The 57,671-nt window shown below is 54.5% G+C and carries 52 protein-coding genes, 11 tRNA genes and 1 other annotated feature (1 of these 64 running past the window's edge); of the genes, 56 read left to right on the forward strand and 7 right to left on the reverse strand.

The genetic code is table 11. The annotated features are described in order from the left end of the window. Positions 1-2 precede the first annotated feature (2 nt). Positions 3-2,926 (forward strand) — a sequence feature (most likely nonfunctional fraction of RNA operon). From BN3795_RS25510 to BN3795_RS09525, 41 genes are all read left to right on the forward strand, one after another. After that, positions 891-966: transfer RNA gene (locus BN3795_RS25510), tRNA-Ala, on the forward strand. It overlaps the preceding feature by 76 nt. Then, positions 1,225-1,301 (forward strand) — tRNA-Ile (locus BN3795_RS25515). Further along, a tRNA-Ala gene (locus tag BN3795_RS25520) sits at positions 1,348-1,423 on the forward strand. A gap of 115 nt (positions 2,927-3,041) precedes the next feature. After that, positions 3,042-3,133, forward strand: a tRNA-Ser gene (locus tag BN3795_RS09340). 21 nt (positions 3,134-3,154) lie between these two features. Further along, positions 3,155-3,231, forward strand: a tRNA-Met gene (locus BN3795_RS09345). A gap of 9 nt (positions 3,232-3,240) precedes the next feature. After that, positions 3,241-3,316, forward strand: a tRNA-Val gene (locus BN3795_RS09350). A gap of 34 nt (positions 3,317-3,350) precedes the next feature. After that, positions 3,351-3,426: transfer RNA gene (locus tag BN3795_RS09355), tRNA-Thr, on the forward strand. Between the two features lie 13 nt (positions 3,427-3,439). Continuing rightward, positions 3,440-3,516, forward strand: a tRNA-Asp gene (locus tag BN3795_RS09360). An 83-nt stretch (positions 3,517-3,599) separates the two neighbouring features. Next, positions 3,600-3,672: transfer RNA gene (locus tag BN3795_RS09365), tRNA-Phe, on the forward strand. 50 nt (positions 3,673-3,722) lie between these two features. After that, a tRNA-Tyr gene (locus tag BN3795_RS09370) sits at positions 3,723-3,808 on the forward strand. A gap of 8 nt (positions 3,809-3,816) precedes the next feature. Next, a tRNA-Lys gene (locus tag BN3795_RS09375) sits at positions 3,817-3,889 on the forward strand. A 127-nt stretch (positions 3,890-4,016) separates the two neighbouring features. Beyond that, positions 4,017-5,117 carry a PucR family transcriptional regulator gene (locus BN3795_RS09380; RefSeq protein WP_068784481.1) on the forward strand — a complete coding sequence of 367 codons (1,101 nt, stop codon included), beginning with the start codon at positions 4,017-4,019 and terminating at the stop codon, positions 5,115-5,117. A 129-nt stretch (positions 5,118-5,246) separates the two neighbouring features. Then, positions 5,247-6,368: an ABC transporter ATP-binding protein gene (locus tag BN3795_RS09385; protein ID WP_068784439.1), complete on the forward strand. Its 1,122-nt coding sequence runs from the start codon at positions 5,247-5,249 to the stop codon at positions 6,366-6,368. 258 nt (positions 6,369-6,626) lie between these two features. After that, positions 6,627-7,568, forward strand: coding sequence for an HPr(Ser) kinase/phosphatase (gene hprK, locus BN3795_RS09390; RefSeq protein WP_068784440.1), 942 nt, complete (start codon positions 6,627-6,629; stop codon positions 7,566-7,568). Between the two features lie 11 nt (positions 7,569-7,579). Continuing rightward, on the forward strand, positions 7,580-8,638 hold the full coding sequence (lgt, locus tag BN3795_RS09395; RefSeq protein WP_068784441.1) for a prolipoprotein diacylglyceryl transferase: 1,059 nt from the start codon (positions 7,580-7,582) through the stop codon (positions 8,636-8,638). 6 nt (positions 8,639-8,644) lie between these two features. Beyond that, complete coding sequence (ppaX, locus tag BN3795_RS09400; RefSeq protein ID WP_068784442.1) at positions 8,645-9,298, forward strand: pyrophosphatase PpaX; 654 nt, start codon at positions 8,645-8,647, stop codon at positions 9,296-9,298. Next, complete coding sequence (locus tag BN3795_RS09405) at positions 9,295-9,840, forward strand: acyltransferase (RefSeq protein WP_068784443.1); 546 nt, start codon at positions 9,295-9,297, stop codon at positions 9,838-9,840. The genes ppaX and BN3795_RS09405 overlap by 4 nt, the downstream gene beginning before the upstream one ends. Positions 9,841-10,444: 604 nt before the next feature. Beyond that, a complete protein-coding gene (locus BN3795_RS09410) occupies positions 10,445-11,662 on the forward strand; it encodes an acyltransferase (protein WP_068784444.1) in 1,218 nt (405 codons plus the stop codon). Positions 11,663-11,908: 246 nt separating this feature from the next. Continuing rightward, positions 11,909-13,108 carry an ATP phosphoribosyltransferase regulatory subunit gene (locus BN3795_RS09415; protein WP_068784482.1) on the forward strand — a complete coding sequence of 400 codons (1,200 nt, stop codon included), beginning with the start codon at positions 11,909-11,911 and terminating at the stop codon, positions 13,106-13,108. A gap of 36 nt (positions 13,109-13,144) precedes the next feature. Continuing rightward, positions 13,145-13,789, forward strand: coding sequence for an ATP phosphoribosyltransferase (gene hisG, locus BN3795_RS09420; RefSeq protein WP_068784445.1), 645 nt, complete (start codon positions 13,145-13,147; stop codon positions 13,787-13,789). 50 nt (positions 13,790-13,839) lie between these two features. Next, a complete protein-coding gene (gene hisD, locus BN3795_RS09425; protein WP_068784484.1) occupies positions 13,840-15,135 on the forward strand; it encodes a histidinol dehydrogenase in 1,296 nt (431 codons plus the stop codon). A 2-nt stretch (positions 15,136-15,137) separates the two neighbouring features. Next, a complete protein-coding gene (hisB, locus tag BN3795_RS09430) occupies positions 15,138-15,752 on the forward strand; it encodes an imidazoleglycerol-phosphate dehydratase HisB (protein WP_068784483.1) in 615 nt (204 codons plus the stop codon). A gap of 4 nt (positions 15,753-15,756) precedes the next feature. After that, positions 15,757-16,392 (forward strand): imidazole glycerol phosphate synthase subunit HisH, encoded by a 636-nt coding sequence (gene hisH, locus BN3795_RS09435; protein ID WP_068784446.1) that lies wholly within the window; start codon positions 15,757-15,759, stop codon positions 16,390-16,392. A gap of 393 nt (positions 16,393-16,785) precedes the next feature. Beyond that, positions 16,786-17,529, forward strand: a complete 744-nt coding sequence (hisA, locus tag BN3795_RS09440; protein WP_068784447.1) for a 1-(5-phosphoribosyl)-5-[(5-phosphoribosylamino)methylideneamino]imidazole-4-carboxamide isomerase — start codon at positions 16,786-16,788, stop codon at positions 17,527-17,529. 32 nt (positions 17,530-17,561) lie between these two features. Then, on the forward strand, positions 17,562-18,320 hold the full coding sequence (hisF, locus tag BN3795_RS09445; RefSeq protein WP_068784448.1) for an imidazole glycerol phosphate synthase subunit HisF: 759 nt from the start codon (positions 17,562-17,564) through the stop codon (positions 18,318-18,320). Beyond that, entirely contained in the window at positions 18,317-19,030 is a 714-nt protein-coding gene (gene hisIE, locus BN3795_RS09450) for a bifunctional phosphoribosyl-AMP cyclohydrolase/phosphoribosyl-ATP diphosphatase HisIE (RefSeq protein WP_068784449.1), read from the forward strand. The genes hisF and hisIE overlap by 4 nt, the downstream gene beginning before the upstream one ends. Before the next feature lie 17 nt (positions 19,031-19,047). Then, positions 19,048-19,878 (forward strand): histidinol-phosphatase HisJ, encoded by an 831-nt coding sequence (gene hisJ / locus BN3795_RS09455; RefSeq protein WP_068784450.1) that lies wholly within the window; start codon positions 19,048-19,050, stop codon positions 19,876-19,878. A gap of 100 nt (positions 19,879-19,978) precedes the next feature. Continuing rightward, positions 19,979-20,926, forward strand: coding sequence for a ribose-phosphate diphosphokinase (locus BN3795_RS09460; protein WP_068784451.1), 948 nt, complete (start codon positions 19,979-19,981; stop codon positions 20,924-20,926). 264 nt (positions 20,927-21,190) lie between these two features. After that, positions 21,191-22,927 (forward strand): tetratricopeptide repeat protein, encoded by a 1,737-nt coding sequence (locus BN3795_RS09465; RefSeq protein WP_110945102.1) that lies wholly within the window; start codon positions 21,191-21,193, stop codon positions 22,925-22,927. Positions 22,928-23,036: 109 nt separating this feature from the next. Continuing rightward, positions 23,037-23,993: a thioredoxin-disulfide reductase gene (gene trxB, locus BN3795_RS09470; RefSeq protein WP_068784452.1), complete on the forward strand. Its 957-nt coding sequence runs from the start codon at positions 23,037-23,039 to the stop codon at positions 23,991-23,993. A 393-nt stretch (positions 23,994-24,386) separates the two neighbouring features. Next, on the forward strand, positions 24,387-25,247 hold the full coding sequence (locus BN3795_RS09475) for a MurR/RpiR family transcriptional regulator (RefSeq protein ID WP_068784453.1): 861 nt from the start codon (positions 24,387-24,389) through the stop codon (positions 25,245-25,247). A gap of 297 nt (positions 25,248-25,544) precedes the next feature. Then, on the forward strand, positions 25,545-26,846 hold the full coding sequence (locus BN3795_RS09480; protein ID WP_068784454.1) for an ABC transporter substrate-binding protein: 1,302 nt from the start codon (positions 25,545-25,547) through the stop codon (positions 26,844-26,846). A gap of 60 nt (positions 26,847-26,906) precedes the next feature. Further along, entirely contained in the window at positions 26,907-27,800 is an 894-nt protein-coding gene (locus BN3795_RS09485) for a carbohydrate ABC transporter permease (protein WP_232729890.1), read from the forward strand. 12 nt (positions 27,801-27,812) lie between these two features. Next, positions 27,813-28,643 (forward strand): carbohydrate ABC transporter permease, encoded by an 831-nt coding sequence (locus BN3795_RS09490; RefSeq protein ID WP_068784455.1) that lies wholly within the window; start codon positions 27,813-27,815, stop codon positions 28,641-28,643. A 48-nt stretch (positions 28,644-28,691) separates the two neighbouring features. Continuing rightward, positions 28,692-30,233, forward strand: coding sequence for a DUF4127 family protein (locus BN3795_RS09495; protein WP_068784456.1), 1,542 nt, complete (start codon positions 28,692-28,694; stop codon positions 30,231-30,233). Between the two features lie 75 nt (positions 30,234-30,308). Continuing rightward, the gene (locus tag BN3795_RS09500) at positions 30,309-31,010 is read left to right on the forward strand and encodes an N-acetylmannosamine-6-phosphate 2-epimerase (RefSeq protein WP_068784457.1); all 702 of its coding nucleotides are present in this window, start codon (positions 30,309-30,311) and stop codon (positions 31,008-31,010) included. A 31-nt stretch (positions 31,011-31,041) separates the two neighbouring features. Continuing rightward, positions 31,042-31,947, forward strand: coding sequence for an ROK family protein (locus tag BN3795_RS09505; protein WP_068784458.1), 906 nt, complete (start codon positions 31,042-31,044; stop codon positions 31,945-31,947). Between the two features lie 25 nt (positions 31,948-31,972). Beyond that, complete coding sequence (locus tag BN3795_RS09510) at positions 31,973-33,568, forward strand: FAD-dependent oxidoreductase (protein ID WP_068784459.1); 1,596 nt, start codon at positions 31,973-31,975, stop codon at positions 33,566-33,568. 200 nt (positions 33,569-33,768) lie between these two features. Next, positions 33,769-35,178 carry an ABC transporter substrate-binding protein gene (locus BN3795_RS09515; protein WP_232729891.1) on the forward strand — a complete coding sequence of 470 codons (1,410 nt, stop codon included), beginning with the start codon at positions 33,769-33,771 and terminating at the stop codon, positions 35,176-35,178. Between the two features lie 72 nt (positions 35,179-35,250). Further along, positions 35,251-36,219, forward strand: coding sequence for a carbohydrate ABC transporter permease (locus tag BN3795_RS09520; RefSeq protein WP_068784460.1), 969 nt, complete (start codon positions 35,251-35,253; stop codon positions 36,217-36,219). Positions 36,220-36,222: 3 nt separating this feature from the next. After that, the gene (locus BN3795_RS09525) at positions 36,223-37,077 is read left to right on the forward strand and encodes a carbohydrate ABC transporter permease (RefSeq protein WP_068784461.1); all 855 of its coding nucleotides are present in this window, start codon (positions 36,223-36,225) and stop codon (positions 37,075-37,077) included. 114 nt (positions 37,078-37,191) lie between these two features. On the opposite strand, the gene BN3795_RS09530 is transcribed toward BN3795_RS09525, so the two are convergent. The 5 genes from BN3795_RS09530 to BN3795_RS09550 form a co-directional block, all read right to left on the reverse strand. Continuing rightward, positions 37,192-37,932, reverse strand: coding sequence for an ABC transporter permease (locus BN3795_RS09530; RefSeq protein ID WP_068784462.1), 741 nt, complete (start codon positions 37,930-37,932; stop codon positions 37,192-37,194). Position 37,933: 1 nt separating this feature from the next. Further along, positions 37,934-38,650 carry an ABC transporter permease gene (locus BN3795_RS09535; protein WP_068784463.1) on the reverse strand — a complete coding sequence of 239 codons (717 nt, stop codon included), beginning with the start codon at positions 38,648-38,650 and terminating at the stop codon, positions 37,934-37,936. Then, the gene (locus BN3795_RS09540) at positions 38,647-39,552 is read right to left on the reverse strand and encodes an ABC transporter ATP-binding protein (RefSeq protein ID WP_408635021.1); all 906 of its coding nucleotides are present in this window, start codon (positions 39,550-39,552) and stop codon (positions 38,647-38,649) included. The genes BN3795_RS09535 and BN3795_RS09540 overlap by 4 nt, the downstream gene beginning before the upstream one ends. A 179-nt stretch (positions 39,553-39,731) precedes the next feature. Next, positions 39,732-41,132, reverse strand: coding sequence for a sensor histidine kinase (locus BN3795_RS09545; protein ID WP_068784465.1), 1,401 nt, complete (start codon positions 41,130-41,132; stop codon positions 39,732-39,734). After that, a complete protein-coding gene (locus BN3795_RS09550; protein ID WP_068784466.1) occupies positions 41,129-41,809 on the reverse strand; it encodes a response regulator transcription factor in 681 nt (226 codons plus the stop codon). The genes BN3795_RS09545 and BN3795_RS09550 overlap by 4 nt, the downstream gene beginning before the upstream one ends. 210 nt (positions 41,810-42,019) lie before the next feature. On the opposite strand from BN3795_RS09550, the gene BN3795_RS09555 reads away from it, so the two are divergent. From BN3795_RS09555 to BN3795_RS09590, 8 genes are all read left to right on the forward strand, one after another. Then, positions 42,020-43,309 (forward strand): DUF438 domain-containing protein, encoded by a 1,290-nt coding sequence (locus BN3795_RS09555; protein ID WP_068784467.1) that lies wholly within the window; start codon positions 42,020-42,022, stop codon positions 43,307-43,309. 328 nt (positions 43,310-43,637) lie between these two features. After that, positions 43,638-44,588, forward strand: coding sequence for an ROK family glucokinase (locus BN3795_RS09560; protein ID WP_068784468.1), 951 nt, complete (start codon positions 43,638-43,640; stop codon positions 44,586-44,588). A 374-nt stretch (positions 44,589-44,962) separates the two neighbouring features. Further along, positions 44,963-45,853, forward strand: coding sequence for an RNase adapter RapZ (gene rapZ / locus BN3795_RS09565; protein WP_068784469.1), 891 nt, complete (start codon positions 44,963-44,965; stop codon positions 45,851-45,853). Positions 45,854-45,981: 128 nt separating this feature from the next. Continuing rightward, entirely contained in the window at positions 45,982-46,926 is a 945-nt protein-coding gene (locus BN3795_RS09570; protein WP_059041879.1) for a gluconeogenesis factor YvcK family protein, read from the forward strand. A 5-nt stretch (positions 46,927-46,931) separates the two neighbouring features. Beyond that, complete coding sequence (gene whiA, locus BN3795_RS09575; RefSeq protein WP_068784470.1) at positions 46,932-47,861, forward strand: DNA-binding protein WhiA; 930 nt, start codon at positions 46,932-46,934, stop codon at positions 47,859-47,861. 109 nt (positions 47,862-47,970) lie between these two features. Beyond that, the gene (locus BN3795_RS09580) at positions 47,971-48,240 is read left to right on the forward strand and encodes an HPr family phosphocarrier protein (RefSeq protein WP_009224994.1); all 270 of its coding nucleotides are present in this window, start codon (positions 47,971-47,973) and stop codon (positions 48,238-48,240) included. Positions 48,241-48,392: 152 nt separating this feature from the next. Next, the gene (locus tag BN3795_RS09585) at positions 48,393-49,148 is read left to right on the forward strand and encodes an SIMPL domain-containing protein (RefSeq protein WP_068784471.1); all 756 of its coding nucleotides are present in this window, start codon (positions 48,393-48,395) and stop codon (positions 49,146-49,148) included. Between the two features lie 67 nt (positions 49,149-49,215). Next, complete coding sequence (locus tag BN3795_RS09590; RefSeq protein WP_068784472.1) at positions 49,216-49,722, forward strand: hypothetical protein; 507 nt, start codon at positions 49,216-49,218, stop codon at positions 49,720-49,722. A gap of 133 nt (positions 49,723-49,855) precedes the next feature. Here the strand turns inward: BN3795_RS09590 and BN3795_RS09595 are convergent, their stop codons facing one another. Together BN3795_RS09595 and BN3795_RS09600 are read right to left on the reverse strand one after the other, a co-directional pair. Next, positions 49,856-50,149 (reverse strand): DUF6809 family protein, encoded by a 294-nt coding sequence (locus BN3795_RS09595; RefSeq protein ID WP_332835596.1) that lies wholly within the window; start codon positions 50,147-50,149, stop codon positions 49,856-49,858. Between the two features lie 131 nt (positions 50,150-50,280). Then, positions 50,281-50,460 carry a ribbon-helix-helix protein, CopG family gene (locus BN3795_RS09600; protein ID WP_068784473.1) on the reverse strand — a complete coding sequence of 60 codons (180 nt, stop codon included), beginning with the start codon at positions 50,458-50,460 and terminating at the stop codon, positions 50,281-50,283. A 457-nt stretch (positions 50,461-50,917) separates the two neighbouring features. Between BN3795_RS09600 and BN3795_RS09605 the strand changes: the two genes are divergently transcribed. The 7 genes from BN3795_RS09605 to BN3795_RS09635 all read left to right on the forward strand — a co-directional run. Beyond that, a complete protein-coding gene (locus BN3795_RS09605; RefSeq protein WP_068784474.1) occupies positions 50,918-51,892 on the forward strand; it encodes an ABC transporter ATP-binding protein in 975 nt (324 codons plus the stop codon). Then, a complete protein-coding gene (locus BN3795_RS09610) occupies positions 51,889-52,740 on the forward strand; it encodes an ABC transporter permease (protein WP_068784475.1) in 852 nt (283 codons plus the stop codon). Before BN3795_RS09605 ends, BN3795_RS09610 begins: the two co-directional genes overlap by 4 nt. Beyond that, positions 52,737-53,543: an ABC transporter permease gene (locus tag BN3795_RS09615; protein ID WP_068784476.1), complete on the forward strand. Its 807-nt coding sequence runs from the start codon at positions 52,737-52,739 to the stop codon at positions 53,541-53,543. Before BN3795_RS09610 ends, BN3795_RS09615 begins: the two co-directional genes overlap by 4 nt. Positions 53,544-53,620: 77 nt before the next feature. Further along, entirely contained in the window at positions 53,621-54,658 is a 1,038-nt protein-coding gene (locus BN3795_RS09620; RefSeq protein ID WP_068784489.1) for an ABC transporter substrate-binding protein, read from the forward strand. A gap of 130 nt (positions 54,659-54,788) precedes the next feature. Beyond that, complete coding sequence (locus BN3795_RS09625; RefSeq protein WP_068784477.1) at positions 54,789-55,568, forward strand: DUF3298 and DUF4163 domain-containing protein; 780 nt, start codon at positions 54,789-54,791, stop codon at positions 55,566-55,568. Positions 55,569-56,023: 455 nt separating this feature from the next. Beyond that, positions 56,024-57,436 (forward strand): glucuronate isomerase, encoded by a 1,413-nt coding sequence (gene uxaC / locus BN3795_RS09630; protein WP_068784478.1) that lies wholly within the window; start codon positions 56,024-56,026, stop codon positions 57,434-57,436. Between the two features lie 19 nt (positions 57,437-57,455). Further along, on the forward strand, positions 57,456-57,671 hold the 5' portion of the coding sequence (locus tag BN3795_RS09635) for a LacI family DNA-binding transcriptional regulator (RefSeq protein WP_068784479.1). It continues 795 nt past the right edge of the window; 216 of the gene's 1,011 nt are visible here — the first part of the coding sequence; the start codon lies at positions 57,456-57,458; its stop codon lies beyond the right edge, outside the window.

Raw genomic sequence — 57,671 nt, forward strand, 5'->3', positions numbered from 1 at the left:
TTGGTTAAGCTACTAAGAGCACACGGAGGATGCCTAGGCGCTAGGAGCCGAAGAAGGACGTGGCGAACAACGAAACTGCCTCGGGGAGCTGTAAGCAAGCATCGATCCGGGGGTGTCCGAATGGGGAAACCCGGCTAGGGTAATACCTAGTCACTCGTATCTGAATTCATAGGATGCGAAGAGGCAGACCAGGGGAACTGAAACATCTAAGTACCCTGAGGAAGAGAAAACAAAAGTGATTCCGTCAGTAGCGGCGAGCGAACGCGGATTAGCCTAAACCGAAGAGCTTGCTCTTCGGGGTTGTGGGACGTCTCACACGGAGTTACAAAGGTTCAGATTAGACGAAGAGGTCTGGAAAGGCCCGCCAGAGAAGGTAAAAGCCCTGTAATCGAAAGTGTGAACCCTCCGAGACGGATCCCGAGTAGTGCGGGGCACGTGAAACCCCGTATGAATCTGCCAGGACCATCTGGTAAGGCTAAATACTCCCTAGTGACCGATAGTGAAGCAGTACCGTGAGGGAAAGGTGAAAAGCACCCCGGAAGGGGAGTGAAAAAGAACCTGAAACCGTGTGCTTACAAGAAGTCAGAGCCCTCTATATGGGTGATGGCGTGCCTTTTGTAGAATGAACCGGCGAGTTACGTTTGCAAGCAAGGTTAAGCCGAGAAGGTGGAGCCGCAGCGAAAGCGAGTCTGAATAGGGCGACTAAGTTTGTAGGCGTAGACCCGAAACCGGGTGATCTACCCCTGTCCAGGGTGAAGGTGCGGTAACACGCACTGGAGGCCCGAACCCACGTACGTTGAAAAGTGCGGGGATGAGGTGGGGGTAGCGGAGAAATTCCAATCGAACTCGGAGATAGCTGGTTCTCCNGCGCCTTGTGTTAGGGTGAATTTGGGGCCATAGCTCAGCTGGGAGAGCGCCTGCCTTGCAAGCAGGAGGTCAGGAGTTCGATCCTCCTTGGCTCCACCATAAGATTTATCAATTGATCCTTGAAAACTGGATAAANTAGCTAACTCAGGTTAGCGAAGTTACTCACTCGTTGGTCAGTTTTGAGAGTTCAAACTCTCATGCGTTTGGTGATGATGGCGGAGGGGTTCCACTCGTTCCCATCCCGAACACGACCGTTAAGCCCTCCAGCGCCGATGGTACTTGGACCGAAGGGTCCTGGGAGAGTAGGACGTCGCCAAGCGCAGCCCATTTTTGGGTTCACAAAATCATATCTGTTATGGGCCCTTAGCTCAGCTGGTTAGAGCGCACCCCTGATAAGGGTGAGGTCGGTGGTTCGAGTCCACTAGGGCCCACCATATTTCCCATAACGTTTGGCATCACGCCTTGTGTTAGGGTGAATTTGGGGCCATAGCTCAGCTGGGAGAGCGCCTGCCTTGCAAGCAGGAGGTCAGGAGTTCGATCCTCCTTGGCTCCACCATAAGATTTATCAATTGATCCTTGAAAACTGGNCTATGAGCGATGGGGTGACGCAGCAGGGTAGTGACGCGGGGCGATGGAATGCCCCGTCCAAGCAGTGAGGCTGGTGTGTAGGCAAATCCGCACATCGTAAGGCTGGGCTGTGATGGGGAGGGAAAATTTACAGTACCGAAGGTCATGATCTCACACTGCCAAGAAAAGCCTCTAGCCAGGAGAAGGTGCCCGTACCGCAAACCGACACAGGTAGGCGAGAAGAGAATTCTAAGGCGCGCGGAAGAACTCTCGTTAAGGAACTCGGCAAAATGACCCCGTAACTTCGGGAGAAGGGGTGCCCCGGTAGAGTGAATAGCTCGAGGGGGCCGCAGTGAAAAGGCCCAAGCGACTGTTTAGCAAAAACACAGGTCTGTGCGAAGCCGCAAGGCGAAGTATACGGGCTGACGCCTGCCCGGTGCTGGAAGGTTAAGGGGAGTGGTTAGGGGTTTACCCCGAAGCTATGAACCGAAGCCCCAGTAAACGGCGGCCGTAACTATAACGGTCCTAAGGTAGCGAAATTCCTTGTCAGGTAAATTCTGACCCGCACGAATGGCGTAACGACTTGGGCGCTGTCTCAACGAGAGATCCGGTGAAATTTTAATACCTGTGAAGATGCAGGTTACCCGCGACAAGACGGAAAGACCCCATGGAGCTTTACTGCAGCTTGATATTGGACTTTGATACGATTTGTACAGGATAGGTGGGAGCCTAGGAAGCCGGAGCGCCAGCTTCGGTGGAGGCGCCGTTGGGATACCACCCTGATCGTATCGGAGTTCTAACCTGGTACCGTGATCCGGTATGGGGACAGTGTCAGGTGGGCAGTTTGACTGGGGCGGTCGCCTCCTAAAGAGTAACGGAGGCGCCCCAAGGTTCCCTCAGAATGGTTGGAAATCATTCGAAGAGTGCAAAGGCAAAAGGGAGCTTGACTGCGAGACTGACAAGTCGAGCAGGGACGAAAGTCGGGCTTAGTGATCCGGTGGTACCGCATGGAAGGGCCATCGCTCAACGGATAAAAGCTACCCTGGGGATAACAGGCTTATCTCCCCCAAGAGTCCACATCGACGGGGAGGTTTGGCACCTCGATGTCGGCTCATCGCATCCTGGGGCTGAAGTAGGTCCCAAGGGTTGGGCTGTTCGCCCATTAAAGCGGTACGCGAGCTGGGTTCAGAACGTCGTGAGACAGTTCGGTCCCTATCTGTCGTGGGCGTAGGAAATTTGAGAGGAGCTGTCCTTAGTACGAGAGGACCGGGATGGACGCACCGCTGGTGCACCAGTTGTTCCGCCAGGAGCACAGCTGGGTAGCTAAGTGCGGACGGGATAAGCGCTGAAAGCATCTAAGCGTGAAGCCCCCCTCAAGATGAGATTTCCCAGTATGTAAGACCCCTTGAAGACGACGAGGTTGATAGGCCTGAGGTGGAAGTGCAGCAATGTATGGAGCTGACAGGTACTAATCGGTCGAGGGCTTATCCAAAAAACTCCAAAAAGTGGCGTCAGGCTGAACAAGCCGATCCGAGCACTTGCGGAGACTAACACGCAAATTCGTTTCGTATCCAGTTTTCAAGGATTAAACCTTGAATTTATGGCTTGGAGAGATACCCAAGTGGCTATAAGGGGACCCTCTGCTAAGGGGTTAGACTGCGTAAGCGGTGCGAGGGTTCGAATCCCTCTCTCTCCGCCATTTGTACAAGCTTAATATTGTGGCGGCGTAGCTCAGCTGGCTAGAGCGTACGGTTCATACCCGTGAGGTCGGGGGTTCGATCCCCTCCGCCGCTACCATAACATCTCGGAGGCTTAGCTCAGCTGGGAGAGCATCTGCCTTACAAGCAGAGGGTCGGGGGTTCGATCCCCTCAGCCTCCACCATCATCGACACCTTGCAAATAAATATTTACACCGTGCCGGTGTAGCTCAACTGGTAGAGCAACTGACTTGTAATCAGTAGGTTGGGGGTTCAAGTCCTCTCGCCGGCACCATTTATACCAATGCGGAGCCGTGGTGTAGAGGCCTAACATGCCTGCCTGTCACGCAGGAGACCGCGGGTTCGAATCCCGTCGGCTCCGCCATTTATTTAAATATTTCCACCGTAAAGTGGGAAAGTGACTAACTTCACCGCTTTATTTTTTTGGAAATTTACCGAAAACCCTGCGGCTCGGTAGCTCAGTCGGTAGAGCAGAGGACTGAAAATCCTCGTGTCGGCGGTTCGATTCCGTCCCGAGCCACTTTTATGCTCCTACATTATTTTCGAAGAATGCGGGAAGCATAATCATATGGAGGCTTAGCGAAGTGGCCAAACGCAGCAGACTGTAAATCTGTTCTCTGACGAGTTCGGTGGTTCGAATCCATCAGCCTCCACCAGTTTTTACGAGCCATTAGCTCAGTTGGTAGAGCACCTGACTTTTAATCAGGGTGTCGAAGGTTCGAGTCCTTCATGGCTCATGTCAAAAGCCGTTGACCTTAGGGTTAACGGTTTTTTTGCATTTGGAGCGGGATTTACGTTTGCTCTGGCGGGTATGATAAAATGATTTTAATCAACACTAAAATGCATGGAGAGAAAGGCAACGTTATGGAGATCAAATGGCTGAAACAACAAGTGGAGAGCGTCATCGGCGCGCCACTCTCGGAGAGCGTCTGGGAAGAACAGGCCTGGAACAAAGCCATACCGGAATCGGATGACCGGGAAGCCGGTCCTTACCGCATCGACCAGCGGTGGGTGTGGCTCGTGGAGCGTGTGCCGGGAAGCGTACGCGTCCTGGAGACGGAGAACCCCGAAGTGACGAAGGCGGAGGCACAGTTGATTCAATTGCTCCTCTCCGCAGCTCGCGTGCCCTCGCAACCTCTCCCCAGTTTGAAACGGGAGGATGAGATGCGCAGCATCCAGCTTGGGGAATGGCTGCAGGAGCGCCTGGAGCTGGGGGAACTGAACCAGCCGTTGCCTGAGCATTTTTCCATGAAGTCGAAGCTGAAGGGACAAATGCTGCCGTTCTTGCTGACCTGGGATAGTTCGGGACAGGGTCAGGTCATTTCCTTTTCCAAGCTGAACAAGCTCCTAAAGAGTTATTTCGGCGGCGAAGTGAGTTTGATTCCGCTCAAAGACGATTGGCTGATTCTGCTGGGTGAAGAGCTGTTTATGAACTTGCGCGAAGAGAGCGAGGAGGAGGCGGAAACCGAACGTGACCTGCTGGGCGCACTTTGCCAAGGGCTATACGAGCTCGTAACCAATGAATGGGTGGGGAGCTTTCATCTGACGGTAGGGGGCGCGCTAATCGGGGAAGCGGAATTGGCATCCGCAACGTTGTTCTTGCGTCAGACGCTGATCCTTGGCCGTAAATTTAATGTGACCGATCCGATCCACCTGCCTTGGGAACTGAAGCTGGAGCGGCTGGTGTACAGCATACCGGAGGAGCAGCGCCGCCAATTTGCCCTGGAGCTGGGAGATCGCGCAGGTTTGCTGCAGGATGAGGAGACGCGGTCGACGTTGGAGACGTTTTTTGCGTTGGACTGTAATGTTAGCGAAACGGCAAAACGGCTCTATATTCACCGAAATACGTTATTATACCGGATCGATAAGTTCAAACAGGAGACCGGACTGGATGTCAGAACGTTTAATGACGCCGTTTTGGTCAAGCTGGAGCTGTTATTGTATAAAGTGACGAAAAGCCCTTAAGTTTTTTGTGCAGTTTGTGGATGGATGGTTGGACTCCTATCGACTAATATATAAATATAAAATGTATCCGATTTCATAAAGTGTCATAGAACCCTTAACACTAAATTTATTTAATGGGAGGCCAAACACATGGCAGGCGTACGTTTAGAACACATTTTCAAAAAATACCCAGGTGCTGCTAAAGCAACCGTAGAAGACATCAACCTTGATATTGCGGACAAAGAATTCCTCGTGCTGGTAGGTCCATCCGGTTGCGGTAAATCCACGACTCTTCGGATGATCGCCGGTTTGGAGGAAATTACAGAAGGTAAATTGTACATCGGCGATCGCGTCGTGAACGACGTTGCTCCGAAAGACCGCGACATCGCGATGGTGTTCCAATCCTACGCGTTGTATCCGCATATGAACGTATATCAAAACATGGCATTTGGTCTGAAACTGCGCAAAGTGAAGAAAGACGAAATCGACCAACGCGTACGCGAAGCTGCTAAGATCCTCGACATCGAGCATTTGCTGGATCGTAAACCGAAAGCTCTCTCCGGTGGTCAACGTCAACGGGTTGCCTTGGGCCGCGCAATCGTCCGCGATCCTCAAGTGTTCCTGATGGACGAACCGCTTTCCAACTTGGATGCTAAACTGCGCGGTCAAATGCGCGCGGAAATCACGAAGCTGGTGAAACGTCTGGAAACGACTTGCATCTACGTAACCCATGACCAGATCGAGGCAATGACGATGGGTGACCGGATCGTAGTTATGCATGACGGCATCATTCAACAAGCGGCTTCGCCAGAAGAGCTGTACAACCAACCAGGCAACATCTTCGTAGCTGGCTTTATCGGTTCTCCTACGATGAACTTCGTCAACGGTACTTTGGCTGAAGAAGCCGGTACGGTTCGTTTCAAAGCAACGAACATGGACGTTGTTGTGCCTCAAGGCAAAGCAACGGTTCTGAAAGAAAAAGGTTACATCGGCAAAGAAGTGATCATGGGTATTCGTCCTGAGGACATTCATGAAGAGCCTGTCTTCCTGGAAGCTTCGCCGCAAACGGCTTTCACCGCGAACGTGTACCTGACGGAAAACCTGGGTCACGAAATGCAATTGTACCTGAACGGTGCAGGCGGCGACGGCTTGATCGCTCGTGTAGACGGCCGTTCCAACACACGTGAAGGCGACAATGTGAAACTGGCGATCGATATGAACAAAATTCATATCTTCGACAAAGAAACAGAACGCAACGTGTTCTTTAGCTAATCCGTTAGCGATAAATGAAGAGACCGCCCTTCGGGGCGGTTTTTTTGCTGAATGGGGGAAAGCTCGGTTCCGAGGAAGGGCCACGGGGTTGCTCTAGGGACGATGATTGATTTACGTGACAATTTCCTTTACGATGAATACATTGAGTGATCCAGTAACAAGAGGAATGAATGCCGTCTAGGCAGCTTATATTGGAGCCGGAGCTCATGGAGGACGGGCTGTTCCGTCTAAGATGCCGGCAGGGAAAGGAAGAGCACCATGGTGAAAAAAGTGAAAGTATCCGAGTTGGTCAACCAGTTCGGACTCGAGGTGGTTTCCGGAGAGCAGGGGTTGAAACGTGCGATCACGGTGGATGATCTGTATCGTCCGGGCCTCGAGATGGCTGGTTATTTTGAATACCACCCACCGGAGCGCGTTCAGATTCTGGGGAAAACAGAGCTGGCCTTCTTCGAGATGCTACCCGAGAAAGAGCGCAGGGATCGGATGGAACGGCTCTGCAGCAGCGAGGAGACGCCCTGCATTATCGTCACCCGGTCTTGGAAGGTTCCGGAGGAATTGATTGAGATCAGCTCAGAGAAGCAGATCCCGGTGCTTCGCAGCAGCATGGCGACAACGATTCTATCGAGCCGGATCACCAGTTTCCTGGAGCGGAAGCTGGCGCCAACGGCAACCATTCACGGGGTTCTCGTCGATGTATACGGGGTAGGGATGCTGATTACCGGCAGCAGCGGCATCGGGAAGAGCGAGACCGCACTGGAGCTGGTCAAGCGCGGACACCGTCTGATTGCGGATGATGCCGTGGAGATCCGGCAAACGTCGGACAATCAATTACACGGTTCGGCCCCTGAACTGATCCGGCACCTGCTGGAGATTCGCGGCGTCGGGATCATCAACGTGATGACGTTGTTTGGCGCCGGGGCGATTCGGAATAACAAGCGCATTACGCTGGTCGTGAGACTGGAAGCCTGGCAGCAGGAGAAGCAGTACGACCGGTTGGGACTGGATGAAGAAACGACGCGAATCATCGATACCGATGTGCCGCTGGCAACGATCCCGGTACGCCCGGGACGGAACTTGGCCGTTATTATCGAAGTGGCTGCAATGAACTTCCGTTTGAAGCGCATGGGATACAACGCTGCTCTGCAGTTTACGACAAAACTGACCGAAACCATTGCGGAAGATATCGACGATTTGGATTAGGAGCGTGAACGATGGGCACTTTGTTATTGGACCCGATTGCATTTTCTATCGGGAGCTTGAAGGTACACTGGTACGGGCTGATTCTGGGAAGCGGTGCATTGGTTGGCCTTCTGTTGGCTGTTTGGGAAGGGAAGCGGTTCCGCATTCCCCAGGAATTTTTTATGGACTTGCTGCTGCTCGGGGTACCGTCGGCGATTATCGCTGCGCGGATTTACTACGTCGCCTTTATGTGGGACGATTACAAGAACAACTTCTGGGACGTCTTCAAAATCTGGAATGGCGGGATCGCTATCTATGGGGCGCTGATCGGCGCGATCATTTGCGCGGTCATCTTTGTGCGGCGTCGGGGCTATAACTTCTGGCGGATTGCTGATATCTGCGCCCCTTCCCTCATTATCGGGCAAATGATCGGACGTTGGGGGAACTTCGTGAATCAGGAAGCTTATGGAGGTCCAACGACGGAGAGTTTCCTTCGCGAGAACCTGCACCTGCCATCGTTTATTGTAAATCAAATGAATATACAAGGGACATTCCATCATCCGACGTTTCTGTATGAATCGTTATGGAACCTGCTGGGCTTGATTCTGCTTCTCGTCTTGCGCAGACAGAAATTTTTGCGCTCCGGTGAATTGTTTGCCTCGTATTTCATTTGGTATTCGATCGGACGGTTCTTCATCGAAGCGCTGCGGACGGACAGCTTGGCATTCCAAGGAGCTTCCTGGCTTGCGTCGTTTGTGAATGGGCTGTGGGCTCCAATGACCTGGTTTGGCTTCGAACAGGGATATTTGGCACCGTCTTACGGCAACATCCGTATTTCTCAGTTGCTTGCAATCGGGCTGGTCATCGCCTCTATTGTTTTCATCATTGTACGCCGCCGGACCGTGCGTGATTTGCCCTACTATAGGGACCCTATTACGTCTACGAAGGTCGCCGCTGTAGAAGGATTGCCTGGAGCGGCTGGGACTGCTGAACCGGTGAAGGCGGAGCCGGACAAGGCAGCAGAACTGCCCGTGGAGGAGAGAGCGGAAGCAACGGAAGCACCCGAGGTACCGGAAGAGAAGAAGGAGTAGCGACACATGATAGACACCGTGTTATTTGATCTGGATGGAACGATCATTAATACCAATGAATTGATCATTACAACCTTTCTGCATGTCATCGAGAAAAATGGCCTCAAACCGCACACTCGGGAAGAGATCATCCCGCACATGGGGATGACGCTGGAGCATCAGTTGCAGATCTTCTCGGGAAGGCAGGAGGTTGCGGATTTAGTGGCGGATTACCGGAGATATAACCGGGAGCGCCATGATGAGCTGATCCGTGAGTTCCCGCACGTGAAGGAAGTCATTTCGAAGCTGCATGAGCAGGGGATCACGATGGGCATCGTGACGACGAAGATTAAGGAAACGACCTTGCTTGCCTTGAACCACTTCGGGTTGAATCCGTATATGAAAGCCATCGTAACGGTAGAGGACGTAAAGCATCCGAAGCCGCATCCCGAGCCGATTCTGACGGCGCTGCGCGAGCTGAACGCCGATCCGGCGCGAACGCTGATGGTGGGCGACAGTGCTGCCGATCTGCAATGTGCCAAAGCTGCGGGCGTACAGGCTGCGGGAGTGGCGTGGTCGCTGAAAGGCGAAGCGATGCTGCGCAAGTATAATCCGGATTACATCCTTCAGGATATGACCGATCTCTATGGGATCCTGGACATGGAGCCGGTGAGACCGTGAGACAGGTCAAGCGGTATCCGGTTGAAGGGCCGAACGCGCTCTGGCAGCTGTACCGGACGGTTAGTCCGTGGAAGGGCGTCCGCAATTTTATCTTCATCCAGATCGCCCGATACTGCCCCATTTTATCTGTGAAGAATGCGATCTATCGCCGAGTTCTTGGGATGAAGGTGGGGAAGCATACCGCGTTTGGGCTGATGGTGATGGTGGATGTGTTTTTTCCGGAGCTCATTACGGTCGGCCGAAATTCGGTCATCGGATACAACACGACGATCCTCGCCCATGAATATTTGATCAAGGAATACCGATTGGGCGAGGTGCGGATCGGCGACGAGGTGATGATCGGGGCGAACAGCACGATTCTCCCGGGGGTGACCATCGGGGACGGTGCGGTTGTCGCCGCTGGATCCGTGGTACATAAGGATGTCGCACCCGGCGCATTTGTCGGCGGCAACCCGCTGCGGGAGCTGGAGCGGAAGAGTTCCGAGAATGCGAATGCGGGGATGTCGTCGCAAGGAGTTCCAAACGACAGTGGTACGAAGTAAGGTGCCCCTCCCCTAGGTTAGCAATCAGGTTAGGGGTACCCGAACACACTTCCGAATGCGCTAACGCTGATCAGGAACGCTATTGCAGCAAATTGGACGCTGTAGAAATTTTAACGACGATGAGCAACGCTATTTCGTGGAAAATGCCTGATTTCGGCAGCAACAAGGAACAATAAGCATTGTAGTAAGCGTTAGAATTGCCGAACCGGGATTTTGGCGGGTATAAGCTCTGTGGCAAGCGTTAGCGGGGGAGCTGTGGTTGCCTGGGGCGAGGAACGGCGAGGACATCATGGTCTGGAAACCAGTTGGAAGCCACGAACCACAGCATAATGAAAAAGCGGTCTCGAACCCGGCATCTCGCCGATCGGGACCGCTTTTTCCGCGTTACTGGAGCGGGATCTTGATTTCTTGGGGTTTGAGTCCGAGGATCCTTCCCAATGTGTAATGCAGCGAACAGGGATTACCGGCGAAGCAGGCCAAACGGTTTTACGATGGACCAACTTCTGGTATAGTGAAAAGAGCACTCGGGAGAAACTTTTGCCATAAACAGGCGTCTAGTCCATAAATAAGGCTATCTTCTTAATTATGAATAGGGGTTGGTTGAGTGAGCAAGGTGGTCAAGGAACGTCTGCCGCAGCTGGACATTTTTCGGGCGCTAGCGATCTTCAGCGTGATCCAGGTGCATGCCTCATCGTTCGCAGCGGCGGAACAAGCGCTGAATTCACCGGTCTACTACTTTTATAATTGGCTGAATATTTTTTTCAAAATCGGAACCCCGTCGTTCATCTTTCTAAGCAGCTTCGTGCTCTTCTACAATTATTACGATCAGCCGATCAGCCGCAAGCTGGTCCGCAAGTTCTATAAGAAACGCCTGACCTATATCATTTTGCCATACCTGCTGGTCTCCTGCTGCTATTTCATGCTGCTGGCGATTTATCGCCACGATTTCATCAACAATTCCAAGATGTATGAGTTGAAGTCGTTGGGACTAGCGCTCCTGAACGGTACGGCGTACACCCACCTCTATTTCGTATTCATCAGCATTCAATTCTACCTGTTATTCCCGCTGTTTTTGTGGTTGTTTCAGTCCTTTCGGAATCACCGCGCGCTGCTTGCTTTAATCCTGCCCTGTGGTCTTGCCCTGCAGTGGGGCTTCGTGTTCTGGAATAAATACGAGCTGCAGCTGACGAATAAAGCCAGCTATGCGATTACCTATATGGGGTACTACATGCTGGGGGCGGTACTGGCGATCGGGTTTGGCAAAATCAAGGTCTGGCTCAACACGGAATGGAAAGCGCTGTCTAAGGATCAGAAGGGATGGACAGCCGCTCTCTGGGGCGGGTGGCTGCTGGTGGCTTTCCTTCATGTTCAGTTGTGGTACGCCTATCGTCAGGGGCTCGCGTCGCCCAACTCCCTGTGGTTTGAACTGCTGTGGAACGTCCACTCCTTGTTCTCCGCGTTGGTGCTGCTGAAGGCCGCGTTTTATATTCAGAGAAAAGGCTCGGCCTTTTGGATTCGGACGCTGACCCGGGTCGGCGAGCTCTCCTTCGGGATTTATTTGTTTCATCCTTTCGTGCTGTTCATGTACCGGCTGCTCTGGAGCGAGGACCGGTTGCCCGGCGCTTCGATCGGCTATCTGATCTATATCGGGATTGGCTCTCTGGGGGCCTTGTTTCTCTCGTGGGGATTCGTGCAGTTCTCCTTCCGGCGGCTGCCGTTTGCTGCGTGGTTCCTCGGGAACGTCCCGGCTTCTTTACGCAAAAATAAACCGACCCGACCGCGGGAGAGCGGACAAAGCCCATCGGTTGGCGCGAATCTGTAACTCTGCATTCCAAGCCGGTCTGGCGTAATAGGCCGGCTTTGCTGCGTTTGGGGGGCCGCAAGGGTTTTAGCCCTCTCTTGGGGAATAATAAGAGGATGGATTTAGAGCCGGTCAACGGGGAAGAAGCGATTGACGGTCCAAAAGTAAATATGATAAAATTGGGCTACTCTTTAATTTGGTAGCATATTAGCACTTTAATATAGTAAAGAAATTGTGGCAAGCAAGAAGAACGGTGAGGTGAAACACTTGTCGAAACCAAAAGGCTTTGAAAAACCGGCGGGAGTCCGCGATTATCTGCCTTTTGCCGTGGATAAGCTGCGGGCGATCGAACGGCGCGTGCTGGACTGCATGGCTGGCTGGGGCTACCGGCAGATCATGACGCCCACGATGGAATACTACGACACGGTTGGCGTAGCCAGCTCGACGTCGGATCAGAAGCTGTTTAAATTGCTGAATAACCGGGGCACCACCATGGTGCTTCGTTCCGATATGACGGCACCGATCGCCCGGGTCGTCGCTTCTCTGCTGAAGGAGGAGCCGCTGCCGCTTCGTTTATCCTATCACGCCAACGTATTTCGGGCGATTGAGGAAGAGGCGGGACGGGAGGCGGAATTCTTCCAAACCGGGGTTGAACTGGTGGGGGATGATTCCCCGGATGCCGATGCTGAAGTGATCGCTTTGGCTGTCGCCTCGCTGCAAGCGGCGGGAGTAAAATCGTTCAAGATCGCCGTCGGACATGTCGGCTTCCTGAATGGGTTGTTGGAAGAGGCCGTTCCGGGCGGCGAAGATATTCAGGAGGCGCTCAAGGACGGGCTGCTGCATCGTGATTATGTCGGTTACCGCGAGACGTTGGCCGGATTGTCCCTGTCGCCGCAGCAGCGCGACGAGCTGGAAGGGATCCTGCGATTGCGCGGCGGGAGAGAAGTCTGCGGCCAAGCGCTGGAGCTGAGCGGGAATCCGCTCGCCCAAGCGTCCATTCACCATCTCTGCCAGGTGTGGGATGCGCTGGAGGACTTCGGCGTTGCCGAGCACGTGATGATCGACCTGACGATGATCGGGGATTTCTCCTACTATACGGGCATGACGTTTGAAGGGTATGCGGCCGAGTTGGGCTTCCCGGTGTGCAGCGGCGGGCGGTACGACAACCTGCTCCAGCAGTTCGGACGCCCTGCGCCGGCCACAGGGTTCTCGCTGAAGACGAACCGGATTCTGGACGGAGTCGGCGGACTTGCAGCCGAGCCGGAGCTTCCGGTTATGCTGCAGTACGATGCTCCCAACCGGAAGCGGGCTTTTGCCGAAGCGGAGCGGCTGCGCGGAGAAGGCTGCAGCGTGCTGATGCGCCGGGCGGAAGGGCCGGAGGCTCTGCTTAGTGCGCCGGAGGCAGGGCGCAAAGCGGGACCGCTGGGGCCGTCATACGGAGACATCCTGACGTTCGTCAGCTTTTGAATCAAGGCATGCTGCTTGGAAGGAGGGCACGATCCATTGAACCAAATCATTAAAGTCGCCATGCCCAAGGGGCGTATTTATAAGAAAGCCTCCGCCTTGTTCCGCGAGGCGGGCATCGAGATTCCGGACGATGTGGACGAATCGCGCAAGCTGGTCATTCCGCTTCCGGACATCGGCATGGAGTTCATTCTGGCAAAGCCGGTGGATGTGCCGACTTACGTGGAATACGGGGTGGCCGATATCGGCATCGTTGGCAAGGATGTGCTGATGGAGGAGAACCGGGACGTCTATGAGCTGCTTGATCTCGGCATCGCCCGCTGCCGCATGTCGGTCATTGCGCTGCCGGATTGGAAGCCGGGCATCCAACAGCGAGTGGCGACGAAATATCCGAATGTGGCATCGCAGTTCTTCCGTGAGCACGGACAGCAGGTCGAAGTGATCAAGCTGAACGGCTCGATTGAGTTGGCGCCGCTTATCGGCTTGGCCGACCGAATCGTCGACATGGTTGAGACCGGACAGACGCTGAAGGAGAACGGATTGGTCGAGATGGAGAAGATCTTTGATATCACCAGCCGCTTGGTAGCCAACCGCGTCAGCTATCGGATGAAGAACGCCGAGATCCAGGCCGTCTGCGATGCGCTGAGCAAGGTGATTCGGCGGGATGAGGTCAAACAGGCTTAAGAAGCGGAGCAGTAACGAGATAAGCGAGGAAAGCAGGGGGATGCCGGATGATGAAACTGGTATCGGCACAGGATTTTGATTTGCGGCGGGAAGTGGAATACGGCTCGCCGGAACAAAATGAAGCGGTCAAAGCGATTGTACAGGCGATCAAGACGGAAGGCGATGCGGCCTTGCTCCGATACACGGAGCAGTTTGACGGCATGACGTTGGACGCGGCAGGGCTGCGCGTGACGCAGGAGGAGTTGAAAGCGGCCTATGACGCCGTGGAGCCGTCGTTTGTTACGGCGATCCAGGGAGCGGCCGCGAATATCCGGGCGTTCCACGCCCGGCAGAAGCGCAACTCCTGGATGGAGCTGCAGCCGGACGGGAGCTTGCTCGGACAGATTCTCCGGCCGCTGAAGCGCGTCGGGGTATACGTTCCCGGAGGGAAGGCGGCTTACCCTTCCTCCGTGCTCATGAACGTGATCCCCGCGCAGGTGGCGGGCGTGCCGGAGATCGTGATGGTGACGCCGCCGGCCACGGGCGGCAAAGCGGGGATCGACCCGTATATTCTCGTGGCCGCGGCGGAAGCCGGCGTACACGAGATCTACCGGGTCGGCGGGGCCCAAGCGATTGCCGCGCTCGCGTACGGCACGGACACGATCCGGCCCGTCGATAAGATCTGCGGGCCGGGCAACATCTACGTCGCGCTCGCCAAACGCGAAGTGTACGGCGTCGTCGATATCGACAGTATCGCCGGTCCCAGTGAAATCGCCGTGCTGGCCGATGACAGCGCCGATCCCGCCTATGTGGCGGCGGATCTGCTGTCCCAGGCCGAACACGACGAGATGGCGTCGGCGATCCTCGTGACGCCGTCGGAGACGTTCGCGAAGGCGTGCCAGGCCGAGGTGGAGCGGCAGCTGGCCGCGCTGCCGCGCAAGGCGATCGCCGGAGCTTCGATCGAGCGCTACGGCGCGATCCTCCTCGTCGATTCGGTGGAAGCCGGAATCGATGTGATCAACCAGCTGGCGCCGGAGCATTTTGAGCTGATCGTGGACAATCCGATGGGCTATCTGGGGCGGGTGGAAAATGCCGGGGCGATTTTCCTCGGGCCGTACAGCTCGGAGCCGGTTGGCGATTATTTCGCCGGGCCGAATCACATCATCCCGACGAACGGCACGGCACGATTCTCGTCGCCGGTGGACGTGGACGATTTTATTAAGAAATCCAGTCTGATTTACTATAGCAAGGAAGCGCTGCTGGAGAACGGGGCGACCATTATGGAGCTGGCGCGGCGGGAAGGCCTGGAAGGCCATGCCCGGGCGATTGAGATCCGGTTGCAGCAAGAAGGAAAGGGCGGGAAATGAACATGACGAATCGACCAGACGGAGAAATGGCGGTACGCCAATCCAGTGTCAGCCGCAAGACGAATGAGACCGATATCCAATTGACTTTTGCCGTAGATGGGAGCGGGAAGGCTGAACTGGAGACGGATGTGCCTTTTTTGAATCATATGCTCGATCTGTTCACCAAGCACGGACATTTCGATCTAGCAGTCCAGGCCCGCGGCGATATTGAGATCGACGACCATCATACGGTGGAGGATATCGGGATCTGCTTGGGTCAGGTCATCCGGGAGGCGCTGGGCGACAAAAAAGGGATTAAACGCTATTCGAACGTGTTTATTCCGATGGACGAAGCGTTGGCCCAAGTGGTGATTGACGTCAGCAACCGGCCGCATTTTGAATACCGTGCGGAGTATCCTTCCGATCGGGTCGGCAGCTTCGATGTGCAGCTTGTCCACGAATTTCTGTGGAAGCTGGCGCTGGAAGCGCGGATTACGCTGCACGTCATTGTGCACTACGGCCAGAACACGCACCACATGATCGAGGCGGTGTTCAAAGCGCTCGGGCGCGCGCTGGATGAGGCGACGAGCATCGATCCGCGCGTCAGCGGGGTGCCGTCGACGAAGGGAGTGCTATAACGCGATGAACATCGCCATCGTCGATTACGGGATGGGCAATCTGCACAGCGTGAGCAAAGCGGTGGCGCGCCTCGGGTACGAAGGGCTCGTCACGGCGGACGAGGCCCAGATTCTGGCCGCGGACGGCGTGCTACTGCCGGGCGTCGGGGCTTTCGGCGACGCGATGGAGCATCTGCGCGCGTCGGGTCTGGACGCCGTGGTGCGGCAGGCGGCCGCTCAAGGTGTGCCGCTGCTCGGCATCTGCCTCGGGATGCAGCTGCTCTTCGGCGAAAGCGAAGAGCATGGGCGGAACGAGGGGCTGGGCTTGCTGCCGGGCCGGGCGGTGCGGTTTGCGGGCACCGAAGGGTACAAGGTGCCGCATATGGGCTGGAACCGGCTGGCGTTCCTGCAGCCGGAGAACCCGCTGCTCGCGGGGCTGGAAGAGGGACATGTCTACTTCGTCCACTCTTACCACGTATTAGCCGAGCAGCCGGAGGATGTGCTGGCCGTGACCGACTACGGGCATCCGGTGACCGCCATCGTCGGCCGCGGCAACGTCTTCGGGATGCAGTTCCATCCCGAGAAGAGCGGGGAGCTCGGCATGGCGCTGCTGCGCAATTTCCTCCAGCTGGTGGAGCAGCAGCAGGCGCAAGTAGGTTGAGCTGAGGCGCTGAGAGCCTAATTGCTGCGGTACGGAGTTACTGGGGGATTGAGTATGGACAGAGGTGCGCGGAGGTACTAAGTAGGTGCTGAGCAGGTACCGACACTCCCTCCCCCACCCCCGCACTGAATTTAGCGGTAATTTATGGCCTTATTTTGCGGATAGGCGGGTTTAGCGGATGATTAGCGGTAAAATGTGGCGCTATTATCGGGCAAGTTGCTCCAAAACAGGTGATTTGGCGTGATTTGGCTCAAATAGCGCCATGAAATACCGTTATTTTGTTTAAAACACATGATTGTGCCGAAATAACGCCATAAATTACCGCTATTTTAGCAAACGGAGTCTGACGGAGTATTCATTTTATCGACCATGAACGGCGGGAGGTACGAACCTATGTCATCTTTTATTATCTATCCGGCCATCGACATTCGCGGCGGGAAGTGTGTACGTCTGGTCCAAGGCGATTACGACCGGGAGACGGTGTATAACGCCAATCCGGTGGAGGTAGCCCGTTCCTGGGAGGCGCAAGGCGGGACGTTCATCCATTTGGTCGATCTCGACGGCGCCAAGGCCGGGCATCCGGTCAACGATGAGCTGATCGGCGAAATCGTCCGCAGCGTCCAGGTGCCGGTGCAGGTCGGCGGCGGGCTGCGCACGCTGGACGATGTCCAGCGGCTGCTGTCGCTGGGCGTCAGCCGGGTCATTCTCGGCACGGCGGCGATCGAGGACCGCGCGTTTACTGAAGCGGTGCTGGGCACCTACGGCGACCAAGTTGCGATCGGGATCGATGCCCGCAACGGCTATGTCGCTACGCGCGGTTGGCTGGAAACGTCCGAGGTTCAAGCCGAAGTGCTGGCGAAGGAGCTGGCGGCCAAAGGGGCGGAGACGTTCATCTTCACCGACATTTCCCGCGACGGGATGATGCAAGGTCCTAACGTGGAAGCGATTCTGTCGCTGGCTCGGGCGTCCGGCAAGACCGTGATTGCGTCTGGCGGGGTGACGGTGCAGGACGATTTGCTGCGGCTGGCCGCACAGGCCGATCAGGGGATCGGCGGGGCGATCGTCGGCAAAGCGCTCTACACCGGGAACATCGATTTGGCCCAGGCTATTACGGCGATCAGAGCTCTGGAATCTTAGCGTAAAATAGACAGAAAGGAAGTCGAACCAGCATGCTCGCAAAGCGAATTATTCCTTGCCTCGACGTGAAGGAGGGGCGGGTCGTCAAAGGCGTGAATTTTGTAAACCTGCGCGATGCCGGCGATCCCGTAGAGCTGGCGGCGTTGTATGACCGGGAAGGGGCGGATGAGCTCGTGTTCCTGGACATTTCCGCTTCGCACGAAGGACGGGCGACCATGGTCGAGGTTGTGAAGCAGACGGCCGGCGAAATCGCCATTCCGTTTACGGTCGGCGGAGGGATCTCCCAGGTGGACGATATGAAGCGCCTGCTGCGGGCCGGAGCGGATAAGATCGGCATTAACACAGCGGCGGTGGTGAACCCCGAGTTGATCTCGGACGGGGCGCGCCGTTTCGGGTCCCAGTGCATCGTGGTGGCTGTAGATGCCAAATATAACGCAGAGTGGGGCGAGTGGGAAGTGTACACCCACGGCGGACGGAAACCGACGGGCATCCGGGCGCTGGCTTGGGTGCAGGAGGTCGAGAAGCGTGGCGCCGGGGAAATTTTGCTCACGAGCATGGACGCCGACGGCACCAAGGACGGATTCGATTTGCCGCTGACGAGCGCGGTCAGCCGCGCGGTGGGCATTCCGGTCATCGCTTCCGGCGGGGCAGGGAAGGTGAACGATTTTTACGAGGTATTTACCGAAGGACAGGCGGATGCGGCGCTGGCGGCGACGATTTTTCACTATAAAGAAATGGCAATCCCGGATTTGAAACAAGAGCTGAGAACCAAAGGGGTGGAAATACGATGACCGTGGGGAAGGAACAACCGCTGCAATTATCGCGATCTCTTGAAGAGCTGGAGCAGGCGGTGAAGTGGGATGCGGCCGGACTGGTTCCGGCGATCGTGCAGGACGCAGGCAGCAAGGATGTGCTGATGTTGGCTTATATGAACCGCGAGTCGCTGCGCAAATCGGTGGAAACCGGGCTGACCTGGTTCTGGAGCCGATCGCGTGCCGAGCTGTGGAACAAAGGGGCGACCTCCGGCAACACCCAGCGGATCACGGCCTTGAAATATGACTGTGACGGGGACACGCTGCTGGTCGAGGTGATTGCGAACGGGCCGGCTTGCCATACCGGGGAGCCAACGTGCTTCTATCGGACGGCGGCGGCTGCAGATGAGGGAGCTTCAACGGGGACAAACGGCGGGGGTGCTGGCGGTGCGCGCTTTCAGGTGCTGGCCGAGCTGGAACAGTTGATTGCCGAGCGTTACGCGGAGCGTCCGGAAGGGGCGTATACGACCTATCTGTTCGAGAAGGGGCTCGATAAAATTCTGAAAAAGGTCGGCGAAGAAACCGCCGAGTCGATCATTGCGGCCAAAAATGGCGACAACGACGAGCTGCGTTACGAGGTGAGCGATCTGATCTATCACCTGCTGGTGCTGCTGCGCGAACGCCATCTGCCGCTGGACGACATCATGCGGGAGCTGGAGCGGCGGCATGAGCGGCCGCGGCGCGACTAGAACGGAGGCGTAAACGGATGCTGATCGATTACCATACGCATCATGAACGCTGCGGGCATGCCGTCGGCACGTTGGAGGAGTACGTTCGCCGGGGGATCGAGATCGGCTTGTCCCAGTTGGGCGTCTCCGACCATATGCCGCTGCTGCATGTCGATCCGGCGAAGTATTATCCGGAAATGGCCATGCCGATGGACGAGCTGCCGCGTTACGTTGAAGAAGCTTTTCGGTTGAAAGAGAAGTATCGCGGGCAGATCGACGTCCGGGTTGGTCTGGAAGGCGACTACATCGAAGGCTGGGAGGAACGCATTGAACAAATCGTCAAGGCGTACCCTTGGGATTATGTGATCGGTTCGGTGCATTTTCTCGGGGAATGGGATGTGTCGGATTTCCGCCAGGTTCACCACTGGGAGGGTCAGGATGAGCTTGCGGTGTATGAGCGGTATTATGAGGCCGTGACGAAAGCCGCGCAAACGGGCTTCTATGATTTCCTTGGCCACCTCGACGTGATCAAGCGGTTCGGACATCAACCGGGGGCTGAGCAGGTGGAAGAAACGATCCGTCTGGAGCAGCGGGCCTTGTCCGCCGTGAAGGAAGCCGGGATTGCGATGGAGCTGAACGCCTCCGGCTTGTCCAAGCCGTGCGCGGAGATGTTTCCGAGCGAGCGGATTTTACGGGCCGCGATCGAAATGGGGATTCCGCTCACCGTAGGGTCGGACGCCCATGATCCGCTGAAACTGAGCGAACACCTGGATCAGGCGCGTACCTTGCTGTATAACCTGGGCGTGCGGGAGCTGGCGACCTTCGAGGGGCGTCGTCGGACAATGATCCCGTTGGATTTGGGAAGGTAAACGACGAACCGAAGGCCGGGCGCTGGACGCCAAACTCGAATCCATGTACGATAAAAGAGAACGCATGTCCAAGTCTTAAATAAGGATTCGGGAGGATGTTATGGAAGCCAAAATGCGCGTGTTCTCCGGTTCGTCCAATCCGAAGCTCGTGTCGGATATCTGCGGCCGGTTAGGGATTGAACCCGGGAAGGTGAAGTTGTCGCGCTTTAAAAGCGGAGAAATTTATGTGCATTATGAGGAAAGTATCCGCAATTTCGATGTGTTTCTCGTCCAGTCGCTCGCCCATCCGATCAATGAGCTGTTCGTTGAGCTCCTGGTGATGATCGATGCGGCGAAACGGGCTTCCGCCCGTACGATCAACATTATCATGCCCTATTACGGTTACGCTCGGCAGGAGCGTAAATCCGCGCCGCGAGAGCCGATTTCGGCGAAGCTGCTCGCCGATGTGCTGACGACGGCGGGGGCCAATCGGGTGGTGACGATCGATCTGCACGCGCCGGCGATCCAGGGCTTCTTCAACATCCCAGTCGATCATTTGACCGCGTTAGACTTGATGACCGATTATTTGAAGGCGCAGCAGATCCCGAATCCCGTGATCGTCTCGCCGGATGCGGGACGCGCCTCGATGGCGGAGAAGCTGGCCAACGGACTGGACTCGCCGTTCGCGATCATGATCAAGAAGCGCCCTACGCACAACGAATCGGTGATTACGCATGTGATCGGCGACGTTGCCGGGCATACGCCGATCATCATCGAAGACTTGATCGATACCGGCACCACGATCGTTAACGTTGTGGAAAGCCTGAAGGAACGGGGGGCGGCGGACGCTTACGTGTGCGCGACGCATGGGCTCTTTTCCGAAAATGCGCTGGAGAAGCTTCAGCACCCGAACATCCGGCAGGTCGTGGTCACCGATTCGATCGCACAGCCGGAGCTGCATTCGTCCCATGTGCAGGTGCTCTCGGTCGCGCCGATGCTGGCCCGGGCCACGCAGTTTATCCTGGAGGGCGGGTCGATCGCCGCTTTGTTCAAGGACCGGGGAATTTAGTCTATAAATGATTCAAGTATATAGCCGCAGCCGCCTATAGGGCGGCTTTTTTGTATTCGATTGAGGCAGCGCGGTTCTATCGTTTCTTCGCGGCTTTTGCTTCGGCGTTCCGGCGGTTTTCTTCCGGCTTCGGCTTATCCGTTATTTTCCGCCAGGATTCCCCGTGGGAGGACAGCTCCTCCTATGTTATACTGGGGGATGGAGAGTTTAACTGAAGGTACGGGAAGTCGACTTCAAAGCTTGAAATCAAAGGAGGTGCCTTGCTTGAACGAAAAATTGCGACCGGGTAAAGCCAAACGGGGGAAAGTGCTGCCCATCTCGATGGATGCGGGTTTTTTCTTCGAGAGAGCCGTCTCTTCGTTGGACCGTTATCGCTATGACAAGGCATTAAAATATTTTCGCAAAGCCGTAGAATACGAGCCGAGCAACCCGGTGAATCACTGCAATATGGCCGGCATTTTATCGGAAATGGGAGATTACGAAGCTTCCAATGAGGTGCTGCAGACCGTATTGGAAGAGATCGACCCGGCTATGACGGAATGTTATTTCTACATGGCGAACAACTACGCCAATATGGATATGTTCGAAGCGGCCGAGGAAGCGCTCGTTAATTATTTGGAGCAGGATGAGCACGGCCAGTTTCTGAGCGAAGCCGAAGAGATGATCGACTTGCTGCAATACGAGCTCGATCGTCCGACCAAGCTGAAGAGCATTAAGTCGCGGCACGGGGTTTATGAGCATGATCAGGCGCGCGCGCTGCTGGAGGAAGGCAAATTCGCCCAAGCGGTCAAAATGCTGGAGGAGCTGGTGCGGAACCGTCCGGATTTCCTTGCGGCCCGCAACAACCTGGCCTTGGGATATTACTACCTGGGGTTGTTTCGCAAAGCGATGGATACCGTGGGAGAGGTGCTTGCGCAGGATCCCGGGAATTTGCACGGCTTGTGCAACTTGGCGATTTTTTATCAGCATGAGGGGAACCGTGAGGCGCTGGAGGAATTGGCCAGGCGATTGGAGAATATCATTCCCTTCCATCAGGAACATGTGTTCAAGCTGGCGACCACGATGGGGATTTTGGGCCGTCACGATGCGGCCTTCGGCCACTTCAAACGGTTGCTGCGGGGCGATGAGACGAACTTTGATGCCAGTCTTTATCACTATGCGGCAGTAGCGGCATACCATACCGGGCGGCAATCTGAAGCGGAGCAGCTATGGAATACGGCGAAAAGGCTGGACCCCGGTTCAAGCGTGCCGGACTATTATTTGAATTATCTGGCCCGAGAGCGGGAGCATCCGGAAGCCGGGCCGTTTACGGTAAATTATCAATACCTGCTGCCGTTCGAAGAGCAAATGAAGCACTGGGAGCTTTCGGATGAGGGCATCCCGACCGAATTGAAGGAGAATCCGCTGGTTCGCTCCTCGTTCTTCTGGGCCCTGCGCCACGGGGATACGAAGACGAAGCTTCAGGTGATTCAGGCGCTGGGCCTGATTGCTGACCGGGAGGTCGAGGAGGCGCTGCAAGCCTTCTTGCTGGAGCCGGATGAAGATGCTTACCTGAAGGAAATGGCGCTGTTCGTGCTCCGGAATCTCGGCGTGAATGAGCCGCTGCCCGTACGCTCCGGCGGGACGACAACCCTGGTTGATCCCAGCCGCGTGACGACGGAGTTGCCGGTATGGCGCAGCGAATGGCAGGCGGTGGTAGATCTGGCTCTGGAGCGAATGAAGCGGAGCTTCGATCTGCAGCAGCAGCATGATATGGAGACGTTGTGGGCGGAATTTCTCACCCGCTTGTATCCGGATACGCCGGCGGTCTCCCATTTGGAGGGTTGGGCTGCGGCGCTCGAGTATTTGACGGGCAAAATGCACGGCCAATCCGTCACCTACGAACAGGTGGCGCAGAAATACAATATTTCGGCTTCAACGGCGCGCCGTTATGTTCAACGCGTGGATGAAGTGTGCGGGGTGAAGGAGAAGATCGCAGCGATTTTTCCTTCGGTTCAATAGTTTGCGGGTAAAGCAGGCCCAACTTGGGGAAAATTTGATGGAGCATCTATTCCTTACATAGGAATCGGCGGGTCGATCTATTTCCTAGCAACCAAGGAGGTACGAACGTATGCACAAAGTATTGGTGATCGGAACTGGGCCGGCTGGACTGACGGCGGCGATCTATTTGGCGCGGGCTAATCTCAGCCCGGTTGTCATCGAGGGTCTGGAGCCCGGCGGACAATTGACGACGACAACGGAAGTGGAGAACTTCCCGGGTTTTCCGGAGGGAATTATGGGGCCCGAGTTGATGGACAATATGCGCAAGCAGGCGGAACGTTTTGGCGCTGAATTTCGGAACGGCTGGGTTGAGCGGGTCGATTTCACGCAGCGGCCGTTCCAGGTGACGCTGGAAGGCGGTCAGGTGCTGGAGTCCGAAACGGTGATCTTGTCGACGGGGGCTTCGGCCAAGTATCTGGGCATTCCGGGTGAGCAGGAGAATGTGGGCCGGGGGGTTAGCACTTGTGCAACCTGCGACGGCTTCTTCTTCCGCGGCAAAAAACTCCTCGTCGTTGGAGGCGGCGACTCCGCGATGGAGGAAGCCAACTTCCTGACGCGATTCGCGACCGAGGTGACGATCGTGCATCGCCGGGAGGAACTGCGCGCCTCGAAAATCATGCAGGACCGCGCCAAGTCCAACGAGAAAATCCGCTGGGCGCTGAACCGCACGCCGCTGGAAGTGGTGACGGAGTACGGCGGCAAAGTGAAGGGCCTGAAGGTGCGGAACAATGCCGGGGACCAAGAGGAGCTGCTGGAAGCCGACGGGGTGTTCGTGGCGATTGGCCATACGCCGAACACGAAGTTCCTGGGCGGCGCGGTTGCCACCGATGAACACGGCTACATCGTCGTGAAGCCAGGGACAACGGAGACGAACGTGCCCGGCGTATTCGCCTGCGGGGACGTGCAGGATACGCGTTATCGCCAGGCGATCACTGCGGCCGGGTCCGGGTGTATGGCGGCGATGGACTGCGAGAAGTTCCTGGAAGGCAGCATGGTGCATGATTGGAGCGGCCCGACGGGGAGTTGAGCATGGGGGCATGCCGGCCGGCGGTTGGAGACGGACTTCACTCGGACCCTGGCTTGCCTCGAAATAGCGGTAAAAAATCGTCGTATTTGGACGATAAGGCAGGTTTCGGCGGAAATAAGGTGATTTTATAACGCTATTGTTCGGTGTTTGCAGGATCCCCCCCAAACACCGAGCAATAGCGTTACTTTTTGCCCGAATTAGGCGAAATAGAGTGAATCTATCACCAATATCATTCGAAGGAACGGCCGAATCTTGCGATGGGGTCCTAGGTGATGTCTACTTGTATATTCCATGCGTTCTCGCTAAAATAAACAGCAGAAGGAAACAATCTTCCAAACCATGTAAAGATGAAGATTATATTCTATCGATTGCCGACGGAAAGGAGATCTGCGCTTGCTGACCGTACAAGGAATGGGCAAAACTTTGCTGAATATACAGAGCCATCTGAACGGACTTACCAAAGCGGAGCAGAAAGTGGCGCAATATATTTTGGATAACGCTTCGGATATTATGTACCACTCGGTAACCGAACTGGCGGAAAAGGCCGAAGTCGGAGAAACGACGGTGCTGCGCTTATGCCGGAAACTGAAATATCAGGGGTTTCAAGATTTTAAATTATCACTGGCGCAAGATATGGTGAAACCGATCGATCATTTGCATCAAGAAGTTACCGAGGAGGACGATTCCGCCGCATTAAACGAGAAAATTATCGCGAACCATATCCGCACCTTGGAGCAGACGAGAGAACTGGCCGTGTCGGAGCAGCTAAGCCTGGCCATTGAGGCGCTGTACCGGGCCCGGTGCATCTGCTTTTTCGGCGTAGGTTCATCCGGGTTGACGGCCATGCAGGCAGCACACAGTTTCTCCAGAATCGGCAAACAAAGCAGCGCCAAGACGGACACGCACTTTCAGGCTATGGAAGCGGCTCTGATGACTCCGGACGATGTGGCAGTCGGCATCTCGATTTCCGGCAGTACGAAGGATACGATCGAAAACCTGACGTTGGCCAAAAAGGCGGGCGCCACCATCGTCGCCATCACAAGCAACGCCCGCTCGCCGATCACCAAAGTGGCGGATATCGTGTTATTGATGATCGCCCGCGAGAATCCGCTGCAGGGCAGCTCGCTTTCCGCCAAAATATCGCAACTGGCCGTCATCGATATTCTGAATGTCGCCGTCTCGTTGAAAATGAAAGAAACCGCGCTGAGATATAGAGAGATCATGGCTAAGGCCATATCCGAGAAATTGTTTTAAATTGGACAACACTAGCGAAAAGAAGTTGGAAGAGCCCGTTTTCGGGTTCTTTTTTGTGTGCACAGAATTTAATCTAGGAAAAATCTTTTATTTTATAATAAAATAGTGGATATATTCTCCACTCGATGCTACAATGGACGTGCAACGAGAGGAAAATGCATGCAGGAATCATTCATTCTTGGTAAGGCATTGCGGCCATTTTGCAAGCGTTTTCTTTGCGCGAATGGCCGGGTGAGATCCATGGCATTTCTTCTCTCGGTTACAACCAACACATTGCGTACAGAAAGGATGAGGGGCATGAGCTTTAGAGGAAAAAGATGGATTTCACTACTCCTGGCGTCAATCCTGATCGCAGGTCTATTGGCGGCATGCGGATCGAAATCTTCGGATGGAGAGGCTGCCAAGAACGGGGACGGCGGGGAAAAGAAAGCGGAGGAACAAGTCACGGTAGAGTTCTGGACCATTTCTTTGCAGCCTACCTTTAACGATTATTTCGACAAGCTGATTGCAGATTACGAAACGCAGCATCCGAACGTCAAAATCGACTGGAAGGACTTCCCTTACGATGCCGTGCTCAATAAATTAATGACCAGCATCGCAGGCGGGGAAGCGCCGGATGTGGTAAACCTCAACACGGAATTTGCCAATCAAATGGGAAGCAAGGACGCGTTGGTCGATTTTAACCAAGAGCTGACGGCGGAGCAAAAAGCGGCCTATTTCCCGGGCATCTATTCTTCGACGGAGATGAACGACAAAGCGTTTGCCCTTCCTTGGTACACCGCTTTGCCGGTTCTGTTCCTCAATAAGGATTTGGTGGAGAAAGCGGGGCTCGATCCAAGCACCCCTCCGGCGACGAAAGAGGAGCTCAACGCATGGGGCCGTCAAATCAGAGAAAAAACCGGCGCCTACGGCTACATCTTCACGATGGAAGCGCGTACCCTCTTGGAAGAAAATTTGCCTTTCCTGACCGACGACTATAAGAAAGCCGCTTTCAATACGCCGGACGTCGAGGAATACATTAACGAAAATGTAGAACTGTTAAAAGAAGGCGTCATTCCAAAGGACATCATCAACTACGACAAGCAAGTCCAATACTTTGCCAGTGAACAAGTGGCCATGTCCTTGTCCAGTTCCCCGTTTATCAACAAAATCAAAACGGCGGCGCCGGACGTTTACAACAAAATGGTCGCCGTACCGAGCCCGGTTGGCAAAGCGGGCATCCGCTACTCCAACACGATGAACCTCGTCGTGCCCGCAGCGACGTCGCATAAGAAAGAAGCGGTCGACTTCGCCGTATTCGTCACCAATGCAGCCAATCAACTGGAGTTCTCCAAGGTCGCCAACACCTTGCCTTCGACGGTGGAAAGCGCCAAAGACCCGTTTTTCGCGGAAAACGACGGTACCGTGGAAGGCGTAGCCAAGACCGTATCTGCGGTCAGCTTGGACAAAGCCGAAGATTTCTACCTTGGGATTGAGAACGCAAACGATGTGAATCAGGCCGTCACAAAGGCTTTACAGATCATCTACTTGAACGATGGCGACGTGAAAAAAGAATTGGCGGAAGCGGAGAAAGAAGTCAATCGGATTTTGGGTAATTAATAGGTTGGCTTGGGCAGGCTTGTCCTGCTCAAGCTATTTATAAAGGCAGGTGAAACAGGCATGAAACCCCTTTTGTCCAGGCTCGGCAAATCCGAAGCATCCGCCGCTTGGCTTTTTATGGCGCCCGGTTTGATTTTGCTGGCCCTGTTCGTTTTTTGGCCGATTGTTTACAGCATCCCGCTGGCCCTGACGAATTATTCCGTCATCGGCAAAACGGAGTTTGTCGGATTTGAGAATTTCATAGCAGCCTTTCAAGACCGGAACTTTATTGCATCGCTGATCAACTCGTTGCTTTATGTAATCGTCGTGCCGTTTATCCAACTGTTCTCCATTCTTATGGCGATTTTAGTCAATAGCAACGTGAAAGGAATCAAGTTGTTTCGTACTGCCTATTACATCCCCGTTGTGACCTCTATGGTCGCGGTTGCACTCATTTGGGGATGGCTGCTGAACCAGAACGGCGTCGTGAACTACGTGCTGTCGAGCGTAGGGTTGATGCAGGAGCGGATTACCTGGTTGTCCAACCAGCATACGGCGCTGTGGACGCTGATGTTCATTACGATGTGGAAGGGCCTTGGATACTATATGATGATTTATTTGGCCGGACTGCAGTCCATTCCGAAAGATATGGTGGAGGCGGCGATGATCGACGGGGCGAACCGGTGGCAGTCGATTCGTAAAGTGACGATTCCGCTGTTGAAGCCGTATGTGTTTTTCTGCTCGCTCATTTCGTTAATGGCTGCGATCCGCGTCTTCGATGAAGTATTCGTCCTGACGCAAGGCGGACCGGGAAACGTTACCTTAACGTCCAGTTTATATATCTATCAGCAAGGCTTCCAAAAGTTCAATTTTGGCTACTCTTCGGCACTTGGCCTCGTTGTCAGCGTGATGATTGCTGCGCTCAGCGTGATCGTCTTCAGATTCAACCGGAAAGGCGGTGTCAATCCATATTAGTGGATGGGTGATATGAGAAGAAAAGCGTACCGTTTCGCGAAGTTAACGCTGTTGTACCTCGGTTTGATTCTGTTCGCCATTTTTATGATGGGGCCGTTTTTGTGGCTGCTTAGCGTATCGCTGATGCCCGGCAAGAATGTATTCAGCTTTCCGCCGGCGATTTTTCCCACCTATGTCGATTTTGACAATTACGTTCAAGTGTGGAATTACATGAACTTCCCGCAATATTTATGGAATACGCTCGTGATGGCCTTAATGGGCGTCGTCATGAATATCTTCTTCTCCTGCTTGACGGCCTATCCGCTTGCCGTGTTCCGCTTTAAAGGCCGGGATCTCGTGTTTACGCTATTGGTGGCGACGATGATCATCCCTGCCGCAGCCGGTATGGTCGTTAACTATTTAACGGTGAAGGGGCTTGGCTTGATGGGCGGGTTTCTCGCGGTCGTGCTTCCATCGGGGATTACGGTATTCAATGTGTTCTTAATGAGACAGGCGTTTATGGGCATGCCGCACGAATTGCGCGATTCCGGCAAAGTGGACGGCGCCGGCGAGTTTCGCATTTGGTTGCAATTGGCGCTGCCGATCGTCAAACCGGCGATTGCCGTCATCGGCTTGTTGGAGTTTATGGCGATGTGGAACAACTTCCTCTGGCCGATGATCGTGCTGAACGATACGAGTCAATATCCGATTGCCTCCGCGCTCAGTTTTCTAAACGGACAGTTCGCCTACAATTTCGGTTGGATCGCCGCAGGAACCGTGATCTCGGTTATACCGATCATTGTGGTGTTCTTATTTACGCAGCGTTATTACATGGAAGGCATTTCCGGAGCGGTCAAGGGTTAACCGCGATCCCAGGATCATAAGTCGAGGAGGTCAGGAGGCTGAGGTTGCGTGAAGAAAATCATTTACGTTCCATTGGACGAACGTCCTTGCAACTACGAATTTCCGGCGCTGCTTGCCGAGGGCACCGATTATGCCGTCGTGCGTCCGGATTTGAGCAGGATGGGGCTCAAGAAGCGTCCCGGAGATATCGAGAAATTGTGGGCGTGGTTATTTGAGCAGGCGCGCGATGCGGACGGGGCGATTATTGCCTTGGACACTTTGTTGTACGGCGGAATTATCCCCTCGCGGCTGCACCGGCTAACGGCGAAGCAATGTGAAGAGCGATTGGAGCAGGTTCGCAGGTTGAAGCAAATCAATCCTTCCTTGCAGCTCTTCGCGTTTCAACTCATCATGCGTTGCCCGCGGTACTCCAGCAGCGACGAAGAACCGGATTATTACGAAGATTGGGGCGAGGAGATATTTAGGCGCGGCTATATCCGTCATCGCCTGGCGCTTGGCGTCGCGACGGAGGATGAACAAAGCGAATTGCGGCGGATCGAGGCGGTTTTGCCCGAGGAGGTATGGCGGGAATATACGGAGCGCCGCGCCGTCAATTTGGCGGCGAACAAACGGGCGATTGAATTGGTGAAAGACCGGGCCATTGATTTCATGGTCATTCCGCAGGATGATTCGGCCCCTTATGGCCTGACCGCGATCGATCAGCAGGAGGTCCGGGAACGAGTCAAGGCATGCCATCAGCAATTATCCGTATATATGTATCCGGGAGCCGACGAAGCGGGCTGCACATTGCTTGCGCGCATGATCAACCGTTTTGAGGGGCGAAAGCCGCGGGTGCATGTCCATTTTTCCAGCGTGCAAGGCCCGTTTGTTACGCCTTTATATGAAGACCGTGTATTATACGAATCCGTCAAATATCAAATCATGGCGGCCGGAGGGCTGATGACGTCTTCCCTCGCCGAAGCGGATATGGCGCTTTGCCTCAACACGCCCGGCGAAAGCATGATGGAAGCGGGCAACCAAAGCCAACCTCATCCGGGGTATCAAGTCTACCGGAACATTGTCGAACTGGTCGAGATGGCCGACGATATCGTTCGCCGGCTCGGCAAGCCCTGCGTCATCGCGGATATCGCCTATGCCAACGGAGCCGATCTGGAACTGCTGCAGTTGCTTCGCGACAAGAAGCTGCTGTTCGGATTGGCCGGGTATGCAGGCTGGAATACAAGCTCCAACACGCTTGGAACCTGCATTGCGCAGGGAATGATTTATGCCGTTTACGGCGATACGCCGCAGCATCGCGATTTCCTGTCGCTGCGGTATGTTGAAGACGGCGGCTATTGCGCCTTTGTGCGCAGAGACGTAACCGATCGCGTACTGCCTGAGATGGGACTCGATTATTTCGCCGTCGACGGCCAGAGAGGTCGTGTCGCGGAGCGGGTTCGAGCGGAATTGAACCGTTTTATCGAAACCCGCTTGCATGACGACGAGGACGAATACGAGATCGTGATCGACGATTGCTATATGCCTTGGAGCCGGATGTTCGAGGTTGGATTGAAAACGCAGGTGCGCAATAAAAAGAAAGGCAAGGGATAGGAGAAGAAATGAACAACGGAAATGAAACATACAGACAGCAAGGGAATAAAACGTTAGCGGAAGAGGTGGATTTCCATGAACCGACAGCCGCTGTTTGAACGCATTCGCAATGGGTTGATCGTTTCGTGTCAAGCGCTGGAGGATGAACCTCTTTATGGGGCGGAGACGATGGCCAAAATGGCGAAAGCGGCTGATGTCGGAGGAGCCGTCGCCATTCGTGCCAATGGTTTGCAGGATATCGCCGCGATCAAGAGCGTTACGAACCTGCCGATTATAGGGATCGTTAAGAGAGTGTACAACGACAGCGACGTTTATATTACGCCAACGCTTAAAGAAATCCAAGACCTTATGGAAGTGGGTGTTGATCTGATCGCCTTGGATGCGACCCGGCGTCCGCGTCCGAACGGGGAGTCGCTTGAGTCGCTGGTGGCTTACATGAAAGAACGGGGCCAGAAAGTGATGGCCGACATCTCGACCTTGGAGGAAGGCCTTTATGCCGCTTCCTTAGGCGTAGATTGCGTATCCACGACGTTGTCCGGCTATACGCCGTATTCGCCACAACGTAACGAGCCCGACTATGCCTTGGTGCAAGAGGCGGCCGGGCGGCTAACGATTCCGGTATTTGCCGAAGGGAAAATTCAGACGCCGTCGCAAGCGGTGCAGATGTTCTTGATCGGAGCTCACACCGTAGTCGTCGGCTCTGCGATTACGCGTCCCCAGGTGATTACGGAATGGTATACCGGAGAAATCAAAAAAGCTCTGAAGCAGCGATCTTGAGCTCATGCGAACGGGAAGGGGGGCAGCTCCTATGTACGTCATCGGCATCGATATCGGCGGTACCTCGATTAAAGGGATCGTCATGAACGAACGCGGGGATGGTTTGTGCGAAACGCGAGTGCCCACGGAAGCGCACTTAGGAAAGGAGCACATCGCTCTCCACGTGGAGACGGCGATTCGCCAATTGCTCGAATCCTATCCGGACGCGGCCGGCATCGGAATCGGCACGGCGGGCCGGGTTGACGCCGATACGGGACGAATCGTCTATGCGACCGCAAATTTGCCGGGATGGCAGGGTTTTGATTTGCGGCAAAGGTACGAAGCGATGTTTGGTCTGCCCGTTGTTGTCGATAACGACGCCAACGCGGCATTGGTCGGGGAAGCATGGCTCGGCGCGGGAGCCGGCTTGTCCGATTTGACGATGCTGACGCTCGGTACGGGCGTCGGCGGCGCCAATATGATCGGCGGAAGACTATACAGGGGAGCCCATTGGAACGGGGGCGAATGGGGCCATGTAGTTTTCATGCCGCACGGCCGACCGTGTAATTGCGGCAGACAAGGCTGCATCGAGCAATATATTTCCGGAACCGCGTTAGTTCGGCTCGCGCGGGAGGCGGCGGGGCGGGACTACGATTCGGGGCGTGAAGTCTTCGCCGATTATGAACGGGGCCATCAGGCGATTGCCGACGTCCTCCGCCAGTTCGTCGATAACCTGGCGCTGTTTGTCCAAAACATCCATCTCGGACTAAACCCAAGCGCGATCCTCGTTGGCGGAGGGGTTGTCGAAGCGGGGGCGTTATGGTGGCCCTTGTTGCATAGCCGGCTGGCCGAACTGGACCCGGCCATGGACGTCCGTGCCGCATCGCTGGGAAATCGGGCGGGGGCGATCGGCGCGGCCCGCTTGGCGATGGATGCACTCACGGGGAGTCAGCAATGAACAATTTCCAAAGGAGCTTTAACATATGCATAACGAACGATTGACGGACGTCGTCGTCCTCGGCGGAGGTCTGGGCGGGTGCATGGCCGCTATGGCCGGAGCCAAAATGGGCTTGCGCGTGATCATGACGGAAGAGACGGATTGGCTGGGAGGCCAATTGACCAGCCAAGCGGTTCCGCCGGATGAACATCCATGGATCGAACATTTCGGCTGCACGCAAACGTATCGCGAGTTTCGCAATCGCGTACGCGCATACTATAAGCAAAACTACCCGATGACGGAGGAAGCGAGAAGGAACGAGCTTCTTAACCCGGGGGGCGGCTGGGTAAGTCGGCTGTGTCACGAGCCGAAGGTGGCGCTGCGCGTGCTCGAGGATATGTTGGCCCCTTACGTGAGCAGCGGCCGCATCACAGTACTGTATCATTTCCGACCAACCGCGGCCGCTGTGAACGGAGACCGGGTGGAAACTGTGACGGTGACGCATATAAGCACTGGCGAGGAAGTCGTGTTAAGAGGAGCGTATTTCCTTGATGCGACCGAATGCGGAGACGTCTTGCCGCTAGCGGGCATCGAATTTGTCACCGGCGCGGAATCCAGAAGCGAAACAGGCGAGCCGCATGCCCCCGAAGAGGCGAATCCGTTGGATATGCAATCGATTACGCATGTCTTTGCGCTCGATTATGCGGAAGGCGGCGACTTTACGATCGAGAAGCCGGAGCAATATGACTTCTGGCGCCAATTCGTCCCGAAGCACACCTCGTTTCCGCTCTTAAGCTGGTATGCAAACGACACGGACGATACGACGCAGATGAAGGAGTACGGCTTGTTTCCGGATGGTCGCAAAGATGCTGCCGGGCGCGAGCTTCTGTCGCTCTGGACGTATCGGCGCATCATCGATCCTGCTTTATTTGAACCCGGATTATATGAAGGCGATATTACGCTCGTGAATTGGCCGCAGAACGATTACTTCCTCGGTCCGATCATCGGCGTTCCCGAAGCGGAGCGGCAACGGCATTTGAATAATGCCAAGCAGTTAAGCCTCTCGCTCGTCTACTGGCTTCAGACCGAAACGCCTCGTCCCGATGGAGGGCGTGGGTATCCGGGGATTCGGCTGCGGACAGACGTGTTAGGCACGGCGGATGGGTTGGCGAAATACCCGTATATTCGCGAATCGCGGAGAATCAAGGCGGTTCATACGATAACGGAACAGGATGTCAGCAAGGAAATACGCGGGTCGCAGGGAATACGGCGGTATGAGGACAGCGTTGGGATTGGCAGCTATCCGCTCGATGTTCATTTGACGACCGTCACGAACCGGACGTTTTATATTCCGAATTATCCGTATGAAATTCCGCTTGGCGCACTGCTGCCGATTCGGATGAAAAATATGCTGCCGGCCTGCAAAAATATCGGTACCACGCAAATCACGAACGGCTGCTACCGGCTTCATCCGACGGAATGGAATATCGGGGAGTCGGCCGGATATCTGGCGGCTTACGCAATGCAAAATCAAGTCACTCCGCACGAGGTTCGTTCCAATCGGGCGCATCTTCGCGCGTATCAAGCGCTGTTAGAACGGCAAGGTGTCTCCATTCATTGGCCGGATGATCTGGAACTATAGTCTTTTTCCGATAGGTGCATAGGATAACGAAAACCGTTGCTGGCTTCAGCGACGGTTCTTTTTTTCGTATAAACGCATTTACCCAAAAATAGTTGAACTTTTCCCAATAAGCGCTTACTTATGGAGTGGGGCAAGATGTATTAGAATATGAATGCGGTTACAAAATACCGAGAAAGCAAACAAAAAAGGGGAGGCAAAGCATGAAACGTATGAAACGCATGAAACACCTGTTGATCGGGATCTCTGCATTGCTGGTGATGACTACGGCCCTCACGGCTTGCGGAGGCAACTCCAAGAATGAGTCGTCCTCGAATACGACTACCCCTACGGAATCGAATTCTTCCGCAGGAACAGGTTCTAAAGGGGAGAAGGTGACCATCAATCTCTGGAGCTTCACGGACGAAATTCCAAACATGACTAAGAAATATTTGGAACTCCATCCGGAAGCCAATGTTGAGTTTAAGACTACAGTGATCGCAACGACTGACGGCGCTTACCAGCCTGCGCTTGACCAAGCTCTGGCCGGCGGCGGCAAAGACGCACCGGACATCTATGCGGCTGAAGCTGCGTTCGTCCTCAAGTATACGCAAGGAGACGCTTCCAGTTATGCCGCGAATTACGCTGATCTCGGCCTGACGGACCAAATGGTCAAAGATGCGGGTATCGCTCAGTATTCTGTAGATATCGGCAGCAAAGACGGCGAACTGAAAGGCCTTGGCTATCAAGCAACTGGCGGCGCTTTCATCTATCGTCGTTCGATCGCGAAGGACGTATTCGGAACGGACGACCCAGCTACAATCAAGGGTGAAGTTGGTCCTGGATGGGATAAGTTCTTTGCAGCTGCAGAGAAGCTGAAAGCGAAAGGCTACGGCATTGTTTCCGGTGACGGTGACATGTGGCACGCGATCGAGAACAGCTCCGACAAAGGTTGGATTGTAGACGGCAAACTTCATATCGATCCAAAACGTGAAGAGTTCATCGATCTTTCCAAGAAGTTGAAAGACAACGGTTTCCATAACGATACGCAAGACTGGCAGGAAGCTTGGTTCGCGGATATGTCCGGAACGGGCCCACAACCGATCTTTGGTTTCTTTGGTCCTGCTTGGCTGATCAACTATACGATGAAAGACAATGTTAAAGACACCAATGGGGACTGGGCAGTGACTGAACCACCTACAGGCTTCTTCTGGGGCGGAACTTGGCTGCTGGCCAACAAAGACGTAGCGAAGGACGAAGCGAAAAAGCAAGCAGTTGCAGACTTTATCAAGTGGGTAACCCTTGACACCTCTGAAACGGGTCTCCAATACCTCTGGGCTAACGGTACGATGGTAGAAGGCGAACAAGGTACGAAGGACAGCGTAGCTTCCTCCGTAGTGATGTCGAAGTCGAATGGTGAAGTTCCATTGCTCGGCGGTCAGAACATGTTCGATGTGTTCGTTCCGGCTAACGCGAACGCTTCCGGTAAGAACTTGACTCAATACGACGAAACCATCAACAAACTGTGGCGCGATCAAGTTCGTGATTACACGGCAGGCAACAAGTCCCGTGACGATGCGATCAAAACCTTCAAACAACAAGTCAAAGACCAACTTGGCATCGAGAGCGAATAAGTTGTAAGCGGTAGATGCGAAGGGGCGGGGTGTTTCCCGCCCCTTTATACCCATTAAACAGAGGTGAGAGCCATGCGTCGCAAAGGTGTTAATTATTCGAGATACGGGTATATTTTCTCTTTACCCTTTATTTTGATTTTTTTAGTTTTCTCGCTGTATCCTATTTTGTACACTCTGGTCATCGGTTTTACGAATATGCAGGGGATCATCCCCAAACCGCTTGAAATTCTGGATAACCCGTTTCAGAACTTTAAAGATCTGATTTTAGAGAATGCTTCCTTTAAGAAGTCACTCGTGAATACAGGTCTGCTATGGGTGATCAACTTCATTCCACAGATTGGCCTGGCGCTCTTGCTCACAGCTTGGTTCACGAACAAGCGCCTTAACATTAAGGGGCAAGGTGCATTCAAGATTTTGCTCTATATGCCGAATATTATCACTGCAAGTACGATTGCAGTGCTTTTTAGCTCCCTGTTCGCCTATCCGATGGGGCCGATGAACAGTCTGTTTCAAATGCTGGGGTGGTCCGATGCGCCGATCTTCTTCCTGCAAGACAAGACGACGGCCCGGGGAATCGTGGCATTCATTCAGTTCTGGATGTGGTATGGGAATACCATGATTATTCTGGTCGCAGGCGTTATGGGTATAAATCCTGCTTTATTTGAGTCCGCGGCAATTGACGGTGCGAACGGATGGCAAACCTTCTTCCGCATCACCTTGCCAAGTCTTCGTACGATTTTGCTTTACACGCTGATTACGTCGATGATCGGCGGCTTGACCATGTTTGATATTCCGCAGCTGTTCCTGCAAGGTGGACCAAGTGATGCGACCCTTACGACTTCCGTCTTTATCTACGCGCAAGCGTTCAAGGGAAGCTATTTGTACAACAAAGCTGCAGCCGCAAGTATGATTTTGTTCCTGATCGCCGCAGTTTTGTCTGCAGTCTTGTTCTATCTCATGCGTGATCGGGATGCGGCCAAATTGAAGAAAACCTTGAAACAACAGAAGAAAGCTGCCCGCGCAGCTCAAGGGGAGGTGTAAGCCGTGGAGAAAATTAAAGAGGGTAGTGTCGTCGCTCTAAGAGTGAACCGGACGATTATTTATATCGTGTGCATCTTGCTGGCCCTACTCAGCATTCTTCCTTTCTGGATCATGTTCGTGAACGCCACCCGTTCCACGCCTGAAATCCAGAGCGGCCTTTCGTTGCTTCCTTCAACCCATATGATGAACAACTTGCGTGTGCTGCTGGATAAGAGCTTCGACCCGGTTCAAGGGTTCTTGAACTCATTTATCATTTCAGGTTCGGCAACCATCTTAACGGTGTACTTCTCGTCCTTAACGGCTTATGGTCTTGTCGCATATAACTGGAAATGGCGGCAACCGTTTTTTACCTTTATTATGTGCGTAATGTTGATACCGGCTCAAGCCAGCTCGATCGGTTTTTATCAGTTCATGTATAAATTACATTGGACCAATAACTTTCTTCCGCTGATTTTGCCAGCGATTGCAGCCCCGGCTGTGGTATTCTTCATGCGTCAATATTTGCTTGCTACGTTGTCTCTGGAGATTGTTGAGGCTGCGCGCGTCGACGGATCCGGCGAATTCAAGACGTTTAACCGAATTATCCTGCCGCTCATGATGCCGGCCATCGCAACGCAAGCGATTTTTGCCTTTGTAGCGAACTGGAACAACCTGTTTATGCCGCTCATTTTGTTGACGGATAAGAGTAAATATACGATGCCGATTATGGTCAGCTTGCTGCGCGGTGATATTTACAAGACCGAGTATGGTTCCATCTATATGGGGCTGGCCTTGACCGCGTTGCCATTATTCATTGTGTACTTCCTGTTGTCCCGGTACATTATTGCCGGTGTCGCTCTAGGCGGCGTCAAAGAATAATCCGGCGTTTTAGCATTCTGCGATAATAATACCTCCCCTATAAATAGAGGCCTGTAGATGGACCGGGATGAGCGGCAGCTCTCCCGGCGAATCTACAGGCCTTTTGTTGTGGGGTTATACCGCCTTGCGGCGGAAATACAGCATGCCGGCGGTCAGGAACAGCAGGAAGCTGCCCAGGATGGTCAGGAGCAGGCTCTCGAGCGGCAAATTGAAAGCCCCATAGTCCGCCTGCCCGCGCGGCATCATGGCCAGAAGCGGCTGAGCCCAAGGGTAGAAGGGGCCGATCTTGGCCGAGTTGATGATCAGCAGGTTGGGAATCGTCAACGAGACGTTGACCGCCAGCGGGGCGGCGAAGCTGGACCATGCCAGCGATACGCCGAGTTGTAAGGCGATCAGCGGCAAGCAGGCGATCAGGCCGCCGCCGAGGCTTGTGGCGATCATGCCCCAAGGGATAGGTCCCGCCATTCCCTGGATGAGTGCCACGATCAGCAGAGCTGCCAGGAACAGCAGTTGGGAGACGGCCAAAAGAGCAACAACGACGGTGAATTTGGCCATGTACACCGCGCTGCGCGAGACGGGCAGCACCAGCAGCTGCTTCCAACCGCCGCCGGTGTGCTCGTAACGGCAGAGGAAGGACGGGAACAGGCCCGACAGAATCGGCAGGAACAGCAGCCCGTGCAGCATGGCCATGCTGTTGATCAAGAGCGGCCAAGCTCCCGGGTCCAACCGGTTGGGAAGATCGACCAGGACGCCGATTAAGGCGGATAGAGCCGGGCTGGCCAGCAGGACGAGCCACACCCGAGATTTTCCCATTTTCAGGCGTTCGGCGGACAAGACATTCAGGAAGGTTCTCATCTTAATCCACGTCCTTTCGGTTGAAATGAACCAGCCCGATGAGCAGGATCACGGTGCCGACGGCGAGGCCGGCCGCGACGAACCCTTCGTGGTGCGGGCCTTCGAACCCGAATACCGGCCAGTTCAGCGGAAACCACTCGGACAGGTTCAACGTAAACGGCGAAATGATCGAGACGGTTACACCGAGGGATACCGGCAGCGACTGGTTGCGATAGGTGAGCGAAAGCCAGAGTTGTAGGGCCAGCAGCGGCAGCGCGGCGAACAGCGGATACAATCCCAAACGCACCAAGTCCGGGTAGGGGAGCGAAGCGGTCTTGAAGCCGAGGGATACCCCCAGGATCACGGCGGCAATCGATAATAACACGCAGGATACGCATAGCAGCAGGAAGCACAGCAGAAACTTGGCTTTGAACACCGCGGTTCGGGAGATCGGCAGCGCCAGCAGCTGCTTCCAGGAGCTGAGCTGATGCTCGACGTTGGCCACCAGCGAGCTGATCAGCGTGCACCCCAGGTAAAGTGCGATGGGCACGAACAGGGAGATGTTCTGCAGCAGACCGCCCCACGGATCATCGGCATACCGCTTCATCATCCAGTCGAAGCGCAGCCCGTAATTGAGCGCCTGCATGGCAACCAGTCCCAGCGGGGCAAGAAAAACCAAAAACCAGATTCCCTTGCGCCGGATCTTGAGGAAGTCGGAGGATAGGGAACGCAACATCATACCGCGGCCCCCTCCCCGATGACCTGCATGAAGATATCCTCGAGCGATTTCTTCTTCTGCTCGACGCGGTAGATGGCGTGCCCGTTCTCCACCAATCGTTTGACGAGATGGGCAACCTGGGCATCGGCCATCCCCGGGAACGACAGGACGCCGCTTTGCAGCTTGCCGGTTGCGCCCAGGTCGCGGGCGATCCAAAGCGCCTCATCCGGCTCCGAAACGACGAGCTCCATGTCGTGCGCCGATCTCAGCCGCAGATTGTCGATCGTATCCTGGAACACCATCCGGCCTTCACGGATGATCCCCACTTTGCCGGCCATGAGCTCCATCTCGCCGAGCAGATGGCTGGACACTAGAACGGTAATTCCGTAGCGCTTCGGCATACTCTTAATCAACTCACGAATCTCATGGATGCCGGACGGGTCGAGCCCGTTGGTCGGCTCGTCCAGAATGAGCAGCTCGGGATGGCCGAGCAGGGAGGCGGCGATGCCGAGACGCTGCTTCATCCCAAGGGAGAAGCCCTTCACCGGGCGGCGAGCTTCGGAGGTCAGGGAGACGATGTCCAGCACTTCGTCGATCCGCGACTTCGGCACTTGCAAAATGCGGCGGATCGCCTCCAGATTATCTACGGCGCTCAAGTGCCCGTAGTAGGATGGAGATTCAACCAGCGAGCCGATGCGGCGCAGAATGGCCAGCTTGTCACGCCGCAGCTCGCGGCCGAAGATATGGATCGAGCCGGAAGTCGGCTGGATCAAACCAAGCAGCATGCGGATCGTGGTTGTTTTCCCGGCGCCGTTGGGTCCGAGGAACCCGTAGATGTCCCCTTTGGCGATCTCCAGGTTCAAATGGTCGACCGCAGCGCGGCCGCGGTATGTTTTCGTTAACCCTTCCGTTTGAATGATCATATCACTCACGATTTATCACCTCGGAAATGATCATATCGTCCGGAGGTTAAAGACAAGGGCAGGGCAAGTTTAAAATTCGTTTAATTTTGGAGAAAAAAAAGGAACTGCGCACAGTCCCTCGTTAACGGAGTCACGGCGGTGATCGCCGGAGTCTCCCGAGTCCCCGAAGACTTCAGCGATTACGACTGGACCGTCGGGAAAATGTAGATCCTCGTCCCCTCCTCCGCGGATACCGTGTCCCGGGCAAGCCCCATCTCCCGCAGCAGCAGATCGACGATCTGCAGGCCGAGCCCCGCGCCTCCGGCGGCGGAAACGGCCTGCATCCCCGGGCCGTGGTCGCTGATGACGAGGGCTAGGGCACCGCCCCGGGGCTCTACTGCAATCCTCGCGTAACGACCCGAACCGGCATGGCGAACCAGGTTCTGAAACAGATTATCCAACACGCGGCGGAAACCCTGGGCGTCCAGCCTCCAGTACAGCGGCTCTTCGGGCAACTCAATATCGGCGGTGATGCCGGCCTTCTCCCAGACCGGGTACCAGGCGGCAGCACTCTCCCGCACTAGCCGCAGCACATCCTGCCGCTCGATCGTCATGGCATACCGCCCGCTGGAGAGCAGGTTGTACGATAACAGATGGTCCATCAGGCCGGATAAATCGCTGATTTTGGTCTCCATCAAGGCCAGCGAATGCTGGCCCTGCTCCGTCAGGGACTCCTGGCGCAGCGAATACAGATGGCTGCCCAGCACGGTCAGCGGCGTGCGCAGGTCATGGGACAAGTGGCTGATGAGGCTTTTGCGCAGCTCTTCTTCCTCGTGTTCCCGTTGGCGGCTGTCCTTCAGCTTGAACGCCATATCGTTAAAGGCTTGCTCCAACCGGCCGATTTCGTCCGGACGCCCCTCTTGGATGGGGGAGGGCAGCCCGTCAGGGCCAGGGCGGGTCATACCGGCTTCCAAACGCAGCAGCCGCTTGCGGATATCACTGAAGAAGAGGTAGGACAGCAGCACAAACGCCCCCAGCAAAATCGCCAGAAATACGCCGTAAAATCGGCTGTCGCTTGACCGGCCTTCGGGTTGGATCACCATAAATTTACGCGGGAGCTCCAGCACCATGAAGCCTTGCTTCGCCCGTTCGTCCCCGCCAATAAAAGCGACGACCGTAAAAGGGTCGGCGTCCACGCGTTGCTTCATGAAGGCGATGGTGTCCTCCAGGGACCACTGTTTAGGCACCGTTTCCTGTTCGGGCAGTTGCAGTTGCGTCTGGCCTGCCGTGTCGACCCAATACAGCGCAGCGTCGGGGTACCGCTTCTTCAGCTCTCGGAGCTTATTGTCGACCGCTTCGGGGGCAGCCCCCTTCAGCCCGGCGGCAGCATGATGCCAAGCGGTCTCGATGTCGATCCCTGTGCCATAGGGGCGTTTAGTTTGCTGCCCCAGTTGTTCCGAGTTCATCAACAAGTTGACGCCCCATGACGCGAAGAAGCTAACCGGTATGAGGACGGGAATAAAGACGAAGGCTATCGCCAGGATCAGGACGTATCTCGTCAGCAGGGATTTGCGGAACTTACGAACCGGACGAAATTTCATGCTCTCACCCGATAACCGATGCCGCGAATCGTCTCGATGACTTCGGGATTCGCCGGATCGCGTTCCAGCTTCTCGCGCAGATGACGGATATGGACCATCAGGGTCTTGTCCCCGTCCAGGTAGGGCTCGTTCCAAACCGCTTCGTAGATCTGCTCCTTGGTCAGGATTTGCCCGAGATGACGCAGCAAATAGGCAAAGATATGAAACTGCTTGCCGGTCAACACGATTTCTTCGCCGGTGGTTTGATCGAGGATCCGGTTTTCTTTCTCATACACCAGCAAATGTTTAAGGCGCAGCGGTTCCGGGTCGGCGGAACTCCCGCTGCGGCGCAGCAGCACCTCGATCCGGGCCGCCAGCTCGTCCGGGTGAAACGGCTTCGTCAGATAGTCGTCGGCGAACCTCAACCCCTGCAGCTTGTCGTCGATCGAGGTTCGAGCTGACAGCATCAGCACCGGAAGCTCCGGATATTGCTGCTTTAACCGTCCCCCGATGGTGAAGCCGTCTAATCCCGGGAGCATCACGTCGAGGATAACGAGCTGACATTCGGCCCCTTTCTCTACGGCCTGTTCCCCGCTCTTCAACCACGTGACGGCGTACCCGCGTTCCTGCAGGTTGGAGCTGACCCACTCTCCGATTTCGAGATCGTCTTCAATATATAGCAAATTCGTAATAGGCATGATGGCATTCCTCCTCCTTCTATTTTGGCAAAAGACAGAGAAAAAAGAAACGGCAGGAACCGCGATTCACCCTCAAGATTTGTGATTGCAATCACAAGTTCGTGATTTTTCCTATGATACCTTGTTCTTGAGAATGGTTATCAACGAGAGTCGGCGGAACGGGTTCATCGGCTTGACTCGATACTCGATAGATCTAAGGAGGAACAGGACATGAGCGAACTGATCAATAACCGGGAATTAGGCGCACCGGAGCAAAGCCGCCGTCAACAACTGTTGAAGGAAATCATCAAGGAGCTGCATCAAGGGAAAAGCGTGGACGAGGTCAAGGCGCGGTTCGAAGCGGCGGTAGGCGATGTAACGGTCGCGGAAATCTCCGCGATGGAGCATGCGCTCATGGAGGAGGAAGGCATCCCGGTTGAGGAGGTGCAGCGGTTGTGCTCGGTGCATACGGCAATTTTCAAGGGCTCGATCGAGGAGATTCACCGCTCGTCCAAGCCGGAGGAGCAGCCAGGCCACCCGGTGCATACCTTCAAGTTAGAGAATCGGGAGATCGAACGGCTGGTGAATTTCAAACTGCAGCTGCATCTCGACAAATATCGGAAGGAAGCCGGCGAGGAGCTGAGATTCAAGCTGCTGGAAGATCTCAGCCTGCTTCTGGACCTCGACAAGCATTACAGCCGCAAGGAGAACCTGCTGTTCCCGTATCTGGAGAAGTACGGCATCTACGGCCCGACGAAGGTCATGTGGGGGATTGATGACGGCATCCGGATGATGATCAAGGAAACGAAGGGAAAGCTGACGGACGGAAGCTCGGACCCGGAGACGATCCTGATGGATCTCGAACGGATCATTAAAGAAGTGAACGAGATGATTTTTAAGGAAGAGAACATTCTGCTGCCGATGGCCCTCGAGAAACTGACGGAGGACGAATGGGTCAGCATTGCAAGGGAAAGCGATCAGATCGGCTTCTGCTTGACCGCACCGGAGCGCGAATGGATTCCGGAGCGCGTGCCGCTGCAGCTGTCGGGCGAGGAAGCGGAAGGAACCGCGTCCGAGGGTGGGGGAGCTGCCCAAGAGGGGACGGGAGTTCCGCAAGGTTTCGTTAAATTTGAGACGGGGATTCTGTCGATGGAGCAACTGGAAGCGGTAATGAATCACCTCCCGGTGGATCTGACGTTTATCGATGAGCACGATGTCGTCCGGTATTTCTCCCACGGCAAGGAGCGGATCTTCGCCCGAACGAAGGCGGTCATCGGCCGCACCGTGCAGAACTGCCATCCGCCGCAAAGCGTCCATGTCGTCAACCAGTTGCTGGAGGATTTCAAGGCGGGGCGGAAGGAGGCCGAGGACTTCTGGATTCCGGTCAAGGACAAATTCGTGTACATCCGCTATTTCGCCGTGCGCAGCGAAGAGGGCCGCTATTTGGGGACGCTGGAGTTCACGCAGAATATCGCGCCCATCCGCGAATTGCAAGGTCAGAAACGGATTTTGTCCGAATAGGAGTTAACGAGCACCCGGCGTTCGTATGGCGAATGCCGGTTTTTTTATGGATTTTTTGTGAGGGAATGGGTGGAAATTCGGGTCTGTTCGGACCTGTCTGTGATCTGCGTCATTTACGCAAAATCCCTTATATCTATTGGGGTTGCCGTTTCTTCCCGTCTCTTGACCGAACCGAAGGGTTCGCTTATAGTGGGTACGTAGGAGAAAACTACTTGCGAAGGCGTTTTCAGTCATGGCGCGGGCTGCGCGATGATGGGTTGAGAAAGGCCTTTTTGCGCGTATGGGCACGTAAATTATCTATTATTTAAGAAAAAGGTGGCTTGTGAATATGTCTGAAAAAATCTACATTGGCGTTGACTTGGGCGGTACGGCAGTCAAAGTCGGCATTTGCAATGAAGAGGGTCAACTTCTTCATACGTATGAAGGCCCGACTGAAGTCGATAAGGGCGCGGATACGATTGTCGCGAATATCGAGAAGTACGTCCGGCGCGTCGTGGAAGAATCGCCGTTCGCCTGGGAGCAGGTAGCGGGGGTAGGCGCCGGGGTGGCCGGGTTTACGAATGTCCGCGAAGGGATCATTATTTTGGCGCCGAATGTAGGTTTGAAGGATTTCCCGATTCGCGAGATCTTGGAACAGCGACTGGGCAAGCCGATCAAAATAGACAACGATGCCAATGTTGCCGCGTTGGGCGAAGCCTGGGGCGGAGCCGGCAAAGGCATCGACAACTGCGTATGCTACACGCTGGGTACCGGCGTTGGCGGCGGGATCATTATCAATGGTAAAATCTATCAAGGGTTCTCCGGGATGGCCGGCGAGCTTGGCCATATGTCTGTCGTTCCGGACTTGGAAGCCATCGGCTGCGGCTGCGGACAAATGGGCTGCCTGGAGACGGTCTCTTCAGCAACAGGCATTATCCGGATGGCTAAGGACGCCGTGGCACGCGGAGATCGGACATCGCTGTCCCATGTCGAGAACATCATGGCCAAGGACGTCTTTGACGCGGCGAAAGCCGGTGACGAGGCCGCGATCCGCATCGTGAACCGTGCGGCCTTCTATCTGGGCAAATCGATGGCGGCCGTGGCGGTCGTCCTCAATCCGCAGCTGTTTATCGTCGGCGGCGGCGTCTCGAAGGCGGGCGACATTCTATTTAATGAAGTCCGCAGCGTATTCTCTAAATTGACGCCGGAACCGGTGCAACGGGGCATGCAAATCATCCCGGCTACGCTGGGCAATGATGCGGGGATGGTTGGCGCCGCCGGCCTCTTCCTGCGCTCCTAACGCTTCAAGGGAGTTCAAGCTCAAAAAGTCGTCTTCCCATCACGAAGTCTGAGAAAACACACTAACGGAAACCAGGGGCGTTATTCGCCCGCTGCAGACACATTAAGATCTCTAACGGACTGAGGAGACCTTATTTGGAGCAAATGCAGCTAAATGGTTGTCATGCGAGCCTAATAAGGTCTCTGGGATCCGTTACAGCAGGAAATGACCGGGAAATAAGCAAATAAGGTCATTACGGTCCGTTAGAATCGGCCGGGGCTGACCACTACGGATGAGGTTGGACCGGCTGGAGCGCTCGGACCGATGGGAGCGAGCATCGGATAGTGTAGAAAAAGAACATAGGACAAGGAGAATTTCGCGAGGAGGGATCAATCGTGCCAGAGAAGGAAACAGGTTCGGTCGCCAATCTGATCATTATCACGGGCATGTCGGGGGCAGGTAAGTCGCTGGCCGTGCGAAGTCTGGAGGATCTCGGATTTTTTTGCGTGGATAATTTGCCTCCGGTGCTGATCCCCAAATTCGCCGAATTGATTGAACAGTCCAAGGGGAAAATCGCCAAGGTCGCCCTTGTCATCGACCTGCGCGGGCGGGAGTTCTTCACGGCGCTGTCGGAATCGCTGGGTTATATTAAGGAGCATTTCACGATCAAATGTGAAATTCTGTTCCTCGACGCCACCGATTCGATTCTCGTGCAGCGCTATAAGGAAAGCCGCCGCCGCCATCCGCTCGCCCCGGACGGGATGCCGCTCGACGGCATCCGGCTGGAACGCAGGATGCTGGATGAACTGCGGATGTCGGCGACCCAGGTGATCGATACCAGCAACATGAAGCCGGCGCAGCTCAAGGAGAAGATCATTTCCCGCTTCTCGCATCTGGAGAGCAGCAATTTATCGGTGTATATCACTTCATTCGGATTTAAATACGGCATCCCGATCGACGCCGATCTGGTGTTCGATGTCCGGTTCTTGCCGAACCCGCATTACATTGAGCAGCTTCGTCCGCACACGGGACAAGACAGCGATGTATATGAATATGTTATGAAGTGGCCGGAGACCCAGACGTTCCTGACCAAACTGCTGGATATGCTGCATTTCCTGCTGCCGCAGTACCATAAAGAGGGGAAAAGCCAGGTCATCATCGGGATTGGCTGCACCGGCGGCAAACACCGTTCGGTTGCGATTGCCGAATACCTGGGCCGGATGCTTGGCGTCAGTGAAACGGAAACGGTTCGCGTCAGTCATCGTGACGAAGGCCGGGACCGCTGAGGCAGCTCCCCTGCGAGTATAGAGGTTATTCAAGAAGAGGAAGATCCGATTTCTTTTTGAACCCTCATTAAGAGGTGAATCAAGTGATACATCGGGCTAAAGATACCAGAGTACCGCGGATCGTCGTGATGGGCGGGGGCACCGGATTGTCCGTCATGCTTCGCGGGTTGAAAGAGAAACCGCTCGATATCACGGCTATCGTAACCGTAGCCGACGATGGGGGCAGCTCCGGGATTTTGCGCAACGAATTGCAAATGCCGCCACCCGGCGATATTCGAAACGTCCTAACTGCACTGGCCGACGTTGAACCGCTGCTGTCGGATATGCTCAACTACCGGTTTGCCTCGGGTTCGGGGCTGGCCGGTCACAGCTTAGGGAATTTGATCTTGGCCGCGATTACAGACATTTCCGGCGACTTCGTGACGGCCGTGCGCGAGCTGAGCCGGGTCTTTGCCGTACGCGGCCGCGTGCTGCCTGCTGCCGGTCAGGCGGTAGTGCTCCATGCGGAGATGGAAGATGGCACGATCGTGACCGGAGAATCCAAGATTCCGGAGGTCCGGGGCAAGATCAAGCGGATATTCCTTGAACCGGAGGAAGTTGAACCGTTACCGGAAGCCGTGGAAGCGATTCGGGAGGCCGATGCGATTCTGATCGGACCGGGCAGCTTGTACACCAGCATCATTCCGAACCTGCTTGTGCCTAAATTGGCGGAGGCCGTATTGGAAAACACCTCCGCGATCAAAATATTCATATGCAACGTCATGACCCAACCGGGCGAGACGGACGACTATACGGTCAGCGACCACTTGCAGGCGGTATATAACCATGTCGGCAAGCATCTGTTTGACTACGTGATCGTCAATGACGGCGAGATTCCGCCGCAGGTCCAGGATTTTTATGCGGAAAAGGGCGCCAAGCCCGTCCAGGTGGACTGGGATAATGTGACCGGTCAAGGGTACAAGGTCATCGCCGATACGCTGGTATTGTTCCGCAGGTATTTGCGGCATGATGCCGATAAATTAAGCCATCATATCTATCAACTGGTTGATAACTGGATTTTACGAAAGAGGTGAGTCCCTTGTCCTTTGCGGCGCAAACCAAAAAAGAGCTGACCATGGTCGAAGCCTCGGACTGCTGCGAGCAGGCCGAATTATCCGCTTTGATCCGGATGAACGGATCGGTGCAGGTTTCGAACAAAAAGATCGTTTTGGATATCTCCACCGAAAACGCCGCGATCGCAAGGCGGATCTACTCCCTGCTGAAGAAGCACTTCCAAATTCACACGGAGCTGCTGGTCCGCAAAAAGATGCGCCTCAAGAAAAACAACGTCTACATCGTCCGCATTCCGGCTCGGGTCGAGGAGATTCTGAAGGAGCTGAAAATTGTCTCCGAAGGGTTTATTTTCAACCCGGGGATTAATCCGGAGCTCACCCGGAAAAACTGTTGTAAACGGGCTTATTTGCGCGGGGCGTTTATGGCCGGCGGCTCGGTCAACAACCCGGAGGGTTCGTCTTACCATCTGGAGATCGCTTCGATGTATGAGGAGCACTGCAAGGCGCTGGTCGATTTGGCGAATGAGTTTCATTTGAACGCGCGCTGTATCGAGCGGAAGAAAGGGTTTATTTTCTACATTAAGGAAGGCGAAAAAATCATCGAGCTCCTCAGCATCATCGGCGCGCACCAGGCGTTATTCAAATTCGAGGACGTGCGGATTATGCGCGACATGCGGAATTCCGTAAATCGCATCGTGAATTGCGAGACGGCGAATTTGAACAAAACGATCGGCGCTGCCGTCCGGCAGATCGATAATATCAAGCTGCTTCAGAAAGAAGTGGGACTGGAGAACTTGCCGGAGAAGCTGCGGGAGGTCGCTGAAATCCGCTTGGCCCACCCCGATATGAACCTGAAGGAAGTGGGCGAGCTGCTCAAGGGAACGGTCAGCAAATCCGGGGTGAACCATCGGCTGCGCAAGATCGACGAGCTCGCTGAAAAAATTCGCGGGAGCTAAAAAGGTTTTGCTGCTAGTGTCTGACGCACTCCGTATGCTATAATGATAGAAATTATAATGTCTACGAATGTGACGAAATGGATTGAATTCGTATAGGGGGTAAGTTTTCATGGTTAAACACCCGGTTACCGTTCGTTTAAAAACGGGGCTGCACGCCCGGCCGGCTGCGCTTTTCGTTCAGGAAGCGAATAAATATTCTTCGGAGATTTTTGTTGAGAAAGACGATAAAAAAGTCAATGCCAAGAGCATTATGGGGATCATGAGCCTCGCGATCAGTACCGGTACTGAAATTTACATAAGTGCGGAAGGTGCGGACGCTGAGCAGGCTGCAAACGCTTTAATCAATTTGGTCAGCAAAGAGGAGTTGGAGAACCAGTAAACGCTGGTTTTGCCTTTCGGAACAAGGGGATGTTTCCGTGGATTTTCCGCGGGACCATCCTTTTTTTGCGTTGGAGCTGCAACATTTGTCCGCGGTTTGCGTTTAGAAGATAAATTACCAAAGTCTATCAAAAACTAATGGAGGTCATGAACATGAAAACATGGTTAAAACCTGTAGCGTCGGTGTTGGTTGCGGGGACATTGATCGCCGGGGGGACGTTTGTAAGCGGTGCCTTGAATGCTCCGGTCCCGGTCTACGCGGATGGCGAGATGCAGAAGAATGTGATTACCGTGGTGGGCAGCGGGGAGTTGTCCGTGAAGCCGGACGTGGCGTATCTGTCGATCGGCGTGGTGACGGAAGCCAAGACGGCGAAGGAAGCGCAAAGCGCCAATGCGACTAAGGTAGCTGCCCTGACCAAGCTGCTGAAGGAGACCTGGGGGATTGCCGACAAGGATATCCAAACCGGCCAACTCTACGTCCAACCGAATTATACGTATAACGAGAAGGACGGCCAGCAAATCAAGGGGTATTCCGCGCAGCATTCGCTGGAAGTGACTTACCGCGATTTGACGAAGGTTGGACAGCTGCTGGATGCGGCATCCGCAGCGGGCGCCAACCGGATCGACAATATCCGTTTCAGCACCGAGAATCCGGATCAGTATCAGGATCAAGTGATCCAAAAAGCGATGAATGACGCGAACAAGAAGGCGGCGTCGATCGCCAAAGCGGCAAACCGTCAAGTGGGCGTCGTGCTTAGCATCAGCCAGGCCAGCGCCGGCACGCCGATTTTCACGCAGAACTATAAGATGATGGAAATGGCCGCGGCGGATTCCGCAGCGAGCACGCCGGTAGAACCGGGCGAAATCGACTTGCAAATGACGTTGACCGTGATGTATGAGCTGAAATAGGGGGAGCGCAGGACCCTCGGAAGTTGGGTTCTAGGCAAGTCATTATTTCATGGAAAGGTGATTTGAAATGCTGAATAAAAATGTAGTGTTTTTACTCACATTTACAGTTATTTTTTCCAGCATGTCATTTGCCTACGGGGATACATCTCAACTGCACATCGAGCCATCAATAATCAATAAGAAAGCTTTGAAAGAATCTGTGAAGTCTAATGTAGTTCAATTGGAGCAGATGCAACCAAGAGGGTTAAATGGGAATACACAGGAATTAAAGATTGAAAAAGAAGGAAAAATCCGATTGAATTTACAAGAGGAAATTTCCAAGTTGGATGACGTGAAGACGAAAATTCCGGTGCAAGTCTATTTGCCCCACGGTGATGAATTTGAAGAAAAATTTAGTGAAGAAATCAAATTGGCCTTTGGAAACGAAATGACCTTCGAGAAAGTAGGATATAACACGTTCGACTTGTTAGTTAGCATAGATCAACTGGGGATTCTTGAGTCCTTGTCTACTGTTGAAGATATTTTTGCTCAACCTAAAAGTGATGAAGAAATTTATATATTATCCGACTCTTAAGAAGAAGTGATGCCGAATTTCTAGAGTAAGTTCCTTTTTTGGTCATGTTTCATTGAGCGTCTAAAAAAGCACCTCGATAGGTCTATTGCCAATCGAGGTGCTTTAGTTTGTTGTGCGATCTGCTTTAATCTTGCTAACGAACAAGCTCCGTTTTTCCGGCCATGACCTCAATCAGGATCCAGGAGGCAAGTTTATATCCATACATAAAGGCTGCTTCGGCGTGCATGGAGTCGGCTTGAGAGCGTAAATCCAGCAATTCTTCGAGCTCTAGAAAGTCGTGTTCGGGCAGCTTGTCCCTCCACACTTTCATCGTCTCGGATATTTTGCGATTTAATGGGCGATATTCCGGGTTTTTTGAAACGATGAGCTCGTCCGGGTAAATACCGCCGCTAAAAAGTTCTTCCAAGATACTTTTCATACGCTCCATCCTTTCGTCTCTTACGTTTGCAATTCCTTGAAAGGGGGGACCGCACATGGTAGGATATTTATGCAGTCTGCCTTTTAGGTGATTGCGTGTGGGAAGTGGCGTGGTCTTGGTTAAGAGGGCGCCGCTTCCTTTTATTTATTTAGGTCGTCGTGGATCCGATGAATCCCCCTCCGGATGACTTCTGAACGGGAAGTATTTAACTCTTTGGCGCTGTCATCGAGTTTTTCCAAAGTCATCTTATCTACCCGAACACGAAGCATGGTGTCCATAGGGTTGTCCGTTTTCGGCCCCGGTTTCTTTTTAGCTACCAATATGTCACCTCCAATCTGTAGCTACAAGACAACCATAAATTTGTGGCTACAAGTTGTCAAGATGATCATAAACATGGATTTGAAATCTTTTTGACATAAGTCAAAAGACATATCCAGGTTAGTTATAGGGAACGGTGGGAAAGTGCAACGCTTGAAGATGACGCTATTTGGCCCGAAACGGGGAACTTCAATTGTAGCGTTTACGAGTCGGCGATAACGCCCGTATAAGCAGAGTGGCAAGCGTTAGCGCATAAATGCCGGACAGATCGGCCGCTCAGCTTCCTCGTTTATCCAGCGGGTGCCGATCGCCAAGATCCAACAAAAACTATTGTAACCCGCGCCAAAACAAGGTATAGTGAATATGCGAAAAAATGATCTAGGACCGTTAAGCCATACCAATGGATATGGCTTTTTTTTCTTAGGAAGACAAGCCTACATTGAAGGAGTTGATGCAAAGATGATAGAACTGGCCGCGGTGGAGAAGCACTTTGCGGGACAGGTCGCCTTGCATCCGCTATCGCTCACGATTAAGGAAGGGGAATTCCTCACCTTGCTGGGCCCAAGCGGCTGCGGCAAGACGACGATTTTGCGCATGATCGCCGGGTTCGAGCAACCGACCTCAGGGAAAATCCTGCTGGACGGAAAGGACCTGACGAATCTGCCGCCGAATCGCCGGGATTTGAACCTTGTTTTCCAACACTATGCCTTGTTTCCTCATATGACGGTGGAAGAGAATGTCGCCTTCGGGCTTAAGATGAAAAAGATGCCGGCGAAGCAGCAGCAGGAGCGCGTGCAAGAGGCGGTTGAAATGACGCAGCTGACCGCGCTTACCAAGCGGTATCCGCATCAGCTGTCCGGCGGGCAGCAGCAGCGGGTCGCCATCGCGCGAGCCATCGCCAATAAGCCGCGGGTGCTGCTGCTGGACGAACCGCTGGGCGCGCTGGATCTGCAGCTTCGCAAAAGCCTGCAGGGCGAGCTCAAGCAGCTGCAGCGCAGCCTCGGCATCACCTTCGTATACGTTACGCATGACCAGGAAGAAGCGATGATGATGTCCGACCGCATCGTTGTGATGAACAGCGGCCAGGTGGAGCAGATCGGCACGCCGCGGGAAATTTACGCACAGCCGGCCACGTTGTTTTCGGCCACCTTCGTGGGTGAGAACAACATCTTCTCCCGGGACGGGCAGTTGTTTGCTGTGCGGCCGGAGAAGCTGAAGGCCGTGCGGGGCAGCGAAGGCGTTGAACCTAAACGAAGCGGCGAACTGCTGGATGTGTTGTATCTCGGCGGCGTGCATAAGCTGATCGTTCAGCTCGACAACGAACCGATGACGGTATCCGTCGTGCTTGATGTTAACGATGAGCGTACATGGCAAATTGGAGAGACGGTTGGGGTGGATTGGAAGCCGGAGGACGAGGTGGTCATCGGATCATGAAGAAATCTGGCTTGAGCATGCTGCCGGTGCTCCTGTGGTTATGCCTGTTCCTGGTCGTGCCGATGATGATCGTGGTGGGGATCTCTTTTATGGGACGCGACGATCTCGGCAACGTTGTGCTGGATTTTAACCTGGATGCCTACGCGTTATTTTTTGACCCGTTATATTTGGGGATATATTGGGATACGATCCTGTTGTCGGTGGTGACGACGGCGTTGTGCCTGCTGCTCAGTTACCCGCTGGCTTACTATATCGCCAACGCCGGCCCGAGAATGCAAACCTGGGGCTTGGTGCTCATTACGGTGCCGTTCTGGATTAACTTCCTCATCCGCACCTATGCCTGGGTGCTCCTGCTGCGCACGCAAGGGATTGTCAACGAACTCTTGCTCGGCATGGGGCTGATCTCTGAACCGCTGCAGATGCTGTATACCAAAGGCGCAGTCCTGCTTGGCATGGTCTATACGTTTATTCCGTTTATGGTGCTGCCGATTTATGTGGCGCTGGAGCAAATGGACAAGAAGCTGCTGGAGGCCGCCAGCGATCTTGGAGCGACGCGCTGGAGAGCGTTCTGGCATATCACCCTGCCGCAGACCAAGTCCGGGATCATGACCGGCTCGGTACTGGTCTATGTCTCCACAACCGGGATGTTTGTCGTGACGGACATCCTCGGCGGGGCGAAATCGGCGATGATCAGCAACATCATACAGAGCCAGTTCCTCGGGGCCCGCAACTGGCCGTTTGGCTCGGCGCTGTCCGTGATCTTCGTGATCACATCGCTGATTCTGATCGCGCTGTTTAACCGGGCGATGACCTCCCGGTATCAAAAAGTGCGGGAGGTGCGTTCATGAAAACCAAAAGCCATCCGCTGCTGGGTGTTCACTCGCTGGTGATGATGATTTTTATCTATGTGCCGATCCTGTTTATCGTTGCTTACTCGTTTAACAGTTCCAGACTGGCGGCCGATTGGAGCGGCTTTACGTTCGATTGGTATGTCTCGCTGTTTGAGAATCGCCATGTCATGGAGGCGCTGGCGAACAGCTTGACGGTAGCGATTGTCTCGACGGTGATCTCGACGGTGCTCGGCACGCTGGCGGCGCTGGCAATGCGGAAGCTGGGCCGACGCTCCAAGGCGGGAATGGGCGGCTTGCTGTATTTACCGATTATCATTCCGGATATTATCATGGGCTTGTCGCTGCTGGTGCTGTTTAATCAACTGCATATGCCGCTTGGCAAAATGACGATCATCATCGCCCATATTACGTTTAGCTTGTCCTATGTCTACGTTGTCGTCACTACCCGACTTTCCGGGATGGGGGGACAATTGGAGGAGGCGGCGCAGGATCTGGGGGCGAGCTCGTGGCAGACGTTCCGTCATGTAACTTTGCCGCAAATCGCTCCGGGCATTATTTCCGGGGCTTTGATCGCATTTACGCTGTCGCTGGATGACTTCATGGTCAGCTTCTTCGTCAGCGGGCCGAATTCGACCACGCTTCCGATATACATCTATGGACAGGTCAAAAGGGGTATTTCCCCGGAAATTAACGCGCTGTGTACGATTTTGATCCTGGTCACGGTCACTTTGATCTTCCTGGCGCAATTTGTGCTGAATCGCGGTAAAGGTCAGAAGAAACAATCCGTGCTGCCGTTCTAGAAACGTCCTAGAAAAGGAACATTCTTATTTTCCGTATAACGACTGAGAAGGGAGATTGGGAATTGAACAATACGAAAATGAAATGGGCCGGCCTTGTGCTGGCAAGTTTGATGCTGATTGGATTGCTGTCCGGCTGCGGATCTTCGAAAGAGACGCTCAACATTTACAGCTGGGCTGACAATTTTGACGAGGAAGTCTTGAAGCAGTTCGAGAAAGAGTTCGACGTGAAAATCAATTATGACGTGTTTGCGAACAACGAAGACCTGTTGGCCAAAATTAAAGCGGGCGGCGGCGGTTACGACCTGATTCAGCCGTCCGATTACATGGTGGCGACGATGATCAAGCAGGATCTGCTGGCTCCGCTGGACATGAACAACATCCCGAACTTCGCCAATGTGTCGGAGGCCTACAAGAACCCGTCCTACGATCCGGGGAACAAGTACTCCATCGTCTATACCTCGGGGGTGACCGGGATCGCCTACAACAAGAAATACGTGAAGGACGAGATCGACAGCTGGGAAGACCTGTGGAATCCCGAATACAAGGGTAAGGTCATCTTGCTGGACGATAATCGTGAAGTGATCGGCATGGCCTTGAAAAAAGCCGGGCATTCCAACAGTTCCACGGACGAAGGGGAAATCACGGCCGCAGTGGAAGACCTGAAGGCGCTGCTTCCCAGCGTACTGGCGTTTGATACCGACAATATCAAGCAGAAGATGATTCAAGAGGAAGGCTGGATCGCCACCGTATGGTCGGGCGACGCTTCCTATATCGCGCAGGACAACCCGGACGTGGCTTACGTCGTTCCGAAGGAAGGCGGCACGATCTGGTCGGATAACTATGCGATTCCGAAGGATTCGAAGCACAAAGAGCTGGCTGAGAAATTCATCAACTTCATGCTCGACCCGGAAGTGAGTGCGAAGAACTACGAATCGATCGGCTACAGCGATCCGAATACGAAAGCGGCGGAATTCCACAGCGAAGATTACCGGAACGACAAGATGATTAATCTGTCGGAGGACGAATTGTCCCGGACGGAGTGGCTTGGCGACGTGGGCGACAAGCTGCAGCTGTACGACCGTTTCTGGACCGAATTGAAGAGCGGACGCGAGTAATTTCGGTTTGCTCCTGCGAAAGCGCCAGGCGCTTCCCGTTAGGGAAGGCGTGCTGGCGTTTTTGCGTACATGAATTGTCGCCACCGAGGTCATAATTTAGGTATGAACTTAAAGAGGGTGGCGATAACAAATGAAGCGTAACGCGGTAAAAATGATGACTTCGCTGATGACTGCCGGCCTGATGATCTCCAGTGTGGCCGTCGTTCCGGCCGAAGCTGCGCCGTCATCGCCGGTGGAGCTCAGCGGGGGGATAAATGCGGCGAATTCCGGCCCGCAGCAGGGGCAGCAAGGCGTTAAGGTCACGAACCATATGATCGAGAAGAAGATTCCGGAAGCCTCGATTAAAGTCGACTATCCGCAAATCAGCGGGTTGAAGCATAAATCGGTGCAGAAGAAGATCAACAAGCTGCTGAAAGAGAAGGCGGAGACGTTTGTGGCCCATGCGTTGAAGGAAGCGAAGGCGGGGCAGCCGACAACGCCCAGCGGCAACCCTTACGAATATGTCGGCACCTACAAGGTGACATACAACCAGGACGGAGTGCTGAGCCTGTACCAGGATTGGTATTCCTATACCGGCGGCGCACATGGGGTGACGGTTCGCGAAGGCTTGACGTTCCGTCTGGATAACGGCAAGCTGCTGACCTTGGACGAGGTGCTTCGGGCCAACCCGAATTATCGCAGCATCGTCGATCCGGCCATCGCCCAGAAGCTGCAGGAAACCGACGGATACTTCGGCAACTTCAAAACGATTGGTCCGAACCCGTCATTTTATGTGCAGGGGGATGGCGTTACGATCTTTTTCCAACTGTATGAATATCTGCCCTATGTGTTTGGCTTCCCGGAATTTCATTTCCCGTTTGCTCAACTGCTGCCGCCGGGAACGAATCCGTTTGATTTCAAAACGCGCTAATGGGTTTGATTCCTCTACCGTTCTCATCGGCAGATTGCTGCCGGGAGGGCGGTTTTTTTTTGGGGAGAGTGGGGAAGAGGGGGGAAAGTTGCATTTTGTGCATCAATTCGGGCGGATCCAAGGCGTTTCAGGTCAGATTGTTGCAAAAAATGCAGCATAATTGCAGCAGCAGCTCCAATGTACCCAAAAATGTTGTATAAAAGACAACAATCAGCGCGAACGGGGACGGTCCAGTTCAAAAATGTTGCAGGAAATTCAACATTCGCCTCAGCTTAGCCCCGGTGAAGTCGGATTCAGCAGAGCCTCTTGCGCGCATGAAGCTTGGCAAGGCAATATCACGGCGCCTATAAATCTCCTTGCGTTTTGCGGTGAAACGGTTACAATAGGAATCAGCAACGTGATGTTAACGTGAACAATAGGAGATCTTAGGGATCAATTGAAGGGAGAACGGGAACATGGCGAAGAAGTTTTTGGGGAAAAATTTTCTGCTGAACAGCGATACGGCGGAGAAGTTGTATCATCAATACGCGAAGGATCTGCCGATCCTCGATTATCACTGCCACTTAAGCCCGCAGGAAATCTACGAGAATAAGAAGTTCCGCAACCTGACCGAGGCCTGGCTGGGCGGCGATCACTACAAGTGGCGTGTGATGCGCGCTTGCGGCATTGACGAGGAGCTCATTACCGGAGGGGCGGACGATTACGACAAGTTCCTGGCCTGGGCCAAGGTTGTTCCGCAGCTGCTCGGCAATCCGTTGTACCACTGGACGCATCTGGAGCTGCAGCGGTTCTTCGGCATTCAGGAGCTGTTGAACGAGCAGAGTGCTCCGGCGATCTGGGAGAAAGCCAATGCCAAGCTGCAAAGCGAAGGGTTTGGCGCACGCGATTTGATTACGAAGTCCAAGGTAACGGTGGTGTGCACTACTGACGATCCGGCGGATTCGCTCGAATATCATTTGAAGATCAAGGAGCTTGCGGGCTTTGAGACGGCGGTATTGCCGAGCTTCCGCCCTGACAAGTTCCTGGAGATCAATCGCGAGACGTTCAAGCCTTGGCTGGCGAAGCTGGAGGCGGCTGTTGGCAAGCCGATTACGAACTACGGGGCGTTGTTGGATGCGCTCCGCGAACGGATCGACTTCTTCCATGAGATCGGCGGCTGCGTGTCCGACCATGCCCTGGATACGCTGGAATACCGTGAGACGACGCTGAAGGAAGTGGAGGCGATCTTCGCGAAGGCGCTCAGCAAAGGCGCTGTCACGCCGGTGGAGGAGCGGAAGTACAAGTCGTATACGATGCGGTTCCTCGGCAAGGAGTACGCCGCTCGCGGGTGGGCGATGCAACTGCATATCCATGCGCTGCGGAATACGAATACGGCGATGCTCAAGCAGCTAGGCCCGGATACGGGCTACGACGCGATCAACGACGGGCCGGTGGCTGAAGCACTGGCGGGGCTGCTGGACGCCCTGGAGCGGGATGGCGGACTGCCGAAGACGATCCTGTACTCGCTGAACCCGAACGATTACTGGGCCATCGCCAGCATTATGGGCAGCTTCCAGGGCGGCGGCGTGCCGGGGAAGATCCAGTTCGGCACGGCCTGGTGGTTCAATGACAACAAGGACGGAATGATCCAGCAGATGCGTACGCTGGCCAACTTAGGCGTGTTGTCGCAGTTCGTCGGGATGCTGACGGACTCCCGCAGCTTCCTGTCCTATACGCGGCACGAATATTTCCGCCGCTTGCTGTGCGACGTGCTCGGCGATTGGGTCGACCGCGGCGAAGCACCGGAGGACTTTGAGCTTCTCGGACGGATTGTTACCGACATTTGCTATGGGAATGCGAAGCGGTATTTTGCTTTTCCGGAACAATAGAAAGGGTTGACGCTGCTTCATGTCTGCGACGATCAAAGACATCGCCCGGCTGGCGAATGTCTCGCATATGACGGTTTCCCGGGCGCTGAACCACAGTCCGCTCATCAAGGAGGAGACCAAACGCAAGATTCTGGAGATTGCCGAGCAACTGCAGTATGTACCGAATTACAACGCAAAAAGTTTGGTGCTGCAGCGATCGCATACGATCGGGTTGTTTTTTACGAGCATGGTCCAG

This window comes from Paenibacillus phocaeensis, assembly GCF_900021165.1.
Lineage (GTDB): Bacteria > Bacillota > Bacilli > Paenibacillales > Paenibacillaceae > Fontibacillus > Fontibacillus phocaensis.

Coding starts and splice junctions, on each gene's coding strand:
- BN3795_RS09380 (WP_068784481.1), top strand. CDS start 4,017: ATGGAGATCAAATGGCTGAAACAACAAGTGGAGAGCGTCATCGGCGCG.
- BN3795_RS09385 (WP_068784439.1), top strand. CDS start 5,247: ATGGCAGGCGTACGTTTAGAACACATTTTCAAAAAATACCCAGGTGCT.
- hprK (WP_068784440.1), top strand. CDS start 6,627: ATGGTGAAAAAAGTGAAAGTATCCGAGTTGGTCAACCAGTTCGGACTC.
- lgt (WP_068784441.1), top strand. CDS start 7,580: ATGGGCACTTTGTTATTGGACCCGATTGCATTTTCTATCGGGAGCTTG.
- ppaX (WP_068784442.1), top strand. CDS start 8,645: ATGATAGACACCGTGTTATTTGATCTGGATGGAACGATCATTAATACC.
- hisD (WP_068784484.1), top strand. CDS start 13,840: ATGAAACTGGTATCGGCACAGGATTTTGATTTGCGGCGGGAAGTGGAA.
- hisB (WP_068784483.1), top strand. CDS start 15,138: ATGACGAATCGACCAGACGGAGAAATGGCGGTACGCCAATCCAGTGTC.
- hisH (WP_068784446.1), top strand. CDS start 15,757: ATGAACATCGCCATCGTCGATTACGGGATGGGCAATCTGCACAGCGTG.
- hisA (WP_068784447.1), top strand. CDS start 16,786: ATGTCATCTTTTATTATCTATCCGGCCATCGACATTCGCGGCGGGAAG.
- hisF (WP_068784448.1), top strand. CDS start 17,562: ATGCTCGCAAAGCGAATTATTCCTTGCCTCGACGTGAAGGAGGGGCGG.
- hisIE (WP_068784449.1), top strand. CDS start 18,317: ATGACCGTGGGGAAGGAACAACCGCTGCAATTATCGCGATCTCTTGAA.
- hisJ (WP_068784450.1), top strand. CDS start 19,048: ATGCTGATCGATTACCATACGCATCATGAACGCTGCGGGCATGCCGTC.
- BN3795_RS09460 (WP_068784451.1), top strand. CDS start 19,979: ATGGAAGCCAAAATGCGCGTGTTCTCCGGTTCGTCCAATCCGAAGCTC.
- trxB (WP_068784452.1), top strand. CDS start 23,037: ATGCACAAAGTATTGGTGATCGGAACTGGGCCGGCTGGACTGACGGCG.
- BN3795_RS09480 (WP_068784454.1), top strand. CDS start 25,545: ATGAGCTTTAGAGGAAAAAGATGGATTTCACTACTCCTGGCGTCAATC.
- BN3795_RS09485 (WP_232729890.1), top strand. CDS start 26,907: ATGAAACCCCTTTTGTCCAGGCTCGGCAAATCCGAAGCATCCGCCGCT.
- BN3795_RS09490 (WP_068784455.1), top strand. CDS start 27,813: ATGAGAAGAAAAGCGTACCGTTTCGCGAAGTTAACGCTGTTGTACCTC.
- BN3795_RS09500 (WP_068784457.1), top strand. CDS start 30,309: ATGAACCGACAGCCGCTGTTTGAACGCATTCGCAATGGGTTGATCGTT.
- BN3795_RS09505 (WP_068784458.1), top strand. CDS start 31,042: ATGTACGTCATCGGCATCGATATCGGCGGTACCTCGATTAAAGGGATC.
- BN3795_RS09510 (WP_068784459.1), top strand. CDS start 31,973: ATGCATAACGAACGATTGACGGACGTCGTCGTCCTCGGCGGAGGTCTG.
- BN3795_RS09515 (WP_232729891.1), top strand. CDS start 33,769: ATGAAACGTATGAAACGCATGAAACACCTGTTGATCGGGATCTCTGCA.
- BN3795_RS09520 (WP_068784460.1), top strand. CDS start 35,251: ATGCGTCGCAAAGGTGTTAATTATTCGAGATACGGGTATATTTTCTCT.
- BN3795_RS09530 (WP_068784462.1), bottom strand. CDS start 37,932: ATGAGAACCTTCCTGAATGTCTTGTCCGCCGAACGCCTGAAAATGGGA.
- BN3795_RS09535 (WP_068784463.1), bottom strand. CDS start 38,650: ATGATGTTGCGTTCCCTATCCTCCGACTTCCTCAAGATCCGGCGCAAG.
- BN3795_RS09540 (WP_408635021.1), bottom strand. CDS start 39,552: ATGATCATTCAAACGGAAGGGTTAACGAAAACATACCGCGGCCGCGCT.
- BN3795_RS09545 (WP_068784465.1), bottom strand. CDS start 41,132: ATGAAATTTCGTCCGGTTCGTAAGTTCCGCAAATCCCTGCTGACGAGA.
- BN3795_RS09550 (WP_068784466.1), bottom strand. CDS start 41,809: ATGCCTATTACGAATTTGCTATATATTGAAGACGATCTCGAAATCGGA.
- BN3795_RS09555 (WP_068784467.1), top strand. CDS start 42,020: ATGAGCGAACTGATCAATAACCGGGAATTAGGCGCACCGGAGCAAAGC.
- BN3795_RS09560 (WP_068784468.1), top strand. CDS start 43,638: ATGTCTGAAAAAATCTACATTGGCGTTGACTTGGGCGGTACGGCAGTC.
- BN3795_RS09570 (WP_059041879.1), top strand. CDS start 45,982: ATGGGCGGGGGCACCGGATTGTCCGTCATGCTTCGCGGGTTGAAAGAG.
- BN3795_RS09580 (WP_009224994.1), top strand. CDS start 47,971: ATGGTTAAACACCCGGTTACCGTTCGTTTAAAAACGGGGCTGCACGCC.
- BN3795_RS09585 (WP_068784471.1), top strand. CDS start 48,393: ATGAAAACATGGTTAAAACCTGTAGCGTCGGTGTTGGTTGCGGGGACA.
- BN3795_RS09590 (WP_068784472.1), top strand. CDS start 49,216: ATGCTGAATAAAAATGTAGTGTTTTTACTCACATTTACAGTTATTTTT.
- BN3795_RS09595 (WP_332835596.1), bottom strand. CDS start 50,149: ATGGAGCGTATGAAAAGTATCTTGGAAGAACTTTTTAGCGGCGGTATT.
- BN3795_RS09605 (WP_068784474.1), top strand. CDS start 50,918: ATGATAGAACTGGCCGCGGTGGAGAAGCACTTTGCGGGACAGGTCGCC.
- BN3795_RS09610 (WP_068784475.1), top strand. CDS start 51,889: ATGAAGAAATCTGGCTTGAGCATGCTGCCGGTGCTCCTGTGGTTATGC.
- BN3795_RS09615 (WP_068784476.1), top strand. CDS start 52,737: ATGAAAACCAAAAGCCATCCGCTGCTGGGTGTTCACTCGCTGGTGATG.
- BN3795_RS09620 (WP_068784489.1), top strand. CDS start 53,621: ATGAAATGGGCCGGCCTTGTGCTGGCAAGTTTGATGCTGATTGGATTG.
- BN3795_RS09625 (WP_068784477.1), top strand. CDS start 54,789: ATGAAGCGTAACGCGGTAAAAATGATGACTTCGCTGATGACTGCCGGC.
- uxaC (WP_068784478.1), top strand. CDS start 56,024: ATGGCGAAGAAGTTTTTGGGGAAAAATTTTCTGCTGAACAGCGATACG.